Here is a 55,958-nt window from a genome sequence, read left to right as displayed (position 1 = left end):
GGGGCACGCCCGGCACCAACGGCCAGCACGCGTACTACCAGTTGATCCACCAGGGCACCAAGACGATCCCGGCGGACTTCATCGGCTTCGCCCGGCCAGTATCGGCGCTGCCCGAGGCGCTCGCGGCCCAACACGATCTGCTGATGGCGAACTTCTTCGCCCAGACCCAGGCACTGGGCTTCGGCAAGACCCCCGAGGAGGTCCGCGCCGAGGGCGTCGCCGAGGAACTGGTACCCCACAAGACCTTCCGGGGCAACCACCCCACCACCACGATCCTGGCGGGGGAACTCACCCCGGGAGTCCTGGGCCAGCTGATCGCGTTGTACGAGCACAAGGTGTTCGTCCAGGGCGCAGTCTGGAACATCGACTCCTTCGACCAATGGGGCGTGGAGCTGGGCAAGGTCCTCGCCAAGCGGGTGGAACCGGCCCTCGTGGAGGGGGCCGAGGTGCCGGGCCTGGACGCGTCCAGCAAGGCCCTCGTGGCCACCTACCGCCAGTTGCGGGGCCGCTGAGCCGGGTGCCGGCGGGGCGGCCCGGAGCGGATTCAGCTAAGGGGGTCACCGACGTGGTGGCCCCCTTCCTCGTGGTCCTCGTGGTGTTCCTTCCGTTCCGAATAGGCAATGAGTTCCTTTCACGAAGAAAGTGAGGTCGTGTTAGGGATATCACCCATGCTCGAATCCATCTGCGCCATGGGCAGGCCCGTTCTATGTGAGAGTGCGGGGGGTGCCTCGCCGGGGTTCGGGTCGGGGTGATGTTCGAGGCGGTTATTGCGTGAGGCGGACCGCGGAGAAAGGTGAGGTCTTGTCTCTCGGTCGCGTGGCCAGCTCCATACCCGTCCAGCGCCGGGGCGGTGTCGAAACGATTCGGCGCGCCGGTTCCTTCGGGAGTACGGGCGCACGCCCCAGCGGCCGGGTGGACTCACTGACCGGCCTGCGCTGGTTCGCCGCCCTGGGCGTCTTCCTCTTCCACACCGCGGCCCTGGCACCACTGCCCTTGCTGGGCCCACTGATGCGGATCGGCTACGAGGGAGTTCCCTTCTTCTTCGTCCTCTCCGGTTTCGTCCTCACCTGGTCCGCACGGCCGGACGACACCACCGTGCACTTCTACGTCCGGCGCTTCGCCCGGGTGTGGCCGCTGCTGGCGGTCACCACCCTGCCCGCGCTGGCCATCGCCCACTGGTGGAAGGGCGAGGCGTTCTCGGCCACCGGCCTGCTGGCCACGCTCACCCTGACGCAGGCATGGAGCACCGACCACTTCTTCACGGCCAACATCGTCACGTGGACGCTGTCCTGCGAGGCCTTCTTCTACCTGGTCTTCCCCTTCGTGCTCCGGCTGCTGACCCGGCTGCGCCCCGCCGGGCTGCTGACCGTCGCGCTGGTGATGCAGGCACTGACACTGCTCTCGCGGACCTGGCCCGGATCCGAGGCGTTCCCCTTCCAACTGGTACGTCTGACCTACGCCTCCCCGCTCGCCCTCACGCCCATGTTCATCACCGGGATGTGCGTCGCACTCGCGGTCCGGCAGGGCTGGCGCCCGTGGCTGGGAGTGCGCGGCTCCTTGCTGCTCCTGACCGCGGTGGTCCTACTGCGTTGGCGTTCGGCCTACCAACCGGGCCTGGTGCCCGGCTTCCCCCCGGACGCGGACTACTTCGACTCCGCCGTGTTGCCGGTCTTCGCCCTGCTGATCGCCGCCGCCGCGGTGCGCGACTGCGAAGGGCGGCCCAGCCTCTTTCGCCGCCCGGCCCTGGTGAGGCTCGGAGAGTGGTCCTTCGCGTTCTACATCGTGCACGTCCTGGTGCTGGACGGGATGCGCCACTACGGGCTGCTCGCCGGGCTGGAGACGGCTCATGGCAAGCTCGCCGTGCTCCTGTTGGCCGCCCTCCTGTGCACCGCCGCGGCGGCCGTCCTGCACCACGTCGTGGAGAAGCCCGCCGACCGGGGTATCCGCTCGGCCTTCAAACGCCGCCTGGACACGCGCGGATAGGCGTCCGGGCCCGTCCCCCGGAGGGACGGGCCCGGACCACGCGTCACGGCTCAGGCCGAAGCCGGCGGGTAGAGCTGCGGCGGTATTTTGGCCGCCGCCGCACGGTCGAGCAGCCACAGCGTGCGGCGGCTTCCCTGGACGGCCGAAGCGGGTGCCTGGAGCCGGCCGGCCCCACCGAGCGCGACGGCCACCGCTCCTGCCTTGTCCTCTCCTGCAGCCAGCAGCCAGACCTCACGGGCCGCGGCGATGGCCGGGAGAGTGAGGGTGATGCGGGTGGGCGGGGGTTTGGGTGCTCCACGGACACCGACCACGGTGCGTTCGGTCTCGCGCACCGCTGGGTGTTCCGGGAACAGCGAGGCCACGTGCGTGTCCGGGCCCACACCCAACATGAGTACGTCGAAGGCGGGCACCGGGCCGTGGTCCTCCGGCGCCGCAGCCGCGGCCAGCTCCGCCGCGTAGGCGGCGGCTGCCGCCTCCACGTCCGCTCCGTACGGGCCGTCCGAGGCGGGCATCGCGTGCACCCGGGCCGGATCCACCGGCACGGCGTCCAACAGCGCGGCGCGTGCCTGGACGTGGTTGCGGTCCGGGTCGTCGGCCGGCACGTACCGTTCGTCGCCCCACCACAAATCCAGGCGGGACCAGTCCACCGCGTCCCTCGCCGGTGTGGTGGCCAGTGCGGCCAGCAGCCCGTTGCCGTTGCGCCCGCCGGTCAGCACCACGGAGGCTGAACCACGGGCGCTCTGCGCGTCCACGATCTTTGTGATCAGCCGGGCCGCAGCGGCCTGGGCCATCAGCTCCTTGTCCCGGTGGACGACCACCTGAGGGGCGCTCATGAGGCCGCCTTCTTCGTGGTGGCGCCCTTGGGGGCCGGCTTGCTGGCCGATTTGGCACGTGTGGCAGCCGGTGAGCCCGCCGGTTCCGGTCCCTGCCCGGTGCCGCTGTCCACCGCCGCGGTCCGGTCGGTGGCGGTGGATGTCGGGGAGGCCGCCGCCGGGGCGAAGTCAACCTCGTGACCCAGTCGGTCAACACCGAACTTCAGTGCGGATTCGTAGGTGTTGTCCGGGTCCAGTCGGCGCAGCTCCTCGGCCAACAGTTCGGCGGTGTCCCGCCGTTTGAGGGCGACCGCCCGGTCCGGTTGCCCGGGCAGGCACAGGGTCGCGAGCCCCCCGTCGGCGCGGTTGAGGACGACTTGGCCGTCCGTGGTCACCAGCCGTACGGAGGTGAGCCCGGGGCCTTGGGAGAAGGAGCGCTCCACCGGGACCTGGAGTCGTTCGCCCAGCCACATGGCCAGCAACTCGCAGCTCGGGTTGTCCGACTCGCCCTCCACGGTCGCGGAGACGATCCGGACGTTCTGCTGGTCCAGGGCCGCCGCCAGCATCGAGCGCCACGGCGTGATCCGGGTCCAGGACAGGTCGGTGTCACCGGGGGCGTAGAAGCGGCTCCGTGCCGCGAGGTCGTTGAGCGGGTCCTCGCACGCGTAGGTGTCCACGATCCGACGCTGCCCCAGTGCCCCCAGCGGGTCGCCCGCCAAGTCCGAGGGGGCACCCTCGGGCCACCACACGACCACCGGGGCGTCCGGTAGCAGCAGGGGGAGGACCACCGACTGGGCGTGGTTGACCAGTTCTCCGTGGAGCCGCAGGACCACGGTCTCCCCGGTACCTGAGTCGGCTCCCACGCGAACCTCGGCGTCCAGGCGCGAATCACGTCGGCTGCGGGGCGAGCGGCTGACCCGCTTGATGACCACGATGATCCGCGAGGGGTGCTCGTGGGAGGCGTCGTTCGCCGACTTGAGGGCGTCGTACGCGTTCTCCTCGTCGGTGACGATCACCAGCGTGAGCACCATGCCGATGGCGGGCGTGCCGATGTCCCGGCGGGCCTGCACCAGCGCGCTGTTGATCTTGCTGGAGGTGGTCTCCGTGAGGTCGATCTTCATGGCCGGCGCCAGCTCCGTCCGTCTCGTGCGAGCATCTCGTCCGCCTCGACCGGCCCCCAGGTGCCCGCGGGGTACTGCGCGGGCTTGCCGTGCGTGTCCCAGTACTCCTCAATCGGGTCGAGGATGTTCCAGGAGAGCTCGACCTCCTGGTGCCGGGGGAAGAGGTTCGCGTCGCCCAGGAGCACGTCCAGGATCAGGCGCTCGTACGCCTCGGGGCTCGACTCCGTGAAGGATTCGCCATAGGCGAAGTCCATCGTGACGTCCCGGACCTCCATGGAGGTGCCCGGCACCTTGGAGCCGAAGCGGACCGTCACCCCCTCGTCCGGCTGTACCCGGATGACCAGGGCGTTCTGACCCAGTTCCTCGGTAGCACCCGATTCGAACGGAAGGTAGGGCGCGCGCTTGAAGACGACTGCGATCTCGGTGACCCGCCTGCCGAGCCGCTTGCCGGTGCGCAGGTAGAACGGCACCCCGGCCCAGCGACGGTTGTTGATCTCCAGGCGGATCGCGGCGTAGGTGTCGGTCTTCGACTTGGGGTCGATGCCCTCTTCTTCGAGGTACCCGACGACCTTCTCGCCGCCCTGCCACGCACCTGCGTATTGGCCGCGCACGGTATGGCTGCCGAGGTCCTCGGGCAGTTGCACGGCCGCCAGCACCTTGAGCTTCTCGGCGACGAGGGCCTTGGGGTGGAAGGAGCCCGGCTCCTCCATGGCGGTCAGTGCCAGCAGCTGGAGCAGGTGGTTCTGGATGACGTCACGGGCGGCGCCAATGCCGTCGTAGTACCCGGCCCGGCCTCCGATGCCGATGTCCTCGGCCATGGTGATCTGTACGTGGTCCACGTAGGACCGGTTCCAGATCGGCTCGAACATGGTGTTGGCGAAGCGCAGCGCCAGGATGTTCTGGACGGTCTCCTTGCCCAGGTAGTGGTCGATCCGGAAGACCTCGTTGGGTGGGAAGACCTCGTGGACGATCTGGTTGAGCTCCTGGGCGCTGGCCAGGTCATGACCGAAGGGCTTCTCGATCACTGCGCGGCGCCAGGAACCCGCCTTGGGGTCGGCCAGCCCGTGCTTCTTGAGCTGTTCGACGACCTTGGGGAAGAACTTGGGCGGCACCGAGAGGTAGAAGGCGAAGTTCCCGCCCGTGCCCTGGGCCTTGTCCAGGTCCTCGATCGTCGACTTCAGGGTCTCGAAGGCGGCATCGTCATCGAAGTCACCGGGCACGAAGCGGCAGCCCTGGACGAGCTGCTGCCAGACCTCCTCACGGAAGGGAGTGCGGGAGTGCTCCTTGACCGCGTCGTGGACCTCCTGGGCGAAGTCCTCGTCCTGCCATTCACGGCGGGCGAACCCGATGAGGGAGAAGCCCGGCGGGAGGAGGCCCCGATTGGCCAGGTCATAGACGGCAGGCATCAACTTTTTACGTGACAAATCGCCCGTGACGCCAAAGATGACCAGGCCCGACGGCCCCGCGATGCGCGGGAGCCGTCGGTCCTGTGCGTCACGGAGCGGGTTCGCTCCGTTCACAGACAAAGTGCTCAGCCCTCCGAGGGGGCGAGGCGCTTGAGCTCCGCCTCGGTCGAGGCCAGCAGATCGTTCCAGGACGCCTCGAACTTCTCGACGCCCTCGTCCTCCAGCAGCTGGACGACATCGTCGTACGAGATGCCGAGCTTCGCGACGGCGTCGAGCTCGGCCTGGGCCTGCTCGTAGGTGCCGCGGATGGTGTCGCCGTTGATCTCGCCGTGGTGGGCGGTGGCCTCCAAAGTGGCCTCCGGCATGGTGTTGACGGTCCCCGGTGCGACCAGGTCCACCACGTACAGGGTGTCCTTGTACGCCGGATCCTTCACGCCGGTCGAGGCCCACAGCGGGCGCTGCTTGTTGGCCTGCGCCTTGTCCAGGGCGACCCAGCGCTCCGAGGAGAAGACCTCCTCGTAGGCCTGGTACGCCAGGCGGGCGTTGGCGAGGGCCGCCTTGCCGCGGGCCTCCTTGGCCTCCGGGGTGCCCAGGGCGTCCAGTCGCTTGTCGATCTCGGAGTCCACCCGGGACACGAAGAAGGAGGCAACCGAGTGGATCTTGGACAGGTCCAGTCCCGCCGCCTTCGCCTTCTCCAAGCCCGCCAGGTAGGCGTCCATGACCTCGCGGTAGCGCTCCAGCGAGAAGATCAACGTGACGTTGACGCTGATGCCCCGACCGATGACCTCGGTGATCGCAGGCAGGCCGGCCTTGGTCGCCGGGATCTTGATGAGGGTGTTGGGGCGGTCCACCAGCCAGGCCAACTGCTTGGCCTCGGCGATCGTGGCCGTCGTGTTGTGGGCGAGCCGCGGGTCCACCTCGATGGAGACCCGGCCGTCCTGGCCCTGGGTCGCGTCGAACACCGGCCGCAGGATGTCCGCGGCGTCGCGGACGTCCGAGGTGGTGATCATGCGGATGGCCTCGTCGACGGTGACCTTGCGGGCGGCGAGGTCGGCCAGCTGCTGCTGGTAGCCGTCGCCGCTGCTGATGGCCTTCTGGAAGATCGACGGGTTGGTGGTGACACCCACCACGTGCTGCTGATCGATCAGCTCGGCCAGGTTGCCGGAGGTGATCCGCTTGCGGGACAGGTCGTCCAGCCAGATCGCCACGCCTTCGTCGGAGAGGCGCTTGAGTGCGTCTGTCATGAGAATTGCATCTCCTACTTGTCTGTTACCGGCGTCAGCGCGCTGCGGCAGCGATCGATTCCCGGGCGGCGGCGGCCACCGCGTCAGCGGTGAAGCCGAACTCGCGGAAGAGCACCTTCGCGTCGGCCGAAGCGCCGAAGTGCTCCAGCGACACGATGCGGCCCGCGTCGCCGACGTACCGGTACCAGGTCAGGCCGATGCCCGCCTCGACGGCGACCCTGGCCTTCACGGACGGCACAAGGACGCTGTCCTTGTAGGACTGCTCCTGCGCCTCGAACCATTCGACGCAGGGCATGGACACGACGCGCGTCGCCACCCCGTCGGCCTGGAGCTGCTCGCGGGCGTCGACGGCCAGATGCACCTCGGAGCCGGTGGCGATGAGGATGACCTCGGGCTCACCACCCTCGGCCTCGAACAGCACGTAGCCGCCCTTGGCCGCGTCGTCGTTGCGCGGGTAGGTCGGCACGCCCTGACGGGTCAGGGCCAGACCGTGCGGGGCTCCCTTGCCGTAGACCTTGGTGTGGCGGCGCAGGATCTCGCGCCACGCGACGACGGTCTCGTTGGCGTCGGCGGGGCGGACCAGGTTCAGACCCGGGATGGCGCGCAGCGAGGCGAGGTGTTCCACCGGCTGGTGGGTCGGGCCGTCCTCGCCCAGACCGATGGAGTCGTGCGTCCACACGTACGTCACCGGCAGGTGCATCAGCGCGGACAGCCGCACGGCGTTGCGCATGTAGTCGGAGAACACCAGGAAGGTGCCGCCGTAGACGCGGGTGTGACCGTGCAGTGTGATGCCGTTCATGGCGGCTGCCATGGCGTGCTCGCGGATGCCGAAGTGGATGGTGCGGCCGTAGGGGTCCGCCTCCGGCAGCGGGTTGTCCGCCGGCAGGAACGAGGAGTTCTTGTCGATGGTGGTGTTGTTGGAGCCGGCGAGGTCCGCCGAGCCGCCCCACAGCTCCGGGACGACAGCGCCGAGAGCCTGGAGCACCTTGCCCGAGGCGGCACGGGTGGCGAGGCCCTTGCCAGGCTCGAACTCCGGCAGGGAGTCCTCCCAGCCCGAGGGGAGTTCGCCCGCGTTGATGCGGTCGAACTCGGCGGCGCGCTCGGGGTTGGCGGTCCGCCAGGCGGCGAACTCCTTCTCCCACTCACCACGAACCTCGCGGCCGTGGTCCACGGCCCGGCGGGTGTGCCCGATCACCGCGTCGGAGACCTCGAAGCTCAGCTCGGGGTCGAAGCCCAGGACGCGCTTGGTGGCCGCGACCTCCTCATCGCCCAGTGCCGAGCCGTGCGCGGCCTCGGTGTTCTGGGCGTGCGGTGCGGGCCAGGCGATGATCGAGCGCATGGCGATGAAGGACGGGCGCTCGGTCTCGGCCTTGGCCGCGGCGAGCGCCTCGAACAGCGCCTGCGGGTCGAGGTCGCCGTTCTCCTGCGGAGCAACCCGCTGGACGTGCCAGCCGTAGGCCTCGTACCGCTTCAGGGTGTCCTCGGACACCGCCGTTTCGGTGTCGCCCTCGATGGAGATGTGGTTGTCGTCCCACAGCAGCACGAGGTTGCCGAGCTTCTGGTGGCCCGCGAGGGAGGACGCCTCGGCGGAGATGCCCTCCTGGAGGCACCCGTCACCTGCGATGGCGTACACCATGTGGTCGAACGGCGAGGCCCCGGCAGCGGTGTCCGGGTCGAACAGGCCTCGCTCGTAGCGGGCGGCCATGGCCATGCCGACGGCATTGGCCACACCTTGCCCCAGAGGCCCGGTGGTGGTCTCGACGCCCGCCGTGTGCCCGTACTCAGGGTGGCCGGGGGTCTTCGACCCCCAGGTGCGGAAGGCCTTGAGGTCGTCCAGCTCCAGGCCGAATCCGGCCAGGTAGAGCTGGATGTAGAGAGTCAGGGAGGAGTGGCCCGCGGACAGCACGAAACGGTCTCGTCCGACCCACTCGGGGTCGGACGGGTCGTGGCGCATCACCTTCTGGAAGAGGGTGTACGCGGCAGGTGCCAGGCTCATGGCCGTACCGGGGTGGCCGTTTCCGACCTTCTGTACGGCATCCGCGGCCAGGATGCGGGCGGTGTCAACGGCCCGCTGGTCCAACTCGGTCCAGTCGAGGTCTGTGGTGGTCGGCTTGGTGCTCACCCTGGGTCAGGGCTCCTCTCCACATGTCGAATCCCGGTGACGGCAGGTGCACCGGCGCGTGGCCGAGCCTACCCTCGCGGCGGCGCGCATCTTTTCGACACTGGTATCTGGGGTAACTCTCCTTCCACTCCAGGGTGCGCGGATGAGCTGCCCTTCGCCTCCCGGTCGTACGGTCCAACACGACCCACCCCGGCGCGGGGCGACCTGTGGGCAACGTCTAGAGTGGCGTGGTACGCGCAAGTCTTTTCCGGGCATTCACGCCCGAATACCTAGGGCTTGCTGGGAGTCTTTCGTCAGGGGTGTGCGTGACGGCCGTCGAATCCCGTCCAGCGGGGGTGCTCGGGACGAGCCCCGGCCACCGCCCGCTCGGGGCCCGGGTCATGGCTTTCGTGGCATTGACCAAGCCGCGGATCATCGAACTTCTGCTGATCACCACAGTGCCGGTGATGTTCCTGGCCGAGCAGGGTGTGCCGTCGATGAAGCTGGTCCTCGCGACCTGCATCGGCGGTTACCTCTCGGCCGGCGGCGCCAACGCCTTGAACATGTACATCGACCGGGACATCGACGCGCTGATGGACCGTACGTCGCAGCGCCCCTTGGTGACCGGCATGGTCAGTCCGCGCGAGGGGCTGGTCTTCGGGCTCGTTCTCGCGGTGGTCTCCACGCTCTGGTTCGGCCTGCTCGTCAACTGGCTGTCCGCCGGACTCGCCCTCGGGGCGCTCCTCTTCTACGTGGTCGTCTACACGATGCTGCTCAAGCGTCGGACCGCACAGAACATCGTCTGGGGTGGCATCGCGGGCTGCATGCCGGTGCTCATCGGGTGGTCCGCGGTGACGAACTCGATGTCCTGGGCAGCAGTGATCCTCTTCCTCGTCATCTTCTTCTGGACGCCGCCGCACTACTGGCCGCTGTCGATGAAGGTAAAGGAGGACTACGCCCGGGTGGGTGTGCCGATGCTCCCGGTCGTGGCGGGCAATCAGGTCGTCGCCCGACAGATCGTCCTCTACAGCTGGGTGATGGTCGCCGTTTCCCTGCTGCTCCAACCCCTGGGTTTCACCGGCTGGTTCTACACGGCGGCTGCCCTGGCCGCCGGTGGTTGGTGGCTGTGGGAGGCGCATGCGCTCCAGACGCGCGCCAAGGCGGGTGTCACCGGCGCCAAGCTCAAGGAGATGCGCCTGTTCCACTGGTCCATCACCTATGTCTCGCTGCTCTTCGTCGCGGTCGCGGTGGACCCCTTCCTTCGCTGAGGCGTCCGTGCCGGTGTGACCGGCCACGGTTGAGCGGGCCCATGCTCCCTGTGGGGCATGGGCCCGCGCCGTTGTGGCGATGGTTCCAGGCCACTGGCGCCCTCCGGCTACTGGTCGGTAGCATTCCTGTCATGGCAGACACCAAGCAGGAGCGCGGGGCGGCGAAGCTCGCCCGGCAGATCGGCGCCTTCGCGCAGGCCCACGGCGGTGCCGAAGGGCAGCTCGCATACCTCGGCCAGATGGGCACGCGCATCGTCCTCGTGGGCACCGACGGCGGTTGGGGCGACCTGGTCGCCCCCAGCCACGCCGTCGCCGAGCTCGCCGCCGAGAAGGCCGGCCTCACTCTCCACGAGTCCTTCGACGGAGACTTCGCGGCCAAGGTGCGCACCGGCCCGTACGAGTGGACGCGGATGGCCGGGATCCAGCTCGGCGGCCCGGCCAACCCGCCCGCCCCCAAGGCCGCCGTGCCGACCCCCGAAGCGGGTGCCGGCGACGAGGGTGCCCAACCGAGCACCAGCACGAGCAACACCTGACGTGGGGCTCACCCGTTAGGACGTGTGACAGCGCGAACCGCACGTCCACAACGGGATGCCCGGATGATCGAAACGCCGCCCCTGGTGGACCAGTACTGCCACGGGGTGCTCCGCACGGACCTGGGCCTTGGCACCTTCGAGGCCCAGCTGGGCCGGGCCGCCGGCCCGCCCGCCTCCGGTACCACCTTCTTCGACACCCAGACCGGCTTCGCGGTGCGCCGCTGGTGCCCGCCCCTGCTCGGGCTGGAGCCGCACTGCCCGCCGGCCCGCTACCTGGCCCGTCGCCGGGAACTCGGCGCCCTGGAGTCGGGGCGGCGGCTGCTGCGAGGATCAGGCATCGGCGCCTACCTGGTCGACACCGGACCACACGGTGACCTGACGGCTCCGGCCGAGCTCGCCGCCGTCGGCGACGCCGAAGCGCACGAGATCGTCCGACTGGAACAGCTCGCCGAACAGGTGGCCGACACTTCCGGCACCGTCGACTCCTTCCTGACCAACCTCGACGAGGCCCTGCACGCCGCAGCCAGTACCGCGGTGGCCTTCACCTCCGTGGCCGGCAACGGCTCCGCTCTGGCCTTCGCCCCTGAACCACCCGCACTCGCACAAGTGCGCGGCGCCGCCGGCCGCTGGCTGGCCGGACGTCGGCGCGGCGGACCGGTGCGTGATCCCGTCCTCCTGCGCCACCTCCTGTGGAGCGCCGTGGACTGTGGGTTGCCCCTGCAACTCCACGCCGGAACCAGCGAGCCGGTACTGCGCATCGACCGCACCGACCCGATGTTGCTCACCGACTTCGTCCGCGCCATCGGCGGCCTGGGCACCGACCTGGTGCTGTTGCACGGCTATCCCTACCACCGGCACGCCGCCCATCTGGCGAGTGCCTTCCCCCATGTCTACGCGGACCTGGGGCCGGCCCTCGCCCATACCGGGGCGAGGGCCGGCGAGGTGTTGGCCGAGCTCCTGGAGCTGGCTCCGTTCGGGAAGCTGCTGTTCTCCAGCGGCGGGCGTCGGATCCCGGAACTGCACGTGGTCGGCGCGCGGGTGTTCCGCGAAGCGCTCGCCCGTGTCCTGGGCGGCTGGGTCGGCGACGGAGCCTGGTGCCGTCCGGATGCGGAACGGGTCGCCGCCATGATCGCCGCTGGCAACGCACGTCGCGTCTACGCCCTGAGGTGAGGCCCGTGGGCCAGCCGGCCGGGCACGGGACGTCAGGCCGGGGAGAGCGCGGATTCCTGCTGCGCCGGGATGCCCGCCGCCGGGGTGGGACGTTCACGCAGGCTCAGCGCCACGCGTAGCACCGCGATCCACACCAGGCAGGACCCCAACATGTGGGCGCCCACCAGCAGCTCGGGCAGCTGGGTGAAGTACTGCACGTAGCCGATCGCCCCCTGGGCAACCAGTACCAGCAGCAGGTCTCGGGCGCGGGCACGGGTGTCGTGCGGTGCGTCCACCACGCGCAACGCCAGCCAGAGGGCCAGGGCCAGGGCACACACCACCCACGCGGCGATCGCGTGGACGTGTGCGGTGGTGGCCCAGTCGAAGGGCATGCGCTCGACCTCGCTGCTGTCACCGGCGTGCGGACCCGAGCCGGTGACGACCGTACCCGCGGCCACCAGCACCAGGGTGGTGGCGATCAACGCCCAGGACAGCTTGCGCACCGGCTTCGGGACGCGGGGCCGGGCCGGGGCGTCGCCCTCGCCCGTACGGTGCCAGCCGATGGTGGTCACCGTGATGAGCGCGGTGGCCAGCAGGAAGTGCCCGGCCACGCTGAACGGGTTGAGGCCGGTCATCACCGTGATGCCGCCGAGGACGGCGTTGCCCATCACCACGAAGAACTGCAGCCAGCCGAGCCGGGTCAGGGAACGGCGCCACGGCTTGGCGGACCGCGCCGCGATGATCGACCAGCCGATCGCCGAGCACAGCACGTACGTCAACATCCGGTTGCCGAACTCGATCGCGCCGTGCAATCCCTGTTCGGGAGTGGCGAACAGGCTCTCGTCCGTGCACTTGGGCCAGGTGTCGCAGCCCAGCCCGGAGCTGGTCAGTCGTACCGCGCCGCCGGTGACGACGATGGCCACGCTCATCACAAGGGCGGCGAGCGCGGCACGACGTACGGTCCGGGGCGTGGGGGTCCAGCGTTGGGCGATGAAAGCGAGGGGGGTCAACACGAGCACCATCGTAGGGCTCGACTTGTGCAAACTTTCACGAGGGGCGGAGACCGGTGCCCAGGACTGGACGGACGGTGCTCAGACCGGGCGGATACCGGACAGCGAGCGGGTCCGCCGGTAGAGGGCGGCGGCCGGGTCTCCCCGGCGCTGCCACCACACCCGCACCCGCCACTGTCCGTCCGGCCCCGGAGCCGCCGGCGACCGCAGGAACTCCTCCGCCAGCTCGGAGCCGACGTCCTCGGCGCTGCGGTCGGTCACGGTGGCCGTACTGTGCCAGGGGTGTTCCTGCGCGGTCCATGTCCCGTCCGGGGCACGCACCTCGAACAGCCACACGGCCAGCCAGGACGCGGTGTCCAGCACGGCTCGCACCCGCTCGTCCGGGAGTTGGAACCGTTCGGCGATCCGCGCCGGTGCGTCACCGCGGATACGCGCGGCCAGCACGGCCTGCGGCAGGTGCCGGTCCGGCAAGCGGCCCTCGCCGCGCAGCCGCTCCAGCCCGCCCCGCGGCACGTAGTGCAGGCGCAGACGCAGCTGGCGGGCGATGTGGTCGAGGGCCTCCGCCGCCTCCTCCCAGCCGGGGGAGCGGCTCGACAGTACGGAACGGAAGTCGTCCTCGGCGGCCACGCACCAGGCGATGGCCTCCTCGTTGGCGCCCAGCTCCGCCAGCCGGTCGCCCATGAACACCTTGGCCTGCGCCAGACCGCGGCGGTTGGTCGGGTCGTCCTGGTCCAAGTTCAGCCACACGTCGACGGCGGCCCGTGTCTGGTCGCAGGCCCGCCGTCCGGCAGCCACCTCGCCGGCGCTCGGGCCCTCCTCGCCCGCGGACCCCAGTGGATGACGGGGGATCCTGGCCTCATCGCTCAGTGGCCAGGCGAGCCACACGCCGTGATTGATCAGCGCTCGGGCGTGCCAGCGGGCGAACTCCGCCGAGTGCGCTGCCGCACGCTCGGAATGGACCAGCGCTTCCTCGATCGCGGTCAGTGCCGCCAGGCGGTTGCCCTGGGCGAAGCGACGTCCGGCCAGGTCGCCGAGGCGAAGGCCGAGCCGGGCGGAACACTCGGGGTCATCGCCGGCCAGCCGGCGCAGGGTGGAGATCAGTTCGCCCAGGAGCCGCTCGCGGTCATCGCCCGCAGCGTGCCGCCCCTGTTCGTCCAGGCGGGCCCGGGCCCACTCCTCGTCCAGCCGTAGAGCGGTCTCCCGCTGCGTCATGGCCGCCCCCCAGCGCTCGTGGTCCTGGCAACGCGATGTGCCCGGCGGTCATCCTAGAGCGTGGGCCGAGCGCCTCGCCTCGCTCGCAGCGGCCTCACTCCCAGCGGAAGAACCTCGCTGCTGCACCCAGGCCGAGGACGGCCCAGGCGGTCAGGACGCCCAGTGCGCCCCAGGGCATCCCCGCGCCGTGTTGCAGCACCTCACGCAGGCCGTCGGAGAGAGCCGACACGGGCAAGACTTCCAGGGCGGAACGGACTTCGGCGGGGAACTTCGAAAGCGGCACGACGACCCCGCCGCCGACGAGGAGGAGCAGGAACACCAGGTTGGCCGCTGCCAAGGTGGCCTCGGCCTTGAGGGTGCCCGCCATCAGCAGACCGAGGCCGGAGAAGGCTGCGGTGCCCATCAGGACGAGCAGCAGCACCCAGAGCGGGTTGCCGTGCGGGGACCAGCCCAGGCCCCAGGCGATCGCGGTGAGCAGGGCGATCTGGAGCACCTCGGTGAACAGCACCGACAGGGTCTTGGACACCATCAGCGCCCAGCGCGGCAGCGGTGAGGCACCCAGTCGTTTGAGTACCCCGTAGCGTCGGTCGAAGCCGGTGGCGATGGCCTGGCCGGTGAAGGCGGTGGACATGACGGCCAGCGCCAGGACGCCCGGGGCGAGGAAGTCCACGGAGGCGCCGGGGCCGGGGGTGTCGACGATGTCGACGGAGGCGAAGAGCACCAGGAGGAGCGCCGGGATGATCACGGTGAGGAGCAGTTGTTCGCCGTTGCGCAGCAGCATCCTGGTTTCCAGGGCGGTCTGCGCCGCGATCATGCGGCCCAGGGGGGCCGCCCCGGGGGCGGGTGTGAATGTCCCGGCGCTCATGCGCGTAGCTCCTTGCCGGTCAGCTTGAGGAAGACATCCTCCAGGGTGTGGCGTTCCACCGAGATGCTGTCGGGCATCACTCCGTGTTGCGCGCACCAGGAGGTGACGGTGGCCAGCAGTTGCGGCCCGACGTCCCCGGTGATCCGGTAGCCGCCGGGATGGGGTTCGAGGGCGGTGCAGCCGTGGGGCAGCGCCTTGAGCAGGGCCGCCAGGTCCAGTCCTGGGCGTCCGGTGAAGCGCAGGGTGTTCTCGGCGCCGCCCCGGCAGAGTTCCTCGGGGGTTCCCCGGGCGATGACCTTGCCCCGGTCGACGATGGCGACGTCGTCCGCGAGTTGCTCGGCCTCGTCCATGTGGTGGGTGGTCAGCACCACGGTGACGCCGTCGGCGCGCAGTTCCCGCACCAGTTGCCAGGTGGCCCGTCGGGCCTGTGGGTCGAGTCCGGCGGTGGGCTCGTCCAGGAAGACCAGTTCGGGGCGGCCCACCACGGCCATGGCCAGGGACAGCCGCTGTTGCTGGCCGCCGGAGAGCCTGCGGTACGGGGTGCGCCCGCATCCCTCAAGACCCAGGCGTTCGATGAGTGGACCGAGTTCCAGTGGGTGGGCGTACAGCTTGGACATGTGACGCAGCATCTCTTCGGCACGGGCTCCCGAGTACACGCCGCCGGACTGCAGCATCACCCCGACACGGGGCCGAAGCCGGGCCGCGTCCGCCACCGGGTCCAGACCCAGCACGCGGACCGTTCCGGCATCGGGGCGGCGGTAGCCCTCGCAGGTCTCCACCGTGGTCGTCTTGCCCGCCCCGTTGGGGCCGAGGACCGCGGTCACGCCACCGGAGCGGACGTCCAGGTCGAGTCCGGCCACCGCGGTCTTCTCGCCGTACCGCTTCACCAGACCGCGGATGAGCACGGCGGGGTCGGCGGGGTGATTCGTCATGCGGGCGAGTCTACGAAGGCGGCGACGGGGCGCCGGCCCCGGGGCGGGCGGCACGGCCGGGCCGGGGGCGCCACGTGCTGCCCGGTACGCAGGGGGCTGGGTGTCCGCCGGCGGCCCTTCGCGCCTGGCCGACGTGGGGGTGCGGGCCTTGGAGCCGGGCGTCGGGGACGGGCTGCACACACCCTGCTGTCCGTGACGCGGAGTAACACCGGGCGCCTAAATTAGGTAACCCTAAGTGATGGAGGCCACCAGGGGTGGCGTCGATCACGGCTTGTCGCCCCTCGGCTATTTACGCAACAATGGTGTTGTGAAAAAAGGCGAACGGCTGACGGAGGCCCCCCAGGGGGAGCTCGCGACCGGGGAGCGGTCCACCCGCAACCGCGTGGCGCGCTCGATCCTGGACCACGGCCCCTCCACCGTCGCGGACCTCGCCCAGCGGCTGGGCCTGACCCAGGCCGCAGTTCGACGACACCTCGACACGCTCGTCGCCGACGACGTGGTCGCCCCGCGTGAGCAGCGTGTCTACGGTGCGCGCACCCGGGGCCGGCCGGCCAAGGCCTTCGCCCTCACCGACTGCGGGCGGGATGCCTTCGACCAGTCCTACGACCAGCTCGCTGTCGAGGCGCTCCGCTGGATCTCGCAAGCCGCGGGTGGCGGAGAGCGGGGGGAGGCGGCCGTCGCTGCATTCGCCCGGGCCCGTATGGAGGCGCAGACTGAGGGCTACCGGCGGGCCATGGAAGCCGCCGAGCCGCAGGGTCGCACTCAGGCTCTGGCCAAGGCATTGACCGCCGACGGGTACGCTGCTACGGCGCGCAGCGCACCCGGTCCGCACAGTGGCGAACAGCTCTGTCAGCACCACTGTCCGGTCGCCCACGTGGCCGAGCAGTTCCCGCAGCTCTGCGAGGCGGAGACCGAAGTCTTCTCGCGCTTGCTCGGGACGCATGTGCAGCGTTTGGCCACCATCGCCCACGGCGACGGGGTGTGCACGACGTTCATCCCGCGAAGCGCCGCACCACAGACCACCACATCAGCATCTGCAAGTACGGCCGGGAGGAACCCCGCATGACTCTCCCCACGGAGACTGCCCACCCTGAGCTCGATGGCCTGGGCACCTACGAATACGGCTGGGCCGACTCCGACGTGGCCGGCGCCGCTGCCAAGCGGGGTCTGTCCGAGGATGTCGTCCGCGACATCTCGGACAAGAAGTCCGAGCCCGAGTGGATGCTGAAGCTTCGACTCAAGGGCCTGCGGCTCTTCGACAAGAAGCCCATGCCGAACTGGGGCTCCGACCTGTCGGGCATCGACTTCGACAACATCAAGTACTTCGTGCGCTCCACCGAGAAGCAGGCCGCTTCCTGGGAGGACCTGCCTCAGGACATCAAGAACACGTACGACAAGCTGGGCATCCCCGAGGCCGAGAAGCAGCGCCTGGTCGCCGGTGTCGCCGCCCAGTACGAGTCCGAGGTCGTCTACCACCAGATCCGTGAGGACCTGGAGGAGCAGGGCGTCATCTTCCTGGACACCGACACCGCGCTCAAGGAGCACCCGGAGCTCTTCCAGGAGTACTTCGGCACCGTGATCCCGGTGGGCGACAACAAGTTCGCCTCGCTGAACACGGCCGTGTGGTCCGGTGGGTCCTTCATCTACGTGCCCAAGGGCGTCCACGTCGACATCCCGCTGCAGGCCTACTTCCGGATCAACACCGAGAACATGGGCCAGTTCGAGCGGACGCTGATCATCGTCGACGAGGACGCGTACGTCCACTACGTCGAGGGCTGCACCGCGCCGATCTACTCCTCGGACTCGCTGCACAGCGCCGTGGTCGAGATCATCGTGAAGAAGGGCGGTCGCTGCCGCTACACGACGATCCAGAACTGGTCGAACAACGTCTACAACCTGGTGACCAAGCGTGCCGTGGCCTACGAGGGCGCGACCATGGAGTGGGTCGACGGCAACATCGGCTCCAAGGTCACCATGAAGTACCCGGCTGTCTACCTCATGGGCGAGCACGCCAAGGGTGAGACCCTCTCCATCGCCTTCGCCGGCGAGGGCCAGCACCAGGACGCCGGTGCCAAGATGGTCCACATGGCTCCGAACACCTCCTCGAACATCGTCTCCAAGTCGGTGGCCCGGGGCGGTGGCCGCACCTCCTACCGCGGACTCATCGAGATCGGTGAGGGTGCCCCCGGCTCGAAGAGCAACGTCCTGTGTGACGCGCTACTCGTCGACACCATCTCCCGCTCCGACACCTACCCGTACGTCGACGTCCGCGAGGACGACGTCACCATGGGGCACGAGGCGACCGTCTCCAAGGTCTCCGACGACCAGCTCTTCTACCTGATGGCCCGCGGCCTGTCCGAGGACGAGGCCATGGCGATGATCGTGCGCGGCTTCGTCGAGCCGATCGCGCGGGAGCTGCCCATGGAGTACGCCCTGGAGCTCAACCGGCTGATCGAGCTGCAGATGGAGGGTTCGGTCGGCTGATCAGGCCGGCCCTCACCCCGCAGCGCAGATCCCTTTGACGCAAGACGTAGGAAGAGAGCAAGACGACAGCCATGGCTGAGGCTCAGAACATTCCGGCGGGTTCGACCACCGCCGGCGCGATCGCGGTGGCCGCAGAGTCCACCGTCGCCACCCGGATGAGCGCGCCCCCGTCCTTCGACGCGGCCGACTTCCCCGTGCCGCACGGCCGCGAGGAGGAATGGCGCTTCACCCCGCTGGAGCGCCTGCGCGGGCTGCACGACGGCACCGCGACCGCCACCGGCACGATGAAGGCGTCCATCGAGGCCCCCGAAGAGGTCACCGTCGAGTCGGTGGAGCGCGCCGACCCGAGGGTCGGTAAGGCCGGCACCCCGGTGGACCGCGTCGCCGCGCAGGCCTTCACCTCCTTCGCCAAGGCCACGGTCGTCACCGTGCCCAAGGAGGCCGTGCTCTCCGAGCCGATCCGGGTCACCCTGCACGGCGAAGGCGGAACCACCTTCGGCCACACGGTCTTCGACGTGCAGCCCTTCGCCGAGGCCGTCATCGTCATCGACCACACCGGCGACGGCGTACGTGCCGCCAACGTGGACTTCCTCATCGGCGACGGCGCCAAGGTCACTTTCGTCTCCGTGCAGGACTGGGACGACACCGCCGTCCACTGCTCCCAGCACAACGCCCGACTGGGCCGGGACGCCAGCTTCAAGTCGGTCGTCGTCACCTTCGGCGGCGACGTGGTGCGTCTGCACCCGCGCGTGACCTACGCGGGGCCCGGCGGAGAGGCGGAACTCTTCGGCCTGTACTTCACCGACGAGGGCCAGCACCAGGAGCACCGTCTGCTGGTCGACCACTCGGTGCCGCACTGCAAGTCGCACGTCGTCTACAAGGGCGCGTTGCAGGGCGAGGGCGCGCACGCGGTGTGGATCGGTGACGTGCTGATCGAGAAGGCCGCCGAGGGCACCGACACCTATGAGATGAACCGCAACCTGGTCCTCACGGATGGCGCGCGGGTGGACTCGGTGCCGAACCTGGAGATCGAGACCGGCGAGATCGTCGGCGCCGGACACGCGTCCGCCACCGGGCGTTTCGATGACGAACAGCTGTTCTATCTCCAGGCCCGTGGCATCCCGGCCGACGAGGCGCGCCGTCTGGTGGTGCGCGGCTTCTTCGCCGAACTGGTCCAGCAGATCGGTGTCCCGGACATCGAGGAGCGTCTGATCGCCAAGATCGAGGCCGAGCTGGAAGCATCGGTCTGATGACGTACCTGAAGGCCTGCGCACTGAGCGAGCTGAGCGAGGACACCCCCAAGAGGGTGGAGCTCGACGGCACGCCGCTCTCCATCGTGTCGACCGCCGGGGAGGTGTTCGCGATCCACGACATCTGCTCGCACGCGAACGTCTCCCTCTCCGAGGGCGAAGTCGAGGACTGCCAGATCGAGTGCTGGCTGCACGGCTCCGCCTTCGACCTGCGCACCGGCAAGCCGTCCGGGCTCCCCGCCACGCGCCCCGTCCCCGTATACCCCGTAAAGATCGAAGGGGACGACGTGCTCGTCTCCCTCACCCAGGAGTCCTGAGACACCCATGGCAACGCTTGAAATCCACGATCTGCACGTCACCGTCGAGGCGGACAACGGCTCCCGCGAGATCCTCAAGGGCGTCGACCTGACCGTCAAGCAGGGCGAGACGCACGCCATCATGGGCCCCAACGGCTCCGGCAAGTCCACCCTGGCGTACTCGCTGGCCGGTCACCCGAAGTACACCGTCACCGGTGGCACCGTGACCCTCGACGGCGAAGACGTCCTGGCGATGTCCGTCGACGAGCGCGCCCGCGCCGGTGTCTTCCTCGCCATGCAGTACCCGGTCGAGGTGCCCGGCGTCTCCGTCTCCAACTTCCTGCGCACCTCGGCGACCGCGATCCGCGGCGAGGCCCCCAAGCTGCGCACCTGGGTCAAGGAGGTCAAGGAGGCCATGGAGCGGCTGTCCATGGACCCTGCCTTCGCCGAGCGCAACGTGAACGAGGGATTCTCCGGCGGTGAGAAGAAGCGCCACGAGATCCTCCAGCTGGAGCTGCTCAAGCCGCAGATCGCGATCCTCGACGAGACCGATTCCGGCCTGGACGTGGACGCCCTGCGCATCGTCTCCGAGGGGGTCAACCGCGTTCGTGAGACCGGCGAGGTCGGCACCTTGCTGATCACGCACTACACGCGCATCCTGCGCTACATCAAGCCCGACTTCGTGCACGTGTTCGCGAACGGCCGCATCGCCGAATCCGGTGGCGCCGAACTCGCGGACCAGCTGGAGGCCGAGGGCTACGACCGCTACGTGAAGGGTGGCGCTACCGCGTGACACAGCTGCCTGGCCTCCTCACTGAGTCCCAACTGCTTGGCGAGGCGATCCGCAAGGACTTCCCCCTGCTGGATCGTGTGGTCCACGACGGGAAGAAGATCGTCTATCTGGACAACGCGGCGACCTCCCAGAAGCCGCGTCAGGTGCTCGACGCGTTGAACGAGTACTACGAGCGCCACAACGCCAACGTTCACCGTGGCGTGCACGTGCTCGCCGAGGAGGCCACGGCGCTGTACGAAGGTGCCCGCGACAAGGTCGCCACCTTCATCAACGCCCCGAGCCGGGACGAGGTGATCTTCACCAAGAACGCCTCCGAGTCGCTCAACCTGGTCGCGAACATGCTCGGCTGGGCGGATGAGCCCTACCGGGTCGACAGCGAGACCGAGATCGTCATCACGGAGATGGAGCACCACTCCAACATCGTTCCCTGGCAGCTGCTCGCGCAGCGTACGGGCGCGAAGCTGAAGTGGTTCGGTCTCACCGACGACGGCCGTCTGGACCTGTCGGACCTCGACGAGGTCATCACCGAGAAGACGAAGATCGTCTCCTTTGTGCTGGTCTCCAACATCCTCGGCACCCTGAACCCGGTGGAGGCGATCGTCCGGCGCGCCCAGGAGGTCGGCGCGCTGGTGTTGATCGACGCCTCCCAGGCGGTGCCGCACATGCCGATCGACGTCCAGGAGCTGGGCGCCGACTTCGTGGCCTTCACCGGTCACAAGATGTGCGGTCCGACCGGTATCGGCGTGCTCTGGGGCCGGCAGGAGCTGCTGGAGGACCTGCCGCCCTTCCTCGGTGGCGGCGAGATGATCGAAACCGTCTCGATGCACTCCTCCACGTACGCGCCGGCGCCGCATAAGTTCGAGGCCGGTACGCCTCCGATCGCCCAGGCCGTCGGCCTCGGCGCGGCCGTGGACTACCTGTCCGCGATCGGCATGGACAAGATCGCCGCCCATGAGCACGCGATCACCGAGTACGCAGTCAAGCGCCTCCTGGAGGTGCCCGACCTGCGCATCATCGGCCCGGCAACGGCCGAGGACCGCGGGGCGGCGATCTCCTTCACCCTTGGGGACATCCACCCGCACGATGTCGGCCAGGTGCTTGACGAGCAGGGCATCGCCGTACGGGTGGGTCACCACTGCGCCCGCCCGGTCTGCCTCCGTTACGGAATTCCTGCGACCACCAGGGCGTCGTTCTATCTGTACTCCACTCCGGCGGATGTCGACGCCTTGGTCGACGGCCTGGAGCACGTACGAAACTTCTTCGGATGACGGTCACGAAGGCCACAGGGACGACGAGGACGCCGTGAAGCTGGATTCGATGTACCAGGAGCTGATCCTGGACCACTACAAGCACCCGCACGGGCGCGGTCTGCGCGAGGGCGACGCCGAGGTACACCACGTGAACCCGACGTGTGGTGACGAGATCACGCTGCGCGTGAAGTACGACGGCGAGACCCTGACCGACGTGTCGTACGAGGGTCAGGGTTGTTCGATCAGTCAGGCCAGCGCCTCAGTGCTGAACGAGCTACTCGTCGGTAAGGACCTGGCCACAGCTCAGAAGATCCAGAGCACCTTCCTTGAGCTGATGCAGTCCAAGGGTCAGATCGAGCCCGACGAGGCGATGGAAGAGGTGCTGGAGGACGCCGTCGCGTTCGCCGGCGTTTCCAAGTACCCGGCTCGGGTGAAGTGCGCTCTGCTGAGCTGGATGGCATGGAAGGACGCGACGGCCCAGGCTCTGGGTGACGGCGCCGAGAGGAAGACCGCATGAGCGAGACCGAGAACACCGCGACCGAGGCCGTGGCGCAGAGCCCTGTGGCAGAGGGCTCGGTGGCCACCAAGCCGGCGAGCGAGGAGGAGGTCCGAGAGGCCCTCTACGACGTGGTCGACCCCGAGCTGGGCATCGACGTCGTCAACCTCGGCCTGATCTACGGCATCCACGTCGACGACGCCAATATCGCCACGTTGGACATGACGTTGACCTCGGCGGCCTGCCCGTTGACCGACGTGATCGAGGACCAGGCGAAGTCGGCGACCGAGGGCATCGTCAACGAACTTCGGATCAACTGGGTCTGGATGCCACCGTGGGGTCCGGACAAGATCACTGACGATGGTCGTGAGCAGCTGCGCGCGCTCGGATTCAACGTCTGAGTCCTCTGCGGACGGCACGACAGCCCCCGGCGTTAGCCGGGGGCTGTTTCGTTGTTCACCGGAAAGGACTGGGCCGTTTGTGTACGGGTGTACATAAGGCTGCGTACACTCGCACGCATGCCCTATGTACTGCTGGCCGCGGCCATCGCCGCCGAGGTCGCCGGGACCACTTCGATGAAGTTCAGCGATGGTTTCAGCAAGCTGTGGCCGTCCCTCGGCACGCTGGTCGGCTATGCCATCGCCTTCACCCTGCTCGCCCAGACCCTCAAGAGCATGTCGGTCGGCACCGCCTATGCCGTCTGGGCCGGAGTCGGTACCGCGGCCATCGCTGCCATCGGCATGATCTTCCTCGGGGAGGCCGTGACCGCGGCCAAGCTAGCCGGCCTGGCGCTGGTGGTGGGTGGGGTGGTCCTCCTCAACCTCGGTGGCGCCCACTGATGGCCCGCCGCTACGACCCCCAGCGGCGGTCGCGGATCATCGACGCGGCGATCCGGGTGGTCGGTGAGCGCGGCATCGGTGGCCTCAGTCACCGGTCGGTGGCCGCCGAGGCGGACGTCCCCCTGGGTTCGACCACGTACCACTTCAAGACCTTGGACGACCTCCTGGTAGCCGCCCTGCGGCAGGCCAACGAGGGCCTCGCCCAGAAGGTGGCGCAGAGCCGGGCGCTGACCAACCCCGACGTGGATCTTGCTACGGAGCTCGCGGGCCTGTTGGGCCAGTGGCTGGCCGGCGAGCGCCCCGGAGCGGAGCTGGAGTACGAGCTCTACCTCGCAGCGCTGCGCCGCCCCGCGTTGCGGCCGGTGGCCGCCGAGTGGTGCGAGGGGGTGGCCGAGGCCCTGTCGGCCCGCACCGACCCGCTCACCGCACGGGCGCTGGTGGCCGTCATGGACGGCATCTGTCTCCAGGTCCTCCTCACGGATGCCGACTACGAAGAGGAGTACGTGCGGGAGGTCCTCGGTCGCGTCCTGGTGCCGCGCTGAGGGCGGTCATGGGTGAACAGCCCGCAGGGCGGCCTCGACGCTCGACTCGATGTCGCGCACCGGGTAGATGACCTCGCGCACGGTGCGGTCCTGGTCCACCACCAGGGTCAGCCGTTTGAGCCGGCTCGTCCCGGCGGCCCGGAAGGTGGGCAGCCGCAGCGCTGCCGTGAGGGTGAGGTCCGCGTCAGACAGCAGTGTGAACCCCAGGCGCTCCTTGGCGGCGAAGTCCCGCTGCTCGTCGGGGCGCTGGGTGGAGACCCCGCGCACGCTCGCGCCGGCCGACGTGAACTCCGCGAGTCGGTCCCGGTAGGTTGCCGACTCCAGCGTGCAGCCCGGGGCGCCCGGGATCTGTGACCAGCCCGGGGGGTAGGCCTCGGGGCGTGCGTACGCGCCGGGAAAGCAGTAGAGCACCGTGAACGGGGAGGCTGCGACGGGGTCGAGCGTTGCCTCCTGTGGCCCGGACAGCCTCAGCTCCGGTAGCCGGGTGCCCTTCAGCGCATGGACCCGCGCGGCTTCGCGCGAGTGTGCATCGGTCGTCGCCGATGTCGTCCCCTCGCCCAGGACCCAGGTGTCACCCCAGTCCTGGAGCGCCACGAGTACCGGCAGGAGTCCGCGGCCACGCGGGGTGAGTCGGTACTCGTGGCGCGGTGGACGGTCCTGGTAGGGCTCCCGCGACAGCACCCCGGCCTCGACCAGCATCCGCAGTCGTTCGGTGAGGACCTTGCGGGACAGGCCCAGTTCGCGCTGGAGCGCGTCGAAGCGGTGCACCCCGCGGGCGGTGTCCCGCACGATCAGCAGCGTCCACCAGTCGCCGACCACGTCAAGAGCCTGGGCGATGGCGCAGTTGGTGTCGTCGAAGTGGGTGCGCTGAGCCATGTGGTCCCTCCCGGGTCCGGTGAGCCGTTGACCTCAGGCTGTCACGCTGGGATAGTGAGTTCCCAAAAGGAACTAACATCTTCGGGGGGTTGGGTGAAAGGCCTGCGCGAGGTTCCACGGGCCATCTGGCTCCTGGCCGCCGGAGGGTTCGTCAATGCCGTCGTCAGTTTCACGTTCGTCTTCGTCTTCGTGTACCTGACCGGACCGAGGAGCCTCTCCGCGGCGGACGCTGGCGTCCTCACCGCCATCGGCGGCCTCGGACTGATCGCCGGCAACTTCACTGGAGGCTGGTTCGGCGACCGCTACGGTCACCGCAACGTACTGCTGGTGGCGTCCGCGCTCACCGCGACCGCGCTGATGGCCCTGCCCCTGCTGGCCACCGGGCTGCTCTACGCCGCTCTTCCGCTGGCCCAGTACGGCGCGGGCGTGATCCGCGCCGCGAACTCCGCTTTGATCGCCTCCATCGTCCCCGAGGGGTCACGCCGGACCGCCTACGCGGTGATGCGCTGCGCCGCCAACGGCGGCCTCACCCTCGGCCCACCGCTCGGAGCCCTCCTGGCCACAGCGTTCTCCTACGACGTGCTCTTCCTCGCCGATGGCCTCGGGACCTTGGCCGTGGCCCTGTGGGCCGCCCGAGCGGTGCCTGCCGGGGCTCCGGTGGCGGGTGTGGCGCCCACAGCTGCCGCCAACGGCCTCCTGCGTGAACTCCGCACGCGGCCCGCCGTGCTGGTGCTCCTCGCAGCCGTCGGGGTCACCGACCTCGTCTACCGCCAGCAGTACTCGACCTTCCCGGTCTACCTCGCCGAACACGGCATGGACACCCGGTTCTACGGCCTGATCCTGGCCGTCAACGGCGGGATCATCCTGCTGCTGGAATTGCCCGCCGCCGTCGCCCTGCGACGTCGCTCCCCCCTGCACCTCGTGGGCTCCGGGCTGCTGCTGGTCGGCGCTGGCTTCGCCGTCCTGCCGGCCGGGGCGGGCTTGGCCTCCGTCATCACGATGATGGCCCTGCTGAGCATCGGGGAGATCCTCTACAAGACCCCCGCCACCGCCTACGTCGCCGATCAGGCACCAGAGCACCTCCGCGGCAGATTCCAGAGCCTCTACGCCGGGGTTTCCGTCAGCGGGGTCGTCCTCGCCCCTGCCCTCGGGGGCCTGTTGTACCAGTGGGCCCCGGGCCTGCTCTGGCCGTTGTGCGCGGCCCTCGGGGCGATGGCGGGTCTCGCGGTGCTGAGCGCGGCGGGGCGCACCGGACGATGGCCCCGAGCCGTCCCGCAGCAGCAGCCGGCTCCCGGAACGCGGGAGGCCGTCGAAACAGCGGGACCGGCACCTGAGACCGGTTCGCCCACACGGGCCGTCGCCGGTTAGCGTTCGGGCATGACTGCTACGCGTACCACCGGCGCCGTCGCCGCCGGACTTGCCACCATCGCCGCCGACGGCACCGTACTCGACACCTGGTTCCCCGCCCCCGCGCTGGCCGTTGAGCCCGGCCCCGCTGGTACCGAGCGCCTCACCGCCGAGCAGGCGGCCGAGCTGCTCGGCGCCGCCGCGCCGAAGGCCGTCGGCTCGGACCCGCGCCGGGGCGTCGAGGTGGTCGCGGTCCGCACCGTCATCTCCTCCCTTGAGGACAAGCCGCTGGACGCCCACGACGCCTACCTGCGCCTGCACCTGCTGAGCCACCGCCTGGTCAAGCCGCACGGGCAGAACCTCGATGGCGTCTTCGGTCTCCTGGCCAACGTCGCCTGGACCTCGCTCGGCCCGGTGGCCGTCGACCAGGTCGAGACCGCCCGGCTCAACGCCCGGGCGGAGGGCCTGCACCTCCAGGTCACCTCGATCGACAAGTTCCCCCGGATGACGGACTACGTCGCCCCCGTCGGCGTGCGCATCGCCGACGCCGACCGGGTCCGCCTCGGCGCCCACCTGGCCGAGGGCACCACGGTGATGCACGAGGGCTTCGTCAACTTCAACGCTGGGACCCTCGGCACCTCCATGGTCGAAGGCCGCATCTCCGCCGGCGTGGTGGTCGGAAACGGCTCGGACATCGGAGGTGGAGCCTCCACCATGGGGACGCTCTCCGGGGGCGGCAAGCAGATCATCACGATCGGTGAGCGGTGCCTGGTCGGAGCCGAGGCGGGCGTCGGTATCGCCCTGGGTGACGAGTGCATCGTCGAGGCCGGTCTGTACGTCACCGCGGGCACCCGGGTCACGCTGCCGGACGGGCAGATCGTCAAGGCCCTGGAGCTCTCCGGAGCCAGCAACATCCTCTTCCGACGCAACTCGGTGACCGGTGCCGTCGAGGCCCGACCGAACAACGCGGTCTGGGGCGGGCTCAACGAGGTCCTGCACAGCCACAACTGACCGTCTTTGGACCGGACCGGGTGGGGTCAGCTCCCGAGTCCGGTGCCGGGGCCCACGCGGCCGTAGGCCTCCAACAGCCCGTCGATCGCGCCGCGGTCGGCGGGCTGGAGCGGTTCTCGGACCGGGCCCGCCGGTAGGCCCAGTGCGTTCAGCAGGGCCTTGGCGGTGACGGCTCCGGGTGAACTCCCCGCCATCATTGCCTCGACCAGGGGCAACAGGGCCTGGTGGTGCGCGGTGGCGCCCGCGAGGTCACCGCTGTCGTAGGCGTCCAGCGCGGCGCGGGTCGCCTCCGGAGCGACGTTGGCGACGGTGCTGACGAAACCCGCTGCGCCCACCGAGTACAAGGGCAGGTTGTACTCCTCGCAGCCGGAGTAGTAGGCCAGCGCGGTGCGGGCGATCACGCCGGAGCTGCCCAGCAGGTCGTATGCGCAGTCCTTGACGGCGCGGATGCGGGGGTGCTCGGCCAGTCGCAGCAGGGTGCCGGGCTCGATGCGGGTACCGGTTCGGCCCGGGATGTCGTACAGCATCAACGGGATCCCGACGGCGTCGGCAACCTTGCGGAAGTGTGCTTCGAGTGCTGCTTGCGGCGGCCGGCTGTAGTAGGGGGTGAGGACCAGCAGGCCGTCGGCTCCCGCGTGTTCGGCCGCCCGGGCCAGGCGGAGCGCGTGGGCGGTGTCGGCGGTGCCCACTCCCGCGAGGACGCTGGCGCGTCCGTCCACGGACTCGATCACGGCCCGCACCAGCGCCGCTTTCTCAGCGTCGTCGGTGGTCGGTGACTCGCCGGTGGTCCCACTCAGGACCAGTCCCTGAATCCCGTGGTCGACCAGGTGCGAGGCGAGGGTTTGTGCGCCGTCGAGGTCGAGTGAGCCGTCTTGGGCGAAGGGGGTGACCATGGCGCACAGGGCGCGGCCGAAGGGCGGGGTGGGGCGTGTGAACGATGCCATGCGGGCAGTCTGTGGGCACCGCTTTCGCAGGTCTACTTAAAGTTTCTCTGTGGTCGATTTAGCAATGCTTTGCAAAGCGTGGTCGGGGCCGGGTTCACCGGAGGGATCGGATGTCGGGCCTCGTCCATCGCCCGGTGGCCTCGCGTTGGTGCGCTCTCAGTTCATCGGCATGCGGCGGATCAGGTCCTCGAAGGCCTCCCGCTCCTCGGGGCTCAGCTCCACCCGCTCCATGGGATGACCATCCACACCCCGCTGTCCGGGGATGCGAACCGCCGGGGAGCTCGGGCTGCTCACGGTGGCCGGCCGTTGGGTCTGTGATGGGCGCCGACCCCACGGCGTGCTGCGGCGGATCACCCAGATCGCGGCAGTCGCCAGCAGGACGCCGAAGCCGATTTCAGCAGCGGGGGAGAGGGTGGGGAGCACTCGGTCCTCCGGGGGGCGGGAGCGAACAGAGGGGTCCGTCGAGCACACCTAACACCACCTGACGGGGCGAATGCGGGCATTTGTGCTGAGGATCACACTAGGGGCGAAGGTCCCGAGTCGATCCGCCGAAGGTCCGGCCGGGGCAGCGGCCGGACCTTCTCGCGGCCGACGGGCCGCGGTCCCCGCGCGGGCCGTGACCCGCGCGGGAGCCTTTCCCTTACGGGCGGAAGCGCAACACCTGCGGGTCGTGGTCGCTGTTCTGCTCCGCGAACTCCGCGTTGATGTGCACGCTGTCGTAGCTGAAGTGCCGGATCCCCGGGCTGGTCAGGATCTGGTCCAGCACCTGGGCGTTGCCCTGGTAGACGTACGAGTAACGCTCCGAACGCGGGAGCGACTTGATCGCCGGGTAGAGCACCCGCCCCTCGCTCAGGGCCTTGGTGGTCTGGGAGAACTCGAAGTCGTTGATGTCTCCGAGGACCACCACGTTCGCCTTGCGGTCCAGCGCCAGGATGTCCTTCACGAAGCCGTTGACGGCCTGTGCCTGGAGCAGGCGCTTGGCCTCCGAGGAGCGCACCGGCGGCTGGTGGTGCGAGGTCAGGCTCTCGTCACCGCCCTTGGAGCCGAAGTGGTTCGCTATGACGAAGACCTTCTCGCCCCGGAAGACGAACTCGCCCGCCAGCGGCTTGCGGCTGTTCTCCCAGGCGGCGTTGGCCGGGTCCACCCGGCCGGGCGAGTGGGTCAGCGCCGCGCCGCGGCGTCCCTCGCGCTCCACACCGGTCGCGGTGACCGCGTCGCCGGCCGCCCGGTCGTTGAAGGAGACGCGCTCGGGGTTGAAGAGGAACACCTGACGGATGTTGCCGCCGGGCTGGCCGCCGTCCTGGTTGTTCTCCGGATCGACCCCACGCCAGTGGTAGGACGGGCCGCCGGCCGCGGTGATCGCCGCCGTGAACTTCTTCAGGGTCTCCTCGGCGGATACCGTGCCGTCGTTCTTGGTGCCGTTGTCGTCCTGGATCTCTTCCAGGGTGAGGATGTCGGGCGAGGACAGGTTCTCCACGACAGCCTTGGCCAACGCGTCGAACTTCTCCTGCGGATCGCCCGGGTCGAGGTTCTCGACGTTGTACGTGGCGATCGCCAACTCGCCGCGCCGCTGCGGGCGGGTCCGCTCGCGCTGAAGCCCGCGGCTCTCGACGGTGCCCAGCGTACGGGCGACCAGGGTGTAGCCGCCGTACTGGTTGAAGTCCAGCGGGCCCTCGGTGGCGCCGGAGAGGACGTCACCGACGTCGGCCTTCGGGAACGGCTGCTGGGAGATCGGTGCGAGCTGCTGGATCTGCAGGCGTCCGGTGTTCTGCGAGGTGTACGAGCCGTACACGGTGGCGCCGCGTCGGCTGTCGTGCTCGCGCGGCTTGACGGTCACCCAGAGCTCGGAGTAGGGGTCGGTGGCACCGACGACCCGCGAGGTGCCGATGCGGACGTTCATGCCTTCCAGGGACTCGTAGAAGTCCAGGGCGTAGCGGCGGGGATTGAGGGCCAGGCCGTTGATGCTGCCCTCGGCGTTCGCGTCCCCGTCCTGCGTGTAACGGTTGGGCACGTGACGCGCGTCGATGACGGCGGCGTCCGGGAGCGCGTTGCCGGAGGAGACGACGACGACCGTCGGCTTGGTGATCTGGGTGACCGACTGGTTGCCCGAGTTCAAGCCGCCGGGCACGTACTCACTGACCAGGCCCGAGACGGTGACGGCATCGCCGACGGCGACGGTCGGGACGGAACCGGTGTAGACGAAGACGCCCTCGCTGGTGGCGGGGTCGGCGTCAGCCTGGATGTCCTGGATCCAAAAGCCGCGCGAACCGTAGGTGCGCACGCCGGTGACGATGCCCTCGACGCCGGCGACCTGCTGTCCGTTGAGAGGGGATATGCGGGTGGTGCCCTGGATGTCGTGGATGCGTACGGCGGCCGACTCGGCGGCCCCCGTGGCGTCCGAGTCTGCGGCGGAGGCGGTGCCTGCGACGAGCCCCCCGGCGAGTGCGGTGGCGAGGACCGCGGCGACGGCGGCGGAGCGGTGCGGACGTCCGAAAGTGGACGGGCTGGAAGCCATGGTCAGAGGACTCCGGGTTTGTCGATGAGGGACGGAGTGGACGGACGACAGTGGGGATTTGACGAGCCGACGGAGGTGTCGGCGGTTCCCACCGGGGACCCGTGGTGGGCCCCCGTCACATCTACGCGCGTCAATCTCTTGGCTGAATAGGGTACTTGTCAAGGGTTCTCGGGGGTCTTGCGGTGGACGTCTCGGTGAACCGGACGAGACGCCCCGAAATGCGTCTACGCTGGGCCCGCCGACGACGTCACCGAGGGAGAACCGTCCATGCCCGCAGAGCGCACCCCCATGCCGCCGGTACGGCTGCACTCCGACGCGGAACTGGCGCGCGAGGCGCTCGCTGCGCCGCTGTTCGCCCGTGCGGTGCGCCTGGCCCGCTGGACCGGCCCCGACACCCGTACCGGCGCCGCCGGTGAGCTGATCGACGCCCAACTGCCCGAAGCGGCGCTCGCACTCGGGCTCAGCGCGGACCCGGAGGGGCAGGCGCAGGTGAGCGAGGCCTGGCGGGTGGCGCTCGACGCCGGCCTCGTGGAGATCCGGGAGTCGGGGGCGCCGCAGACCACCACGGCTGAGGGGGCGCCGCCGGCGCTCTCGGACGCCGACGAAGGCCCGCAGCTGCTCGCGGGCGCCGCTGCGGGCGCCGAACTCGCCCTGATCTGCGAGGGCGGACCGTCGGACGTCCTGGAGGTCTGGCTCGCAGCCCTCGACACCGTCCTCGCCGAAGCCGCCGTGCCGGACCTCGACGGCCTGATGGACGCCATCGACGAGGGCGGCACGGTCGACCTCGGCGCACTCGGCTGGGACCCCCGGCACGAGGCCGAGCTCCTCGACTCGGTCCTCGCCAACCTCTATCTGCTCACGGTCAGTGAGGGCGGCGCTGGCGACGGCCCGGTCCCGTTGCCCGTTCTCGCCGCATCCATGGTGGTGCCCGACGATATGGGGGAGCCGACCGATGACGTGCTGGAACAGGTCTCGGACGCGATGATGCGACTGGACGAACAGCTGCGCCTCCTGGAACCGATCGGACTGCTCGCCTACCGGCCGGTGGACGAGGAGCTGATGGCAGAAGCCGCGGACACCGAGGCGGCCACCGTGGAGGAGGAAGACATCTCTCGCTACGGGCTGGTGCGCCTGACTCCGCTCGGCCTCTACGGCGTCCGGGCCCGCATGGTGGAGCGGGGCATCGACGCGCCCGCCGTGGGTGAACTCGTGGGCAAAGGGGCGGACGCGCTGCTGGACTCGGTGGCCCGGTTCCCGGAGGCGGCGGCGCAGGCGGAGATCGAGCAGTGGCTCGTTCACCGGGAGGCATCGGCGGCGGCTGCGGAGCTGCTCGCAGCCGCGCGGGGCGGCGACGAACTGGCCCCGCTCCGCCGGCTGCGCTGCCAGCAGGCACTGGCGCTGGCCGGGGCGAGCGCCGAGCCGGCCGTACGCGCCGTGCTGGACGACCCCGAGCTCGGCGGGTTGGCCCGGGTCTGGCTGGTGGAAGGTGGTGCCGCCGATGTGCCGCCGCCCTCCGAGGAGCTGGTCTTCTGGTTGACGATCGACACGCTCGCCGCTCAACTCGCCACGGACGCCGAGGCGAGCGAACTCATCACGCTGATGGAGAGCCTGACCGGTGGGCAGCTCGGCTTCTTCGACACCGCCTGGCGGGTCGCCCATCCGGCCACCGCTGAGGTGTTGGAGGCGATGGGGCGCCTTCACCCGGATCGCAAGGCCGCTAAGGAAGCGCGTAAGGCTGCGTTCAAGGCCCGTTCAAGGCAGGCGAGTTGAGGTAACGCGTCACCTCGGATTCAGTCAGTGTTAAGTCGTAGTTCAACCTCGGGCGAGACCGTGTGCGCCGACCGCTCGATCAGCGCAACGCGTCCCCACGAGGAGAACCGATGCCGCTCAGCCGCAGGGAATTCACCGGCAGAACAGCCGCCGCCGGAGCTGGAGTCGCCCTGACCGGCGCGGTCGGCGCACTGGCCACCGCGCCCGGCGCCCTCGCCGCCGAGGAACCCTTCTCCCCGGGCCCTGCCGCCCGGGAGGGGAACGAAGCCGCCGCTCACCACCACGGACTTGGCTACGGGCCGCTGCTGCCCGACCCCGAGGGCATCCTCGCGCTGCCCGCCGGGTTCTCGTACCGGATCCTCACCCGCAGCGGAGTGACCCGACTGGACTCGGGCGAGTTCACTCCCTCCAACCACGACGGCACCGCGGCCTTCGAGGGGCACCGTGGGGTGACCCTGCTGGTCAACAACCACGAGCTCAAGGGCAAGCGGTCCAACTGGGACCACCCCGTGCCGCTCACCCCCGGCCTCGTCTACGACCCGGCCGCGGCCGGCGGCTGCACCGTGGTGGAGGTGCGGCGCGGTGGTGAGGTCGCCGAGTGGGTGGGCATCGCCGGTACCTCGACCAACTGCGCGGGTGGCAGCACCCCCTGGGGCACCTGGTTGACCTGTGAGGAGAACGCCGACCGGGCCGGCCAGAACGGGATGACCCGCGACCACGGCTACGTATTCGAGGTCGACCCCCACGATGTGCGGGCCAACCGGGACCCGAAGCCCATCAAGGCGTTCGGCCGGTACGCCCATGAAGCCGTCGTCATCGATCCCCGGCGTGGTCACGCCTACTTGACCGAAGACGCCTCGGGCCCCAACGGTCTCCTCTACCGTTGGGTGCCTCCGCACGGCTTCCGGCACGGTCGGGGGCGGCTACGTCGGTTGGCCGAGGACGCGGGATTGCTCCAGGGTCCCAAGTGCTACGACAGCTCCGGGCAGTTCGTCGACGACCTCTCGCGGGCCACCCGGGTCGGCACCGTCTACGGGGTGGACTGGGTCGACGTCCCCGACCGGGACGCCCGGGACACCGACGTCCGCAAGCAGTTCGGGGCGGGCGAGATCACCCGGGCCCGCAAGCTGGAGGGCATGTGGTGGGCGGATGGCGGAGCCTATGTGGTCTCCTCCTTCGCGCGCGCCGAGAGCCCCGGCCTCCCGCACGACGGGCAGGTGTGGTTCTACGACCCCAAACGCCGGACCCTGCGCCTGACCGTCCTCCTGGGTGTGAACCCCGACCCCTCCAAGGACGGCGCCTATGACGGGCCCGACAACATCACGGTCTCACCCTACGGAGGCCTCGTCATCGCCGAGGACGGGGACGGTATCCAGCACCTCTTCGGGGCGACGGACCGCGGTAGGACCTACCCGCTCGCGCGCAACGAACTCAACATCGGCACCGCACGCGAGCCGGAGTTCTCCGAGTTCACCGGGGTCTGCTTCTCCCCGGACGGATGCACGCTCTACGCCAACATCCAGGACCCGGGCATCATGCTGGCGATTACCGGCCCCTGGCGGCGCCGCGCCCAGCGGTGACGCCGGTGTCTTCCCTGCGTACCGCCTCGGCCCACTCCGACAGCAGGAACTCGTAGGCCTCCGCGGGCCAATCCGCGCCCCGGGGCTGTGCCGCCCGGTACTCGACCAGCATCCGTATCGCGTCGTTCGCCTCGGCGGCGGAGGGACGCGTGGGACCGGTGAGCCTGCGGGTAATGGAGACGGTGGACATGGGAACAAGGCTACGGGCGGGCACTGACAGCGACCCGCGAATTGCCGGTGGCATCGGTCACTTCGGCGCCCGCCCGTGCTGTGGAAGGTTTAAAGTGCCTGCCCAGCGGGCTTGACCATGCCACGCACTGTGCGGGACTTCACAAAGTCGCCCATGGCCGTCATCTCCCACTCACCCGAGAACTGTCTGATCAGCTTCGCCATCATGACGCCGGTCTGGGGTTCGGCACTGGTGAGGTCGAAACGCACCAACTCCTCACCCGTGGCAGCGTCGATCAGCCGGCAGTAGGCCTTGGCCACCTCGGTGAACTTCTGGCCGGAGAAGGAGTTCACGGTGAAGACGAGCCCGGTCGCCTCGGCCGGTAGTCGACCCAGGTCGACGACGATGACCTCGTCGTCGCCCGCGCCCTCGCCCGTGAGGTTGTCGCCGGAGTGCTTGATGGATCCGCCCAGGATGGACAGTTTGCCGAAGTAACAACTGTCCAGGTGGTTGCGCTGTGGCCCGAAGGCGATCACGGAGGCGTCCAGGTCGATGTCCTTGCCGCGGAAGGCGGGCTCCCAACCGAGACCCATCTTGACCTGGCTCAGAAGCGGACGCCCGCCCTTGACCAGGGACACCGTCTGGTTCTTCTGGAGGCTGACCCGCCCCTTGTCCAGGTTGATCTTCCCGCTGGCGGGAGCCGGGGCTGCCGGAGGCGCAGGCGGCATCGGCGGGGCGGTCACGGGCGCCGCCGCGGGCGGTGCCGGCTCCTCCTCCACGGAGACGCCGAAGTCGGTGGCGATCCCGGCCAGCCCGTTTGCGTAGCCCTGCCCCACCGCACGCACCTTCCAGGCGCCGCCGCGCAGGTACACCTCCATCACCACCAGGGCGGTCTCGGTGCTGAGCTGCGGCGGGGTGAAGGTGGCGAGCACGCTGTGGTCGTCCGCGCTACGGACCGTGGCGGTGGGCTCGATACCCTGGAAGGTCTGCCCGGCCGCATCAGGGCTCGCGGTCACCACGATCCGCTCGATGCCGGGCGGCAGCGCTGCGGTGTCCACGATGATCGCGTCCGGGGAGGTCCCGCCGCCCGAGCGGTAGGTCACCCCGGGGCCGGAGGGCTGGTTGTAGAAGATGAAGTCCTCGTCCGAGCGGACCTTGCCGTCGGCGGTGAGCAGCAGGCCCGATACGTCCAGCCGCACCGGGGCGGTGACGTCCACCGCCACTCGGGCGACGGGCAGCGGGAAGTTCGAGCCGGGGGTCATTGCGGTCATGCCGGGAGAACGACCGAGGGGGCTTTGCCGTTCCCTTACCCTGCGGGTTCCTCCCGACGGGCCAGACGGGTGTCCCGCGATCCTCGGCGGGCAGCACGAGGACGGGTGCGACACCTCGCCGCGTCCGTGCGCACTACGGGGCAGCCCTCAGTGGGACGGCTGCTACCGGCGGTCAGCGGTTGCGCGGGTGCTCGCGCGCCGCGCGTTCGTTGCCGTGCTTGTACGCGCCCGTCCACCTGGCCATCACCAACTGCGGTTCCGCGGCGGCGGCTTCGGCGAGGAACTTCCGTGCACGCGCGCCACGCAGTCTGCCGGCGGCGCGTCCCCGGTGGGTGATTGTCACTGATCCGTCGTCGAACTGGGCGTAGCTGAATCCGCTGGGTCGAGGCATGGCCCATACCCTGCGGCGGAGGGCGCGAGGAGGCAAGTGATTACTTCAGGGCGGCCTCCATCATCTTCTGGGCCACCGGCGCTGCGAGCTTGCCGCCCGCGATCTCCGAGCGGTCGGTGTCCGAACTCTCGATCACCACCGCCACCGCCACCTGGCGATCCCCGGCCTTGCCGTAGGCGGTGAACCAGGCGTAGGGGGTGTCCTTGTTGTTCACGCCGCGTTGGGCGGTTCCCGTCTTTCCGCCGACCTCGGCGCCGGCGACCTTGGCGTTGGCGCCGCCCCCCTCCTGGACCACCGTCCGCATCGCGTCCCGCAGTTGTTCGGCGGTCCGCTCGCTGATGACCCGCTCGCTCCTGGCGTCTTGGAAGCTCTCCAGCGCGTTGCCGTCGGAGTCAGTCACCTCGGTCACCATGTGGGGGGACACCAGCTCCCCACCGTTGGCGATCGCCGCCGACACCATCGCCATCTGCAAGGGGGTGGCGGTCACGTCGAACTGGCCGATTCCACTGGTGGCGATGAGGTCGGGAGAGGCCTTCTTCTTCGGGTACACGCTGGCGTAGGCGCGCACCGGGATGTCCTGTTCTTCGTCGTTGAAGCCGAACTTCTCCGCCATCGCACGCATCTTGTCCTGCCCCAGCCGGTGTGCGACCTCCGCGAAGACGTTGTTGCAGGAGTACCGCAGGGCGACGCGCAGGGTGGCGTTCTCGCAGGGTGCGGACTTGTTCTCGTTCTCCAGGATCGTGCGGGTGCCGGGCAGGGTGTACGGGTTCGGGCTGTCCGTCGGCTCGTCCACCGAGGAGTAGAGGCCCTCCTCCAGCGCGGCGGCGGCGGTGACCAGTTTGAACGTCGAGCCAGGTGCGACCGGTTTGCGCAGCGCCAGGTTGGTCATGGCCTCGCCCTCGTCGGCGGAGAGCTCCTTCCAGGCCGCCTGGTCGGTGCTGCCGGCGATCCGGCCGGGGTCGAAGGATGGGGTGCTCACGATGCCGAGGACCTCCCCGCTGGCGGGGTCGATCGCGACGGCGGCACCGCTCTTGCCCCGGAGGGCGTCGTAGCCGGCCTGCTGGACGGCGGGATCGATGGTGGTCAGCACGTTGCCCGGATCGGCCCGGCGGCCCGTCAGCATGTCCAGGGGCTTCTTCAGGCGCGGGTCGGATCCGTCGAGGATCGACTTGTAGATGCCTTCGAGCTGCGTCTTGCCGTAGACCTGAGAGCTGTACCCGGTGACCGGTGCGTACAGCGGGCCGTCGGCATAGGTCCGCTTGTAGGCGAAATCGGTGCCGTCCACCTTCTTCGAGCCGGTGACCGCCTCTCCGGCCACGATGATGTTCCCGAGCGGCTGCGAGTACTGCTCGATGACCGTCCGCCGGTTGTGTTCGTCGTCTGCGAGCGCCTGGCCCCGGTAGGCCTGCACCCAGGTGACCCGCACCAGCAGGGCGAGCACGAGGAGCAGACTGAAGACCGAAGCGCGCCTGATTGTCTTGTTCATCCCACTGGCACAGACGAGGCCTCGGGGCGGAACGTTCCGGTCCACCCGGTTTCTCAGACTTTCCTCACATCCTGCGGGTGGCGTGGGTCAGTCGGTCCCGGGCGTCGAAGAGCGCTTCCTTGATCGTCTCCTCGTGTCCGGGGGTGAGGCGCGCCACGGGCACCGAGCAGCTGACCGCGTCGCGGGCAGGCGTGCGGTAGGGGATGGCCACGCCGAAGCAGCTCAGCCCCAGCGTGTTCTCCTCGCGGTCGATGGCATAGCCCTGCTCGCGCACCAGCGCCAGCTCCTCGATCAGCTGCTCCCGGTCGGTCAGGGTGTGCGCGGTCACCGGCTCCAGGCGGCGCGGCAGCAGGGCTCGTACCTCGGTGTCGGTGTGTGTGGCCAGTAGCGCCTTGCCGAGTGCGGTGGAGTGCACGGGTAGCCGGCGGCCCACCCGGGTGAAGGGGCGCAGGTAGTGCTGGGACTGGCGGGTGGCGAGGTAGACGACGCTGGAGCCGTCCAGTCTGGCCAGGTGGATGGTCTCGGTGGTGTCGTCGGAGAGCCGGTCCAAGGTGGGCCGGGCGGCCGTGACCACTTCGTCCCCGTCGATGTAGGAGGTGCCCACCAGGAGCGCTCGCACCCCGATCCCGTAACGGGTGCCCGGGGAGTCCGTCTCCACCCAGCCGAGGTCGACCAGGGTGCGCAGCAGCATGTAGAGGCTTGATTTGGGGTACCCCACGCCCTGTTGGACGTCCGCGAGGCTGTGCAGTCCGGGCCGGGCGGCGAACCATTCGAGCAACTCGACCGTGCGGACGGCGGATTTGACGGGTGCCGCGCTGGAATCGACTGCGCTCATGTGCCCTTGCCCCTCTTGTCAATGCGGATCGCGCGGAAATAGGCTCCCCCGCAGGAGTTCATCATCACGAACAGCGTTCAGCATACTGAACGAGGGTGAAGGTGACCAGGATCAGGAGGTGGCGGACGATGGCAGGAAACCCAGTCTGGAGTGTGGACCCGCGCACGGGCGAGACACGTGAACGGGTCGCTTTCGAAGCCACACCCACGGACGTGGACCTGGCCGTCCGAGCCGCCCATGCCGCCCGGTCCGCGCTCACCGACCGCGCCACCCGGGCCGCGTTCCTGCGCGCAGCCGCCGCGGCCCTGGACGCGGCCGGTCCCCGGTTGACCGCGCTCGCGGACGCCGAAACCGCCCTCGGCGCCACTCGGCTCACCGGCGAACTCGGGCGCACCGGATACCAGTTGCGCGCCTTCGCCGAAGCCGTCGAAGAGGGTTCCTTCCTCGACATCCGGATCGACCGCGCGGATCAGAGCCTGACTCCGCCGCGACCAGACCTGCGCCGCTGGAAGGTGCCCCTCGGCGTCGTAGCCGTGTACGGCGCCTCCAACTTCCCCCTGGCCTTCTCGGTTCCCGGCGGGGACACCGCGAGCGCACTCGCGGCTGGCTGCCCGGTCGTCGTCAAGGCGCACCCCGACCACCCGGCGACCTCGCAGTTGTGCGCCACCCTGCTCCAGGACGCCGCCGCGGGCTGCGGACTCCCCCGGGAAGTGCTCCGCCTGCTCCACGGGTTCGACGCCGGACTGGAGCTGATCAGGCATCCGCTGGTCAGCGCCGCCGGCTTCACCGGATCGATCCGCGGCGGACGTGCCCTCTTCGACGCCGCCGCGGCACGGCCCGTTCCGATCCCCTTCCACGGAGAGCTCGGCTCGTTGAACCCCGTGGTGATCACCCCGGGGGCGGCTGCCGAGCGGGCCGAGGAGATCGCCGGCGGGCTGGCTGCGTCCGTGACCCTGGGCGTCGGGCAGTTCTGCGTCAAGCCCGGACTGGTCCTGCTCCCCGAGGGTGAGGACGGGGACCGCCTGGCCAAGGCCCTGGGCGAAGCTCTCGCGGGTGCCGCACCGGGCGTGCTGCTCGACCACCGGATGCGTGAACACTTCATCGCCGGAACCGCTCGGCGGGCCGCGCTCCCCGAGGTGCTCGCGCCGGTCCCGGCGGGTGCCGTGGGTGAGCACCAGGTCGGTGCCGGATACCTGTCCGTGCCGGCTCGGGCGCTGGCCGAAGACGGCCCGCACGAGTTGCTGTTGGAGGAGTGCTTCGGGCCGGTCACCGTTCTCGCCCGGTACACCGGCGCGGCCGAGGTGGAGGCGGTGCTCGGCCGGCTTCAGGGCAACTTGACGGCCACCGTGCAGGTGTCGGCCGCGGAGGCATCGGGTGCCGCCGGGGAGGTCGCCGGGCTGCTCGAACGCTTGACGTCACTGGCCGGGCGGGTGCTGGTCAACGGTTGGCCCACCGGTGTGGCCGTCGCACCCGCCCAGCACCACGGCGGCCCCTACCCGGCGGCCACCTCGGCGGCCACCTCGGTCGGGGGTACGGCGATCGAGCGCTGGCTGCGACCGGTCGTCTATCAGTCCGCCCCGCCCGCGCTGCTCCCCGCCGAGCTGCGGGAGGGCAACCCGACTGGGCTTCCGCGGCGGGTCGACGGCCGGCTGGAGATCTGAGAGCGCGGCGCCTGCTCCCGCAACCAGCCGGTCGGCGACTGCGTCGGTGCAGTCATGACGCTTGTGATCAAAGACGCCCTGCCCGCAGACGTGGAAACCGTGGCCGAACTGCACACCCGCGCTCGCGCCACCTACTACCGCGGTTGGATCGCGGAGGAGGAGTACCTCGGTGCGAGGGAGCGGGCTCGTACCCGTCAGGGTTGGCAAGCTGCGGTGGGGCGTGGTGACGGCAGCGTTCTGTGCGCGCAGCGGGACGGGGAGATCGTCGGGGTCGCTGCCTTCCGTGAGGTGGACGGGCAGATGACCCTGACCCAGTTGCACGTGGACCCGCGGGCCTGGCGCCAGGGGGTCGGTGCGGCGCTGCACGCGGTCTGCCTGGACCGTTGGCGAGCGGCGGGTGTCGATCGGGTGCGGCTGGACGTCTACGAGCACAATCTGCGGGCCCAGTCCTTCTACCAGGCGCTGGGTTGGGCCCGTGAGGCGCCATTCTCTGGTTCACATTTCACCTTGTGGTTTGACATGGCGCAGTGCGCGCGATGCCCCCCGTAGCGCCGTCCTGCGGTGATCGGCCTTGCCGTCGCTGAAACGTTCCCCTTGCTGCGCAAGGGAGCGGCTGTTCATAAGTAATGCTTAGTGATCCGCAAGCTTTCGATAGGGTGGACTTTGGTTTGGGTTCCCGGCACAGTTGGGGTCCATGGAGCACCTTCAGGCGAGGGCTAGCCTCGCAGAGCTGACCCGCGCGGAATTCGCGCAGACCACCACCTACTTGAACACCGCGACCTGCGGGGTGTTGCCCCGCAGGTCCGCGGCGGCCGTGCGGGACCTGGTCGACGCTGCCGAGGCCGGACGCGCAGAGGGGTTCGGCGACTTCGGGACGGTGGCCGCCGCCCGGGCCTCGTTCGCCCGGCTGACCGGCGTGGCCGAGGAGAGAGTCGCCCTCGGCTCCGCCGTGGCCACCCATGTCGGGCTCCTCGCCGCCGCGTTGCCCGCCGGGGCCGAGGTCCTCTGCGCGGAGGGGGACTTCGCCTCGCTGGTCAATCCGTTCGAGGTCCGCGGTGACCTCAAGGTGCGGTACGTGCCGCTGGAGTCCCTGGCACAGGAGGTCCGTGCGGAGACCGCGTTGGTGGCCGTCAGCGCGGTTCAGTCCGCGGACGGGCGCATCGCTGACCTGGCGGCCCTGCGGGCCGCCGCATCGGTCTACGGGGCTCGCACGTTGGTCGACGCCTCGCACGCCGTGGGATGGCTTCCCTTTGACGCCTCGCTCTTCGACTTCACCGTCACTGCGGGGTACAAGTGGCTGCTCGGCTCCCGGGGCGCGTCATATCTCACCGTCAGCGAAGAGGCGCAGGAGTCGCTGTCGCCCATCCACGCCGGCTGGGTGGCGGGCGCCGATCCCTGGGCCTCGACCTACGGTCCGGTGCGGGAACTGGCCCGGTCGGCGAGGCGGTTCGACGAGCCGCCGGCCTTCTTGGCCTACCATGCCGCGGCGCGCTCGCTCGCCCTCTTCGAAGAGGTCGGCATCGAGGCCGTGCACGCGCACAACACCGCCCTGGCGGCCCGCTGCCTCGCCGGTCTGGCCGAACTCGGTCATGTGCCGGTCCCGGCTCCCGGCTCGGCCATCATCTCCATCCCGGGCCTCGGTGACCTCCAGCGGCGCCTACTGGACCTCGGCGTGCTGACGGCGGCCCGGGCCGGCAATCTGCGGGCCTCCTTCCACCTGTACAACACCGAGGCGGACGTGGACCGCCTGCTGGCGGTGCTGGCCGGCTGACCGGACCCGCGGCTGCGGTCCAGGTCCGCGGTAGCCGGAGCTGTGCCGTGGCCGCACGTCCGCCATCCGCATCGCCTCCCGGCGCGCGGGGGGCGATGCGTACAGTGCGGTCATGAGCGATCAGCCGGTAATGCATGTCAAGGGTCGAGTGCTCGTCGGGCCCGAGGAGGTTCGGGACGAGTTGTGGGTGGTCGGTGGTCGGGTCACCTATGACCGGCCGCTCGGTTCCCGGGATGTCGTGACGGTGCAGGGTTGGGCTCTGCCCGGTCTGGTCGACGCGCACTGCCACGTCGGGCTCGACCGGCACGGGCCGGTGGACGACGCCACCAGCGAGCAGCAGGCGCTCGCCGATCGCGAAGCCGGCACGCTGTTGGTCCGGGACGCGGGTTCGCCCTCGGACACCCGCTGGATCGACGACCGTGAGGACCTTCCGAAGATCATCCGAGCCGGCCGGCACATTGCCCGCACCCGCCGTTACATCCGCAACTACGCGCACGAGATCGAACCGGCGGATCTCGTCGACTACGTGGCGCGCGAGGCGCGGCGCGGTGACGGTTGGGTGAAGTTGGTGGGCGACTGGATCGATCGGGAGGTGGGCGACCTGAGCGCCTGCTGGCCGCGCGCCGAGGTCGAGGCGGCCATCGCTCAGGCCCACCGGCTCGGTGCGCGCGTCACCGCGCACTGCTTCGCCGAGGACTCGCTGCGCGATCTGGTGGAGGCCGGCATCGACTGCATCGAGCACGCCACCGGACTGACCGAGGACACCATCCCGCTCTTCGCCGATCGGGGCGTGGCCATTGTGCCGACCCTGGTCAACATCGCCACCTTCCCGCACCTGGCGGACGGCGGCGAGGCCAAGTTCCCCCGCTGGTCCGCGCACATGCGCAGACTCCACGAGCGGCGCTACGACACCGTGCGCGCGGCCTTCGACGCGGGCGTTTCGATCTTCGTCGGCACCGATGCGGGGGGTTCGTTGCCCCATGGTCTGGTCGCCAAGGAGGTGGCTGAGCTGGTCACCGCGGGCATTCCGGCTGTGGAGGCGCTGTCCGCCACGGCTTGGGGGGCTCGGGCCTGGCTGGGGCGGCCCGGGCTGGAGGAGGGGGCTCCGGCGGACCTGGTCGTCTACGGACGGGACCCTCGCTCGGATGTGGGCGTGCTGGCGCAGCCCCTGCGGGTGGTGTTGAACGGCCGGATCGTGGGCTGAGCGAATGTCGGGGCGCCGTACCCGGGGCTGCCCGCACGGGGTTGACTGGGCGTTACTCGGCCCCCTTCGGTGTCGTTGTTAGGGCCCTTTGGTCCGAAGGTTCGGCAGGTCACACCCGAATGGCCCATCCCTGTTGGGGCTTTTGGGGCTGCTGTGCCCGATTAATCGAAAACAGTCGCGGAAACCACCCCTTGGGGTGAACTCACGCCAGGTCGCTGCTCGTTCACTCTCAGTGCGTAAAGATTCCCGGGTCGAGGTCCTCGCCACGCCATGTCCCCCATGGGCCAGGCGAGGGCTCCATCACTTCCTGGGGGTTCCACCGCAGTGAACAGCAACACCTTCCGCATGCCCGCACGTCGCCCCGCAGCCCTGCTCGCCTGCGCCACCCTCGCCGTGGGGCCGCTCGCCCTGCTGGCCGCGACGCCCGCGCACGCCACCGAGACGGAGGGGAAGGCCAGCGCCGTGGTGCTGCGGGCCGCACTCGACGTCTCGCTGCTCAACAAGGCCGTCGAGGTGCCGCTCAGCGCCTCCCTCAACGAGGTGCACGCCCCGGCCCACGCGGAGCAGACCGCCCTGACGGTCAACCTCGACGGTGTCGACGGCGGCCGGCCCTTCAGCCTGGTCAAGGCCGATGTGGCCACCGCCGAGGCCAGCACGGAACCCGAGCGCGCCGAGGCGCACAGCAACCTGTCGCGCGCCACCGTCCATGTGCCCGGCCTCCCGCTGCTCTCGATGATCCGCGTCGAGGAGGTCACCGCGAAGGCGGTCTGCGCGGCCGGGGAGAAACCCACCGCCGAGTCCAACGTCCTCGGCGCGGTGACCGTCCTCGGAAAGCGGGTCACCCTCACCGCCGGTGGCCCCACCCGGGTGAAGGTTCCGGCCGTCGGTGAGGTGCGCCTGGACCTGTCCCGGACCCAGACGACCTCGCAGACCGCCGCGGCGACCGCACTGCGGCTCAAGGTGGCCGTCAATCCGCTCAACCTCAACGTCGCCGAAGTCGAGGGCGAGATCGTCCTGGCCGCAGCCACCTGCACCACGCCCGCTACCGCCAAGCCCAGCCAGAAGCCCACACCGGCCGCCACGCCGAGGGCAACGGCCGAGCCCGCCGACGTCAAGGCCCAGTCCGGTGGCAGCAGCGCAGAGAACCTGGCCGAGACCGGGGGGAGTTCGACCACTGCCTACCTCGCCGGCGGAGCGATGGTCCTGCTCGGAGCGGGGGCCGGTTCGCTCATCCTGACCCGCCGAGGGCGCGGCGGCGCCTGACCAGCCCGAGGGGGGCCAGAGGGGAAGGACGAAGGGGGTGTGAGCCGACTGGCCCCCACCCCCTTCGCTCCGAGTCCGGTCGGCAGGAGGCCCCGGTCCGCTCAGCGGCCGGTCAACAGCAGCGCACGGTCCAACGCCTGGAGGAAGCGCCCGGTGGTGATCCGGTCCCGCACCGCGATCCGCAACCAGTCGGGACCGAGCCCCGGGAAGGTGTCACCGCGGCGGACGGCGAACCCCAGTCCCCGCAGCCGCTCCCGCACCTGCTCGGCCCGATCCACCTGGATGAGCACGAACGGGCCCTCGGCAGTCCCGAAGGTCCGCACCTCCTCGAACTCGGCGAGCCCCGCCAGCAGATGAGCCCGATCCGTGGCGATCTGCGCGGATGCCTGCGAGGCCTCGGCCAGCGCACGGGGCGAAACGCACGCCTCCGCCGCCGCCAGAGCTGGTGAGGACACCGCCCACAGTGGCTGTGCGCGTTCCAGGGCGGCGATCACCGCCGGATCGGCCAGCACGTAGCCGATCCGCAGCCCCGCCAGCCCCCAGGTCTTGGTGAGCGAGCGCAGGACAACCAGGCCCGGGACGTCGGTCCGCCCCGCCATCGCCTCGCTCTCACCGGGCACCGCGTCCATGAAGGCCTCGTCCACCACGAGGGTGCGGCCCGGGCGGGCCAGCTTCTCCAGCAGCGCAGCAGGGTGGAGGACCGACGTCGGATTGGTCGGGTTCCCGATCACGACCAGGTCCGCCGTCTCCGCGATCGCCGATGGATCGAGTCGGAACCCGTCCTCCGGGCGGAGCAGCACCCGCTCGACGGTATGGCCGGCATCGCGCAGCGCGGCCTCCGGTTCGGTGAACTGCGGATGCACCACGACCGGGTGGGCGGCACGCAGGGCCCGCGCGAGCAACACGAAGGCCTCGGCGGCCCCGGCGGTCAGCAGGACTCGTTCCACCGGCAGATCGTGCCGGGCAGCCACCGCGGCCCGGGCCGCCCGTCCGTCGGGGTACGCGGCCAGCCCGCCCAGCGAGCCTGCGATCCGCTCCCGCAGCCAGGCGGGCGGGGTGCCCGTACGCACGTTGACGGCGAGATCGCCAAGCTCGGTGTCGCGTACCTCCACGTCGCCGTGGTGCCGCAGATCGTGCCCGTCGCTCGGTTGCATGGGCGGTTCGCCTTCCGGTAGCGGGGGTGCGCACCGGGCAGTGAGGGGCGGGACCTGGTGGGGCATGGCTGCCGTGTGGGGGGTGACAGTCACAGGTGCTCCTTCCGTTACGTCGTACTGGCGGTGGTCACGGGCGGGGCGGCGGACAACGGCACAGGTCGCCCTCGCCGCCCCGCCCACGGGTTGGGAGGTGCGCTTCGGCACCAGGAGACGGCCACCCCCGGCGAGGGCGGCGGCTTCCGCGACCGAAGGCGTACCGACGGCCCGGGAGGCCGACTCGGAGGGACTGGACACCACGATCCCGGCGAGTACCGACGCATCGTAGGAGAGGAGCGGGACCCCCAGCCGGCGGGCCGCGCCCACGACGCCGGGTTCGAGAGCCTTGGCTGCGACCGTGGCGAGCGCTCCCACCGCACGTGCGTCGAGGCGCGCCTCGGTCAACACCGATCTGATCATGCCCTCGACTTCGGCGGTGGACACGCCCCGGCGCGCGCCCACACCGACGACCAGTGCGGTATCCAGGGGCGCATGGCGGTGATCGTCGCGCTGGGCGCGTTCCTGATGACCTTGGCCGGGGGCTGGGCGGCGCAACGCGTCACCGACCGCCGCCACCTCGTGCTCGGCCTCGCCGGCGGGCTGATGCTGGGCGTGGTCGGCCTCGACCTGCTGCCCGAGGCCCTCGACGCGGCCGGGGAGGAGGTGTTCGCCGTCCCCGTCGCCCTGCTGCTCTTCATCGGCGGGTTCCTCACCGCACACGTGGTGGAACGGGTCCTGGCCGTACGGCAGTCCGCACATGGCGCGGCCACCACGGGCAACGCGGCGGACGGCCGCGTCACCCGCGTCCCACAGGTCGGCCTGACCGCCGCCGCAGCGATGGTCGCCCACAGCCTCATGGACGGTATCGCCCTCGGCGTCGCCTTCCAGGTCGGTGGCGGCATGGGTACGGCCGTCGCGCTCGCCGTCATCACCCATGACTTCGCAGACGGGTTCAACACGTACACCCTGGCCAGCCTCTACGGTAATGCCCGGAAGAAGGCGCTGGCCATGCTGCTCGCCGACGCTGTCGCTCCGATCGTCGGCGCCGCCTCCACGCTGCTGTTCACCCTGCCGCCAGAACCGCTGGGCGGCTATCTCGGCTTCTTCGCCGGTGCCCTGCTGTATCTGGCCGCGGCCGAGATCCTGCCCGAGGCCCATCACCGGCACCCGGCGCTGTCCACCCTGTTGTGCACCGTCGCCGGAGTGGCCGGAATCTGGTTGGTGGTGGGCATCGCGCAGTGATCGGCCGGCCCCGGTCGTGATCGATCCAGGCTGCGCGGGGGCGCCGTGCCGCCGCCCGGCACGCCGGCTGCAGACATCAGCCGCGCCGCCACCGTTCATTCCCGTGCCCTTTCGACGAACCGACGGGCGACACCCGGTTCGCCGGCCCAGTGGGTGTGCAGATAGCTGGCGTGCACGCCCTGCTGTACGAACCCTTCCACACGCCGTTCCGGTCCGGTGAACCCCCAAGCGGGTGCGGTGCCTGCCCCAGGCTCGACGACCGTGCGGTGGAACTCGTGCCCGCGCAGCCGAGTACCGGCCGCTGCCAGCACACTGTCCGACACGGCGACCGCATCGCGATAGCCCAGTGTCAGCCGCTCCGACATCCGGGCATCGGCGTCCAGCACCGCGCACATGGGCCGGCCGTCCAGACTGCGCGAGAGATAGAGCAGTCCCGCGCACTCGGCGGCCACCGGAGCCCCGGCCCGGGCGAGTTCCGCGACTGCCTTGCGCAGCGGCTCGTTGGCCGCGAGCTCCGGCGCGTACATTTCCGGGAACCCCCCTCCGACGACGAGCCCCCGGGTGCCGGGAGGCAGTTCCTCATCCCGCAGCGGGTCGAAGACCGCCACCTCGGCGCCGGCAGCGGTGAGCAACTCCGCATGTTCCGCGTAGGAGAAGGTGAACGCCGCCCCGCCGGCCACGGCGATCACGGGCCGGCTCGCCCGTGGCGGGTCCGGCGGCGCCGCCACCTGCGGACTCCAAGGCTCCACGGTGAGCGGCGGCGCGCTGCGGGCGAGTGTCAGCAACGCCGGAAGGTCACAGCCGGTCCGCACCTGTTCGGCGAGGTCAGCCACCGAAGCCATCGCGTCCGCCCGCCGTTCTGCCACCGGCACCAGCCCCAGGTGGCGAGAGGGCGTCTCCACCTGGGGGGCACGCCGCAGCACGCCGAGCACCGGCATCCCGACCTCCTCCAGCGCCTGCCGAAGCAGTGTCTCGTGGCGGTCCGTGGCGACCTTGTTCAAGATCACTCCGCCGATCCGCACCTGCGGGTCGAAGGAGGCGAAGCCGTGCACCAGTGCCGCCACCGACCTGGACTGCGAGGAGGCGTCCACGACCAGAACCACCGGCGCCCGCAGGATCTTGGCGACCTGCGCGGTGGACGCCAGCTCACCCTGACCGGCGGCGCCGTCGTACAAGCCCATGACGCCCTCTACCACGGCCAGTTCGCACCCCGCCGCACCGTGGGCGAACAGCGGGCCGATCCGCTGTTCGCCACACATGTAGGAGTCGAGGTTGCGGCCGGGGCGGCCGGTGGCCAGGGCGTGGTAGCCCGGGTCTATGTAGTCGGGCCCGGCCTTGTGCGGGGACACCGCCAGGCCGCTCTCGGTGAAAGCGGCCATCAGCCCCGTCGCCACCGTCGTCTTGCCGCTGCGGGACGCCGGGGCTGCGATGACCAGCCGCGGGATGTTCATTGGGCCTTACCTCGTCTCCTCACCACTCGATGCCCTTCTGGCCCTTCTGGCCGGCGTCCATCGGGTGTTTGACCTTGGTCATCTCGGTGACCAGGTCGGCGAACTCGACCAGCTTCGCCGGCGCGTTGCGGCCGGTGATCACCACGTGCTGTGAGCCGGGACGGCTCCGGAGCACTTCGATCACCTCATCGGTGTCGATCCATCCCCAGTGCAGCGGGTAGGCGAACTCGTCCAGCACATAGAGCCGGTGGGATTCCGCGGCCAAGTCACGTTTGACCTGCTCCCAGCCCTCCCGGGCCGCCTGCTCGTTGTCGAGTTGGGCGTCCCGCTGCACCCAGGACCACCCCTCGCCCATCTTGTGCCAGACGACCGGGCCGCCTTCCCCGCTCGCGCCGAGCACCTTGAGCGCGTTCTCCTCGCCGACCTTCCACTTCGCGGACTTCACGAACTGGAAGACCCCGATGGGCCAGCCTTGATTCCAGGCGCGCAGCGCCAGGCCGAAGGCTGCCGTGGACTTGCCCTTGCCCGGGCCGGTGTGCACGAACACCAGTGGTCGGTTGCGGCGCTGGCGGGTGGTGAGTCCGTCGTCCGGTATCACGGTCGGCTGTCCCTGCGGCATTACGCGGCCCTCCTGTTGGCGGTGCGATGACTTCCCTGTACGTCCTTCACCAGGCCCGCGATCGAATCGGCCCGCAGCCCGTCAAGGGTGACGGCCGTGCCTCCCAGATCCCGGGCGAGTTCTGCGGCGAGCCCCAGACGCACCGGCCCGGACTCGCAGTCGACCACCACCGAGGCGGTGCCCGCGGCGTTCAGCAGGCGTGCGGCGCGGCCGGCCAGGCCGCGCGCATCGCCACCGGCACCCGGGCCCGCCCCGGTGGCCGCCGATGTCGCCCGGCCGTCGGTCACCACCACGAGCAGTGCCCGGCGGGAGGGATCGCGCAGCCGCTCAAGGCGGAGCACCTCGTGGGCTCGGAGCAGACCTGCGGCCAGTGGGGTACGACCGCCGGTCGGCAGTTGCTCCAGCCGGGCCGCCGCCGCATCGACGGAGGAGGTCGGGGGCAGCGCGAGCTCTGCCGTCGAACCACGGAAGGAGATCAGGCCCACCTTGTCGCGCCGTTGGTAGGCGTCGATCAGCAGGGACAGCACCGCGCCCTTGACCGCGCCCATCCGCTTGCGTGCGGCCATGGAGCCGGAGGCGTCGACGGCGAACAGAACGAGGTTGCCCTCACGCCCTTCGCGGACCGCCTGGCGTAGATCCTCCCGGCGCACCACCAGTCCCGGCCCGGAGCGTCCGCGGGCGTGCTGATGGGGTGCGGCGGCTTGCACGGTGGCCGCCAGGTGCAGCTTGGTGAGTTGACCGCGAGGGCGGTGCGCGCCCGTGGTGCGACCGTGCGCGGTCCTGGCCCGCGAGCGCCTGCCGGCGGCTCCTTCGCCGAGCCCGGGCACGCTCAGCGCCTTGGCGCGAAAGGGAGCTGCTGCTCGCACCGGTGCCTGTTCGGCCGGCTCGGACTGGGCCCGAGGGGAGTCGGCGGGCGCCGGTTCGGACGGCGACTGGGGGCTCGGCGGATGCTCGGCAGGGAGCTCGCCCGGCGGTGCGTCGCCCTGGGGTGGGATGCCGCCGCCGTCCCCTCCGCCGCCGTCCCCTCCGCCGCCGTCCGGTCCGTCATCCTCGGGTTCGCTGCCCTCGGGTCCGTCACCGTCCGGATTCGGGTCGTCGGGCTCCGGCTCATCCTCGAACTCGTCCAGAATCCGGTCCAGCAGGTCCTCGTCCAGCCCCGGTGCGTCAAAGGGGTTGCGCCGGCGCCGGTGCGGGAGCGCGAGGAGCGCGGCCTGGCGCACGTCCTCCTTGAGTACACCACTGCGCCCCGCCCAGGCGGCCAGCGCCGTGGCGGTCCTGGCCATCACGATGTCCGCCCGCATCCCGTCGACTTCGAAGGCGGCGCAGACAGCGGCGATCTGACGCAGTGCACCGTCTCCCAGCACCACCTGCGACAGCAGCGCCCGGGCCGCGGTGATCCGCTCCCGTAGTGCTGCCTCCTGCCCCTCCCACCGCACGGCGAAGGCAGCGGGGTCGTCCTCGTAGGCCAGTCGCCGCCGGACCACCTCGACCCGCTGCTCCGGCTCTCGGGACGCGGCGACCTCGACGGTCAGACCGAACCGGTCGAGCAACTGCGGCCGTAGCTCGCCCTCTTCCGGGTTCATCGTGCCCACGAGGAGGAAGCGTGCGGCGTGCCGGACCGAGACCCCCTCGCGTTCGACGTAGGAGGCGCCCATCGCGGCGGCGTCCAACAGCAGGTCGATGAGGTGGTCGTGCAGCAGGTTGACCTCGTCGACGTAGAGGATGCCGCGGTGCGCGTCCGCCAACAGCCCCGGCTCGAAGGCCTTCACCCCTTCGGCCAGGGCGCGTTCGATGTCCAACGCGCCGACCAGCCGGTCCTCCGAAGCCCCGACCGGGAGCTCGACCATCCGGGTCTGCCGCTGGCTCCCGCCGTCCCTCTCGTGTGGACCGTCGGGACAGCCGGGGTCGGGGGCGCTCGGCGCACAGGAGAAGCGGCACCCGCTGACCACCTGCACCTGCGGCATCAGTGAGGAAAGCGCACGCACGGCGGTGGATTTGGCGGTGCCCTTCTCGCCGCGCACCAGAACCCCGCCCACTGCGGGAGAGACAGCGTTCAACAGCAGACCGAGGCGCAGGTCGTCCATGCCCACGATCGCGGTGAACGGGTAGTGCGGTGCCTGGTGGCTCTGCCGGTCGTTCATGAAGGTGCCCCCGGAGCGATGAAGGGGAGACCGGCGGGCGCGCCGGCCTCGATCAGGCGCAGCAGCGCCTCGGTGTCAGCGTGTTCCTCGATCAGGTCTCCCAGGACGTCGAGTTGTTCCTCGCGCAGCCTGGCGAAGCCGGTGTCGGGGGCGGGGACGAAACGGCGGCCTGCGGCAGTGGCCACCTCGCGCAGGAACGCCCGGCGGAAGCCGTCGCTCTCCAAGGAGCCGTGCCAGTGCGTGCCCCAGACCGAGCCGACCCGGCAACCGTCCAGGAAGGCTTCACCGCCCAGGACTTCGGCGATGCCGTGATGGATCTCGTAGCCCTCGACTGGTTCTCCCAGCGCCTCGCCGACCGGCCGGGCCAGGGTCTTCCCGGGTGCGAAACGGACCCGCACCGGGAGTAGACCCAGGCCCTTGACCGTGCCCTCCCGGGATTCCACCTCGTCCTCGATCACTTCCCCCAGGGCCTGGAAGCCGCCGCAGATGCCGAGCACCGGCCGGCCCTGTGCTGCCCGGCGGGCCAGCTCCGCGGCGAGCCCGCGCTCGCGTAGCCAGGCCAGCGCCCTGACCGTGCCCCGGGTGCCCGGCACGACCACCAGGTCGGCGTCGGCGAGTTCCTCGGCGCGGTCGACGAAGCGGACCACCACGCCCGGTTCGGCGGCCAGGGCGTCGACGTCGGTGAAGTTCGACATCAGTGGCACCGCACAGACCGCGACCCGCAGCACCTCTTCGCCGACAGGCAGTGCGACGAGGGACTCGCGGACGGTGCCGCGCAGGGACACGCGCAGACCGTCCTCCTCGTCGATGCCCAGCCCGTGTCGATGGGGCAGGACACCGAAGGTGCCCCGGCCGGTCAGCTCGCGCAGCATCCTGAGCCCCGGCTCAAGCAACGCGACGTCCCCACGGAACTTGTTGACCAGGTAGCCGGCGATCAGCGCCTGGTCCTCGGCGGCGAGGAGGGCCGTAGTACCGAAGAACGAGGCGAAGACCCCACCGCGGTCGATGTCGCCGACCACCACGACCGGGAAGCGGGCGGCTCGGGCTATGCCCATGTTGACGATGTCGGTTCGGCGCAGGTTGATCTCGGCGGGTGAACCCGCTCCCTCGCAGATCACAGCGTCATACGTGCCCCGCAGCTGCTCCAGGCAGTCCGTGACCGTCCCGAGCAGCGACTCGCGTCGCCCGCCACGCAGGTCGCCCGCGCGTTCCCCCGCCGTACCGAAGTAGCCCCGGGCGCTCATCTCACCCACGGGCTTGCCCAGTAGGACCACCTGGCTGCTGCGGTCCCCACCGGGTTTGAGGAGGACGGGGTTCATCAACGCGGTCGGCTCGATCCGGGCGGCCTGTGCCTGCATGGCCTGGGCGCGTCCGATCTCGGCACCTTCGAGGGTCACGAAGGAGTTCAACGACATGTTCTGCGCTTTGAAGGGGGCCACTTTGACGCCCTGGCGCACCAGCCACCGGCAGATCCCGGCGGTGACCACGCTCTTGCCCGCGTCGGAGGTGGTCCCGGCGACCAGGAGTCCGCCCCCGAGAGCCCGTGCGGTGCCGCTCATGTCGATCCCTTCTTCAGTGGGCGGTTGCCCGACAGCCGTGCGGCAAGGAGCCTGCCGGCGACGCTGGCGCCGAGAGCGATCCAGGTGACCTGCCGGGACAGGCGCACGGCCCGCTCGATGTCCGCCACCTCCACCGGTCGGCCCGTCGCCCCGCCCAGCACGGCGCGGTGCTCCACCCGGCCCCCGTAGGAGAGGCTGCCCCCGAGACGGACGCCGAGCGCGCCGGCGAATGCCGACTCCACCGGTCCGGCGTTGGGGCTCGGGTGTCGGTGGGCGTCGCGTCTCCAGGCCCGCAGCGCGCTACGGCGGTGCGGGCCGGCGAGTACGGCGGCGGCTGCGGTGAGGCGGGCTCCGGGCCAGCCGAGCAGGTCGTCCAGTCGGGCGGAGGCCCAGCCGTAGCGCAGGTAGCGGGGCGAGCGGTGACCGACCATCGCGTCCAGGGTGTTGACGGCCCTGAAGGCCACCAGCCCGGGCACTCCGCCCACGGCACCCCACACCAGGGCGCCGACGACGGCGTCCGAGGTGTTCTCGGCGACGGACTCCACGACGGCCCGGGCCATCTGTTGGCCGTCCAGCTCCTGCGGGTCGCGGCCACACAGGTGCGGCAGCCTCGCCCGGGCGGCAGTGGTGTCTCCGGCGGCCAGTGCGGTGCCGATGGCGCGGGCCTCCCGCGTCAGGGAGGTTCCGCCGACCACGGCCCAGGTGGTTGCTGCGGTCAGGGCGATCTTGGTGAGGGGGGATCGCCGGCGTACCGCCCGGGCGGCCAAAGACGCCACGACGGTGGCACCCCCGGCGCACACCACGGTGTGCAGCGCACCCCAGCCACGGTGCGCGCGCCACAAGGCGCCCTCCACGGTGTTGGCGGCGCGGCCGTACAGCGCGACCGGATGCCCGCGGCGCGGGTCGCCGAGGAGCAGGTCACCGATCAGGCCAACGGTGGTGCCGTAGACGAATACACGTTCAGCACGCACGGGTCATCCGGCCGATGCGCCTCGGCGGGAGGTCAGGGGCGTACGGGATGGACTGCTGCGGCGGTGGCCGGGCATGGCGGTAGGTCCTCACTCAGGGTCCGCGCCCTGGTTCGACGTGACCGGCGGTGAGAGTTCCTGGCTCCCGGAGGTGTCTTTCCGGTGACAGTGGCGGGACCGCGCCGGATTCGCACCGGACTTCCTCTCCTGCCGCCGTGATGGCTCGGGGAAGTCCACCACGCTCCGCTGGGCCCGTCAACTCACCGCTGACCTGCGAAGGGCGGGGGTCGGCGGGTGCCGGCGCGAGCGCTGGCCGGCCGTACGCCGAACTCCCCCGGCGAGCCCGTGAGGGCCCTTGCCGGGGGAGCGGGGGACGGGTGTTCGCCGGGGGAGCCAGGCTCAGGTGACGATCAGGTAGATCCCGTAAGAGACGGCCACCGCGCAGAGCGCGAAGCAGGCGTAGGCGCCGGAGCGGGCCAGCCCTGCCGATCCGCCCTGTTCGGTGGCGGTCTCGTGGCGGGAGAGCCCTGCGATACCGAGGGTGAACAGGGCCACGAGCGCCACGGTGACCGTGAGGCTGACACCGAAGACGGTGCCGAGAGCTACCCAGTCGATCTTCATGCGATGAATCCTTCGTCTTCTCTGGTGCTCAGAGCGCGGTGGCCGGGGCTGCCGGGGTCTCTCCGCCGGTTGCCGGGGCTGTCGGGGCCAAGATGGTGGCCTTCAGGTCCCCGTCCTCGGCGGCGGCGCCGGTCGGCGGCGGAGTGACGGCGGCCATGGCGGTGGTGACCACTCCGGCGGGCTCGGCGTCGGCCGTCTCGATCTCGTTGACGTTGTGGTGGCTGATCACCTGGCGGCGGGAGATCACCCAGATGGCCAGGCAGGAAGCGATCAGGAAGACGGCGACCGCGGCCACGCCCCAGTCGCCCTGGCGGGTGACCAGTTCAGCACCGGCGGAAACGGCCGCGGCGGCGGGCAGGGTCAGGCCCCAGGCCACGAACATCCGGGTCGCGGTGGACCAGCGGACCACTCCGCCCTTGCGTCCGAGGCCGGCGCCCATGACGGCACCGGAGCAGGAGTGGGTGGTAGAGAGGGAGAAGCCGAGGTTCGACGAGGCGAGGATGACGCTCGCGGCGGAGGTCTGGGCGGCGAAGCCCTGCTGCGGCTGGAGGTCGGTCAGGCCCTTGCCCATGGTGCGGATGATGCGCCAGCCACCGAGGTAGGTACCCATCGCGATGGCGAGGCCGGCCGAGACGATGACCCAGACCGGCGGGTTGGAGCCGGGAGCGAGGGCGCCACCGGTGACCAGGGCCAGCGTGATGATGCCCATCGTCTTCTGGGCGTCGTTGGTGCCGTGGGCCAGGGAGACCAGGCCCGCGGAGGCGATCTGGCCCGAGCGGTAGCCCTTGGCGGAAGCCTTGGCCGTGGTGCTGGCACCCAGCTTGTACGTGGCCTTGGTGGCCAACATCGCGGCGAGGCCGGCCACGAGCGGTGCGGCGATCGCGGGGATGAGGACCTTGGTGATCACGACGCCACCGTTGACGGCGCCGATACCGGCGGACGCGATCGCGGCACCCACGAGGCCGCCCATCAAGGCGTGCGAGGAGCTGGAGGGGAGTCCGACCAGCCAGGTGACGAGGTTCCACAAGATGGCGCCGACGAGCGCCGCGAAGATCACCTCGGGCTGGATGCCTTCCTCGTTGACGAGTCCGCTGGAGATCGTCTTGGCGACCTCCACCGACAGGAACGCGCCGACCAGGTTCAGCACGGCGGACATGGCCACCGCAGTCTTGGGCTTGAGAGCGCCGGTCGAGATGGTCGTGGCCATCGCGTTGGCAGTGTCGTGGAAACCGTTCGTGAAGTCGAACACGAGAGCGGTGACGATCACGATTCCGAGGAGGAGCGTGATGTGTTCCATTTACCCAGGCTTCTATTTGATGTCAGTGGCTCGGCGACCGTAGGCAACCTGGGTGAACGGGAGATGAACTGAACGGGACGTTGGGGTGTCTCTGGTCGACCATCGGACATCCAGCTTGCCGACATATAACCGAATCATCCAAATATATGCAGGTCAGAAGGGGGTGAACGGTCAGGCTTCCGGCCATTCTGGATCACTCAGCGCCACCCCGCGGAACCCGCGAAGAGAGCCAGATCACGCCCACCGGCGCCACCGTCCCGGCTGGCCCGGTCAGCCACCGGCGCCGACACTGGAGCGGTGCGTACCGCAAGAGCGACGTCAGTAGCCGTGACCGCCCTCATCGGCGCCGGCGCAGCCGTGGCCGCCGCCGGCCGGTACGCCGGCGACATGGCACTGCGGCCCGCCCCCGGCCGCCCACTGCCCGGCACCCCCCGGCTCAGCGTCCACGCCACCGCACCCGGGCAGATCACCCTGACCCGGTCGCTGGCCTCGCTGCGCCCGGGCCGCTACGCCCTGGAGGGGCCCGGACTTCACGCCGTCATCGGTCCCGTCCTGCCCGACGCCCCCCGCGACCCGGACACCGTGGTGCGCCGGCTGGAGGGCGTCTCTCACGGCGACCTAACACCGGGTGCGCGAGTGTGGATCACCCCGCGGGTCCACCTCGGCGACCCCGGTTCGGCCCTCGGCCTGGATTGTGCCGATGTCGACGTCCCGGGAGAACTCGGGCCACTACCCGCCTGGTTCGTCCCGGCCGCCCGCGACACCTGGGTGATCACCGTGCACGGGCTGGGGGCCACCCGTGAACACCCCATGGTGGTGATGCCCTGCCTGAACGCCCTGAAGGTCCCGGTACTCGGCCTCGCCTACCGCAACGACCTGGGTGCCCCGCCCTCCCCGGACGGCCTCAGCCACCTCGGCGAATCCGAATGGCGAGACCTGGACGCCGCCCTGCGCTACGCCGTGCGCTTCGGCGCCCGGCGCGTCATCCTCTACGGCTGGTCCATCGGGGGCGCCATGGCCCTCAACGCCGCGTTGTACTCCTCCTTGCGGGCGCGCATCAGCGGGATCGTCCTCGACTCCCCCGTGCTCGACTGGCCCGCCACCTTGAGTGCCCTCGCCGTCGCCCGCCGGATCCCCGCGCCGCTGCTCCCCCTGGTCGCCCGCGCGGCCCGGGGGCGAGCCGGCCTACG

General features: G+C 70.3%; 51 protein-coding genes, 1 pseudogene and 1 riboswitch (2 of these 53 only partly in view). Of the genes and pseudogenes, 26 read left to right on the top strand and 26 right to left on the bottom strand.

The annotated features are described in order from the left end of the window. Together pgi and ACFYMC_RS04975 are read left to right on the top strand one after the other, a co-directional pair. A protein-coding gene (pgi, locus tag ACFYMC_RS04980) for a glucose-6-phosphate isomerase (protein WP_388519267.1) crosses the window boundary here: on the top strand, positions 1-512 show its end. 1,141 nt of this gene lie to the left of the window's left edge; 512 of the gene's 1,653 nt are visible here — the last part of the coding sequence; its start codon lies off the left edge, out of view; its stop codon occupies positions 510-512. Between the two features lie 289 nt (positions 513-801). Beyond that, positions 802-1,983, top strand: coding sequence for an acyltransferase family protein (locus ACFYMC_RS04975; protein ID WP_388518933.1), 1,182 nt, complete (start codon positions 802-804; stop codon positions 1,981-1,983). Between the two features lie 50 nt (positions 1,984-2,033). Here ACFYMC_RS04975 and pgl read toward each other — a convergent pair whose 3' ends face one another. From pgl to tkt, 5 genes are read right to left on the bottom strand one after another with little or no spacing between them, the layout of a single operon-like run. Next, entirely contained in the window at positions 2,034-2,816 is a 783-nt protein-coding gene (pgl, locus tag ACFYMC_RS04970; RefSeq protein WP_388518930.1) for a 6-phosphogluconolactonase, read from the bottom strand. Then, on the bottom strand, positions 2,813-3,916 hold the full coding sequence (opcA, locus tag ACFYMC_RS04965; protein WP_388518927.1) for a glucose-6-phosphate dehydrogenase assembly protein OpcA: 1,104 nt from the start codon (positions 3,914-3,916) through the stop codon (positions 2,813-2,815). Before opcA ends, pgl begins: the two co-directional genes overlap by 4 nt. Beyond that, a complete protein-coding gene (zwf, locus tag ACFYMC_RS04960) occupies positions 3,913-5,442 on the bottom strand; it encodes a glucose-6-phosphate dehydrogenase (protein WP_388518924.1) in 1,530 nt (509 codons plus the stop codon). The genes opcA and zwf overlap by 4 nt, the downstream gene beginning before the upstream one ends. Positions 5,443-5,447: 5 nt before the next feature. Further along, positions 5,448-6,566, bottom strand: coding sequence for a transaldolase (tal, locus tag ACFYMC_RS04955; RefSeq protein WP_388518921.1), 1,119 nt, complete (start codon positions 6,564-6,566; stop codon positions 5,448-5,450). Between the two features lie 34 nt (positions 6,567-6,600). Beyond that, the gene (gene tkt / locus ACFYMC_RS04950) at positions 6,601-8,688 is read right to left on the bottom strand and encodes a transketolase (protein WP_388518918.1); all 2,088 of its coding nucleotides are present in this window, start codon (positions 8,686-8,688) and stop codon (positions 6,601-6,603) included. 299 nt (positions 8,689-8,987) lie between these two features. Here tkt and ACFYMC_RS04945 point away from each other — a divergent pair, with 299 nt between their 5' ends. From ACFYMC_RS04945 to ACFYMC_RS04935, 3 genes and pseudogenes are all read left to right on the top strand, one after another. Then, on the top strand, positions 8,988-9,935 hold the full coding sequence (locus ACFYMC_RS04945; RefSeq protein ID WP_388518915.1) for a heme o synthase: 948 nt from the start codon (positions 8,988-8,990) through the stop codon (positions 9,933-9,935). A 131-nt stretch (positions 9,936-10,066) separates the two neighbouring features. Then, positions 10,067-10,378: pseudogene (locus tag ACFYMC_RS04940) on the top strand (hypothetical protein); the annotation flags it as partial. A gap of 153 nt (positions 10,379-10,531) precedes the next feature. Beyond that, the gene (locus ACFYMC_RS04935) at positions 10,532-11,638 is read left to right on the top strand and encodes an amidohydrolase family protein (RefSeq protein WP_388518913.1); all 1,107 of its coding nucleotides are present in this window, start codon (positions 10,532-10,534) and stop codon (positions 11,636-11,638) included. A 32-nt stretch (positions 11,639-11,670) separates the two neighbouring features. On the opposite strand, the gene ACFYMC_RS04930 is transcribed toward ACFYMC_RS04935, so the two are convergent. The 4 genes from ACFYMC_RS04930 to ACFYMC_RS04915 form a co-directional block, all read right to left on the bottom strand. After that, positions 11,671-12,639: a heme A synthase gene (locus ACFYMC_RS04930; protein ID WP_388518910.1), complete on the bottom strand. Its 969-nt coding sequence runs from the start codon at positions 12,637-12,639 to the stop codon at positions 11,671-11,673. A gap of 69 nt (positions 12,640-12,708) precedes the next feature. Further along, entirely contained in the window at positions 12,709-13,839 is a 1,131-nt protein-coding gene (locus tag ACFYMC_RS04925) for a hypothetical protein (protein ID WP_388518907.1), read from the bottom strand. Positions 13,840-13,933: 94 nt separating this feature from the next. Further along, entirely contained in the window at positions 13,934-14,704 is a 771-nt protein-coding gene (locus ACFYMC_RS04920; protein ID WP_388518904.1) for an ABC transporter permease, read from the bottom strand. Then, on the bottom strand, positions 14,701-15,636 hold the full coding sequence (locus ACFYMC_RS04915; protein WP_388518901.1) for an ABC transporter ATP-binding protein: 936 nt from the start codon (positions 15,634-15,636) through the stop codon (positions 14,701-14,703). Before ACFYMC_RS04915 ends, ACFYMC_RS04920 begins: the two co-directional genes overlap by 4 nt. Before the next feature lie 307 nt (positions 15,637-15,943). On the opposite strand from ACFYMC_RS04915, the gene ACFYMC_RS04910 reads away from it, so the two are divergent. The 10 genes from ACFYMC_RS04910 to ACFYMC_RS04865 all read left to right on the top strand — a co-directional run bounded on the left by ACFYMC_RS04910 (position 15,944) and on the right by ACFYMC_RS04865 (position 23,586). Continuing rightward, a complete protein-coding gene (locus ACFYMC_RS04910; RefSeq protein WP_388518898.1) occupies positions 15,944-16,702 on the top strand; it encodes a helix-turn-helix transcriptional regulator in 759 nt (252 codons plus the stop codon). Then, a complete protein-coding gene (sufB, locus tag ACFYMC_RS04905) occupies positions 16,699-18,120 on the top strand; it encodes a Fe-S cluster assembly protein SufB (protein ID WP_388518895.1) in 1,422 nt (473 codons plus the stop codon). The genes ACFYMC_RS04910 and sufB overlap by 4 nt, the downstream gene beginning before the upstream one ends. A gap of 71 nt (positions 18,121-18,191) precedes the next feature. After that, a complete protein-coding gene (gene sufD, locus ACFYMC_RS04900) occupies positions 18,192-19,370 on the top strand; it encodes a Fe-S cluster assembly protein SufD (protein WP_388518892.1) in 1,179 nt (392 codons plus the stop codon). Continuing rightward, positions 19,370-19,687 (top strand): non-heme iron oxygenase ferredoxin subunit, encoded by a 318-nt coding sequence (locus ACFYMC_RS04895; protein ID WP_388518889.1) that lies wholly within the window; start codon positions 19,370-19,372, stop codon positions 19,685-19,687. Before sufD ends, ACFYMC_RS04895 begins: the two co-directional genes overlap by 1 nt. 7 nt (positions 19,688-19,694) lie before the next feature. Further along, positions 19,695-20,459 (top strand): Fe-S cluster assembly ATPase SufC, encoded by a 765-nt coding sequence (gene sufC / locus ACFYMC_RS04890; protein ID WP_388518886.1) that lies wholly within the window; start codon positions 19,695-19,697, stop codon positions 20,457-20,459. Beyond that, positions 20,456-21,727 (top strand): cysteine desulfurase, encoded by a 1,272-nt coding sequence (locus tag ACFYMC_RS04885; protein WP_388518884.1) that lies wholly within the window; start codon positions 20,456-20,458, stop codon positions 21,725-21,727. The genes sufC and ACFYMC_RS04885 overlap by 4 nt, the downstream gene beginning before the upstream one ends. A gap of 34 nt (positions 21,728-21,761) precedes the next feature. Further along, positions 21,762-22,226 (top strand): Fe-S cluster assembly sulfur transfer protein SufU, encoded by a 465-nt coding sequence (gene sufU, locus ACFYMC_RS04880; protein ID WP_388519264.1) that lies wholly within the window; start codon positions 21,762-21,764, stop codon positions 22,224-22,226. Then, positions 22,223-22,606, top strand: a complete 384-nt coding sequence (locus ACFYMC_RS04875; protein WP_388518881.1) for a metal-sulfur cluster assembly factor — start codon at positions 22,223-22,225, stop codon at positions 22,604-22,606. Before sufU ends, ACFYMC_RS04875 begins: the two co-directional genes overlap by 4 nt. A gap of 117 nt (positions 22,607-22,723) precedes the next feature. After that, a complete protein-coding gene (locus ACFYMC_RS04870) occupies positions 22,724-23,044 on the top strand; it encodes a DMT family transporter (protein WP_388518878.1) in 321 nt (106 codons plus the stop codon). Beyond that, a complete protein-coding gene (locus ACFYMC_RS04865; RefSeq protein ID WP_388518875.1) occupies positions 23,044-23,586 on the top strand; it encodes a TetR/AcrR family transcriptional regulator in 543 nt (180 codons plus the stop codon). Before ACFYMC_RS04870 ends, ACFYMC_RS04865 begins: the two co-directional genes overlap by 1 nt. A 6-nt stretch (positions 23,587-23,592) precedes the next feature. Here ACFYMC_RS04865 and ACFYMC_RS04860 read toward each other — a convergent pair whose 3' ends face one another. Then, a complete protein-coding gene (locus tag ACFYMC_RS04860; protein ID WP_388518872.1) occupies positions 23,593-24,462 on the bottom strand; it encodes a winged helix-turn-helix transcriptional regulator in 870 nt (289 codons plus the stop codon). A 54-nt stretch (positions 24,463-24,516) separates the two neighbouring features. Here ACFYMC_RS04860 and ACFYMC_RS04855 point away from each other — a divergent pair, with 54 nt between their 5' ends. Both ACFYMC_RS04855 and dapD read left to right on the top strand, forming a co-directional pair. Next, positions 24,517-25,830: an MFS transporter gene (locus ACFYMC_RS04855; RefSeq protein WP_388518869.1), complete on the top strand. Its 1,314-nt coding sequence runs from the start codon at positions 24,517-24,519 to the stop codon at positions 25,828-25,830. A gap of 9 nt (positions 25,831-25,839) precedes the next feature. After that, positions 25,840-26,820 (top strand): 2,3,4,5-tetrahydropyridine-2,6-dicarboxylate N-succinyltransferase, encoded by a 981-nt coding sequence (gene dapD, locus ACFYMC_RS04850; protein ID WP_388518866.1) that lies wholly within the window; start codon positions 25,840-25,842, stop codon positions 26,818-26,820. 26 nt (positions 26,821-26,846) lie between these two features. On the opposite strand, the gene dapA is transcribed toward dapD, so the two are convergent. The 3 genes from dapA to ACFYMC_RS04835 all read right to left on the bottom strand — a co-directional run bounded on the left by dapA (position 26,847) and on the right by ACFYMC_RS04835 (position 30,279). Next, positions 26,847-27,764, bottom strand: a complete 918-nt coding sequence (gene dapA / locus ACFYMC_RS04845; protein ID WP_388518863.1) for a 4-hydroxy-tetrahydrodipicolinate synthase — start codon at positions 27,762-27,764, stop codon at positions 26,847-26,849. Between the two features lie 156 nt (positions 27,765-27,920). Next, positions 27,921-28,187, bottom strand: a complete 267-nt coding sequence (locus tag ACFYMC_RS04840) for a hypothetical protein (protein WP_388518860.1) — start codon at positions 28,185-28,187, stop codon at positions 27,921-27,923. A gap of 217 nt (positions 28,188-28,404) precedes the next feature. Further along, the gene (locus ACFYMC_RS04835; RefSeq protein ID WP_388518857.1) at positions 28,405-30,279 is read right to left on the bottom strand and encodes an endonuclease/exonuclease/phosphatase family protein; all 1,875 of its coding nucleotides are present in this window, start codon (positions 30,277-30,279) and stop codon (positions 28,405-28,407) included. A 267-nt stretch (positions 30,280-30,546) separates the two neighbouring features. On the opposite strand from ACFYMC_RS04835, the gene ACFYMC_RS04830 reads away from it, so the two are divergent. Then, complete coding sequence (locus ACFYMC_RS04830) at positions 30,547-32,049, top strand: hypothetical protein (RefSeq protein WP_388518854.1); 1,503 nt, start codon at positions 30,547-30,549, stop codon at positions 32,047-32,049. Positions 32,050-32,159: 110 nt separating this feature from the next. Beyond that, positions 32,160-33,629: an alkaline phosphatase PhoX gene (locus tag ACFYMC_RS04825; RefSeq protein ID WP_388518852.1), complete on the top strand. Its 1,470-nt coding sequence runs from the start codon at positions 32,160-32,162 to the stop codon at positions 33,627-33,629. On the opposite strand, the gene ACFYMC_RS04820 is transcribed toward ACFYMC_RS04825, so the two are convergent. From ACFYMC_RS04820 to ACFYMC_RS04800, 5 genes are all read right to left on the bottom strand, one after another. Next, a complete protein-coding gene (locus ACFYMC_RS04820) occupies positions 33,595-33,819 on the bottom strand; it encodes a hypothetical protein (protein ID WP_388518850.1) in 225 nt (74 codons plus the stop codon). The genes ACFYMC_RS04825 and ACFYMC_RS04820 overlap by 35 nt on opposite strands. Before the next feature lie 89 nt (positions 33,820-33,908). Then, positions 33,909-35,060, bottom strand: coding sequence for a TerD family protein (locus tag ACFYMC_RS04815; protein WP_388519261.1), 1,152 nt, complete (start codon positions 35,058-35,060; stop codon positions 33,909-33,911). A 181-nt stretch (positions 35,061-35,241) separates the two neighbouring features. Continuing rightward, the gene (locus tag ACFYMC_RS04810) at positions 35,242-35,460 is read right to left on the bottom strand and encodes a hypothetical protein (protein WP_388518848.1); all 219 of its coding nucleotides are present in this window, start codon (positions 35,458-35,460) and stop codon (positions 35,242-35,244) included. A 40-nt stretch (positions 35,461-35,500) separates the two neighbouring features. Then, a complete protein-coding gene (locus ACFYMC_RS04805; protein ID WP_388518845.1) occupies positions 35,501-36,946 on the bottom strand; it encodes a peptidoglycan D,D-transpeptidase FtsI family protein in 1,446 nt (481 codons plus the stop codon). A 64-nt stretch (positions 36,947-37,010) separates the two neighbouring features. After that, on the bottom strand, positions 37,011-37,781 hold the full coding sequence (locus tag ACFYMC_RS04800) for an IclR family transcriptional regulator (protein WP_388518842.1): 771 nt from the start codon (positions 37,779-37,781) through the stop codon (positions 37,011-37,013). 128 nt (positions 37,782-37,909) lie between these two features. On the opposite strand from ACFYMC_RS04800, the gene ACFYMC_RS04795 reads away from it, so the two are divergent. The 5 genes from ACFYMC_RS04795 to ACFYMC_RS04775 all read left to right on the top strand — a co-directional run bounded on the left by ACFYMC_RS04795 (position 37,910) and on the right by ACFYMC_RS04775 (position 43,680). Next, positions 37,910-39,442: an aldehyde dehydrogenase family protein gene (locus tag ACFYMC_RS04795; RefSeq protein WP_388518839.1), complete on the top strand. Its 1,533-nt coding sequence runs from the start codon at positions 37,910-37,912 to the stop codon at positions 39,440-39,442. Between the two features lie 54 nt (positions 39,443-39,496). After that, complete coding sequence (locus ACFYMC_RS04790) at positions 39,497-39,991, top strand: GNAT family N-acetyltransferase (protein WP_388518836.1); 495 nt, start codon at positions 39,497-39,499, stop codon at positions 39,989-39,991. Positions 39,992-40,136: 145 nt separating this feature from the next. After that, the gene (locus ACFYMC_RS04785; RefSeq protein ID WP_388518833.1) at positions 40,137-41,213 is read left to right on the top strand and encodes an aminotransferase class V-fold PLP-dependent enzyme; all 1,077 of its coding nucleotides are present in this window, start codon (positions 40,137-40,139) and stop codon (positions 41,211-41,213) included. Between the two features lie 112 nt (positions 41,214-41,325). After that, complete coding sequence (locus tag ACFYMC_RS04780; RefSeq protein WP_388518830.1) at positions 41,326-42,417, top strand: amidohydrolase family protein; 1,092 nt, start codon at positions 41,326-41,328, stop codon at positions 42,415-42,417. 324 nt (positions 42,418-42,741) lie between these two features. Then, positions 42,742-43,680 carry an SCO1860 family LAETG-anchored protein gene (locus tag ACFYMC_RS04775; protein ID WP_388518827.1) on the top strand — a complete coding sequence of 313 codons (939 nt, stop codon included), beginning with the start codon at positions 42,742-42,744 and terminating at the stop codon, positions 43,678-43,680. Between the two features lie 101 nt (positions 43,681-43,781). Here ACFYMC_RS04775 and cobC read toward each other — a convergent pair whose 3' ends face one another. Further along, entirely contained in the window at positions 43,782-45,356 is a 1,575-nt protein-coding gene (gene cobC, locus ACFYMC_RS04770) for an Rv2231c family pyridoxal phosphate-dependent protein CobC (RefSeq protein ID WP_388519258.1), read from the bottom strand. 6 nt (positions 45,357-45,362) lie between these two features. On the opposite strand from cobC, the gene ACFYMC_RS04765 reads away from it, so the two are divergent. Next, entirely contained in the window at positions 45,363-46,112 is a 750-nt protein-coding gene (locus ACFYMC_RS04765) for a ZIP family metal transporter (protein ID WP_388518824.1), read from the top strand. 95 nt (positions 46,113-46,207) lie between these two features. Here the strand turns inward: ACFYMC_RS04765 and ACFYMC_RS04760 are convergent, their stop codons facing one another. The 7 genes from ACFYMC_RS04760 to ACFYMC_RS04730 all read right to left on the bottom strand — a co-directional run bounded on the left by ACFYMC_RS04760 (position 46,208) and on the right by ACFYMC_RS04730 (position 54,768). Next, positions 46,208-47,563 carry a cobyrinate a,c-diamide synthase gene (locus tag ACFYMC_RS04760; protein WP_388518821.1) on the bottom strand — a complete coding sequence of 452 codons (1,356 nt, stop codon included), beginning with the start codon at positions 47,561-47,563 and terminating at the stop codon, positions 46,208-46,210. Between the two features lie 19 nt (positions 47,564-47,582). Next, the gene (cobO, locus tag ACFYMC_RS04755; protein ID WP_388518818.1) at positions 47,583-48,182 is read right to left on the bottom strand and encodes a cob(I)yrinic acid a,c-diamide adenosyltransferase; all 600 of its coding nucleotides are present in this window, start codon (positions 48,180-48,182) and stop codon (positions 47,583-47,585) included. Beyond that, positions 48,182-50,323: a putative cobaltochelatase gene (locus ACFYMC_RS04750; RefSeq protein WP_388518815.1), complete on the bottom strand. Its 2,142-nt coding sequence runs from the start codon at positions 50,321-50,323 to the stop codon at positions 48,182-48,184. Before ACFYMC_RS04750 ends, cobO begins: the two co-directional genes overlap by 1 nt. Beyond that, positions 50,320-51,882 carry a cobyric acid synthase gene (locus ACFYMC_RS04745; RefSeq protein ID WP_388518812.1) on the bottom strand — a complete coding sequence of 521 codons (1,563 nt, stop codon included), beginning with the start codon at positions 51,880-51,882 and terminating at the stop codon, positions 50,320-50,322. Before ACFYMC_RS04745 ends, ACFYMC_RS04750 begins: the two co-directional genes overlap by 4 nt. Further along, positions 51,879-52,853, bottom strand: a complete 975-nt coding sequence (locus tag ACFYMC_RS04740; RefSeq protein ID WP_388518809.1) for a cobalamin biosynthesis protein — start codon at positions 52,851-52,853, stop codon at positions 51,879-51,881. Before ACFYMC_RS04740 ends, ACFYMC_RS04745 begins: the two co-directional genes overlap by 4 nt. A 129-nt stretch (positions 52,854-52,982) precedes the next feature. Next, positions 52,983-53,056: riboswitch (cobalamin riboswitch) on the bottom strand. 193 nt (positions 53,057-53,249) lie between these two features. Continuing rightward, positions 53,250-53,471 carry a hypothetical protein gene (locus ACFYMC_RS04735; RefSeq protein ID WP_388518806.1) on the bottom strand — a complete coding sequence of 74 codons (222 nt, stop codon included), beginning with the start codon at positions 53,469-53,471 and terminating at the stop codon, positions 53,250-53,252. Positions 53,472-53,499: 28 nt separating this feature from the next. Next, entirely contained in the window at positions 53,500-54,768 is a 1,269-nt protein-coding gene (locus tag ACFYMC_RS04730; protein WP_388518805.1) for an anion permease, read from the bottom strand. Positions 54,769-55,065: 297 nt separating this feature from the next. Between ACFYMC_RS04730 and ACFYMC_RS04725 the strand changes: the two genes are divergently transcribed. Next, positions 55,066-55,958, top strand: partial view of an alpha/beta hydrolase gene (locus ACFYMC_RS04725; RefSeq protein ID WP_388518802.1) — the 5' portion only. It continues 232 nt past the right edge of the window; the window shows 893 of its 1,125 coding nt (coding positions 1-893); the start codon lies at positions 55,066-55,068; the stop codon falls past the right edge of the window.

It is taken from the genome of Streptomyces sp. NPDC006879 (assembly GCF_042869595.1).
Classification (GTDB): domain Bacteria; phylum Actinomycetota; class Actinomycetes; order Streptomycetales; family Streptomycetaceae; genus Streptomyces.
This window is presented reverse-complemented; position numbering and strand designations above follow the sequence as displayed.

What these genes read in the sequence shown, in the direction of transcription:
- pgl (WP_388518930.1), bottom strand. Translation starts at nt 2,816, where the DNA reads ATGAGCGCCCCTCAGGTGGTCGTCCACCGGGACAAGGAGCTGATGGCC.
- opcA (WP_388518927.1), bottom strand. Translation starts at nt 3,916, where the DNA reads ATGAAGATCGACCTCACGGAGACCACCTCCAGCAAGATCAACAGCGCG.
- tal (WP_388518921.1), bottom strand. Translation starts at nt 6,566, where the DNA reads ATGACAGACGCACTCAAGCGCCTCTCCGACGAAGGCGTGGCGATCTGG.
- ACFYMC_RS04935 (WP_388518913.1), top strand. Translation starts at nt 10,532, where the DNA reads ATGATCGAAACGCCGCCCCTGGTGGACCAGTACTGCCACGGGGTGCTC.
- ACFYMC_RS04930 (WP_388518910.1), bottom strand. Translation starts at nt 12,639, where the DNA reads ATGGTGCTCGTGTTGACCCCCCTCGCTTTCATCGCCCAACGCTGGACC.
- ACFYMC_RS04925 (WP_388518907.1), bottom strand. Translation starts at nt 13,839, where the DNA reads ATGACGCAGCGGGAGACCGCTCTACGGCTGGACGAGGAGTGGGCCCGG.
- ACFYMC_RS04920 (WP_388518904.1), bottom strand. Translation starts at nt 14,704, where the DNA reads ATGAGCGCCGGGACATTCACACCCGCCCCCGGGGCGGCCCCCCTGGGC.
- ACFYMC_RS04915 (WP_388518901.1), bottom strand. Translation starts at nt 15,636, where the DNA reads ATGACGAATCACCCCGCCGACCCCGCCGTGCTCATCCGCGGTCTGGTG.
- sufB (WP_388518895.1), top strand. Translation starts at nt 16,699, where the DNA reads ATGACTCTCCCCACGGAGACTGCCCACCCTGAGCTCGATGGCCTGGGC.
- sufD (WP_388518892.1), top strand. Translation starts at nt 18,192, where the DNA reads ATGGCTGAGGCTCAGAACATTCCGGCGGGTTCGACCACCGCCGGCGCG.
- ACFYMC_RS04895 (WP_388518889.1), top strand. Translation starts at nt 19,370, where the DNA reads ATGACGTACCTGAAGGCCTGCGCACTGAGCGAGCTGAGCGAGGACACC.
- sufC (WP_388518886.1), top strand. Translation starts at nt 19,695, where the DNA reads ATGGCAACGCTTGAAATCCACGATCTGCACGTCACCGTCGAGGCGGAC.
- ACFYMC_RS04875 (WP_388518881.1), top strand. Translation starts at nt 22,223, where the DNA reads ATGAGCGAGACCGAGAACACCGCGACCGAGGCCGTGGCGCAGAGCCCT.
- ACFYMC_RS04870 (WP_388518878.1), top strand. Translation starts at nt 22,724, where the DNA reads ATGCCCTATGTACTGCTGGCCGCGGCCATCGCCGCCGAGGTCGCCGGG.
- ACFYMC_RS04865 (WP_388518875.1), top strand. Translation starts at nt 23,044, where the DNA reads ATGGCCCGCCGCTACGACCCCCAGCGGCGGTCGCGGATCATCGACGCG.
- ACFYMC_RS04860 (WP_388518872.1), bottom strand. Translation starts at nt 24,462, where the DNA reads ATGGCTCAGCGCACCCACTTCGACGACACCAACTGCGCCATCGCCCAG.
- dapD (WP_388518866.1), top strand. Translation starts at nt 25,840, where the DNA reads ATGACTGCTACGCGTACCACCGGCGCCGTCGCCGCCGGACTTGCCACC.
- dapA (WP_388518863.1), bottom strand. Translation starts at nt 27,764, where the DNA reads ATGGCATCGTTCACACGCCCCACCCCGCCCTTCGGCCGCGCCCTGTGC.
- ACFYMC_RS04835 (WP_388518857.1), bottom strand. Translation starts at nt 30,279, where the DNA reads ATGGCTTCCAGCCCGTCCACTTTCGGACGTCCGCACCGCTCCGCCGCC.
- ACFYMC_RS04830 (WP_388518854.1), top strand. Translation starts at nt 30,547, where the DNA reads ATGCCCGCAGAGCGCACCCCCATGCCGCCGGTACGGCTGCACTCCGAC.
- ACFYMC_RS04825 (WP_388518852.1), top strand. Translation starts at nt 32,160, where the DNA reads ATGCCGCTCAGCCGCAGGGAATTCACCGGCAGAACAGCCGCCGCCGGA.
- ACFYMC_RS04820 (WP_388518850.1), bottom strand. Translation starts at nt 33,819, where the DNA reads ATGTCCACCGTCTCCATTACCCGCAGGCTCACCGGTCCCACGCGTCCC.
- ACFYMC_RS04815 (WP_388519261.1), bottom strand. Translation starts at nt 35,060, where the DNA reads ATGACCCCCGGCTCGAACTTCCCGCTGCCCGTCGCCCGAGTGGCGGTG.
- ACFYMC_RS04810 (WP_388518848.1), bottom strand. Translation starts at nt 35,460, where the DNA reads ATGCCTCGACCCAGCGGATTCAGCTACGCCCAGTTCGACGACGGATCA.
- ACFYMC_RS04805 (WP_388518845.1), bottom strand. Translation starts at nt 36,946, where the DNA reads ATGAACAAGACAATCAGGCGCGCTTCGGTCTTCAGTCTGCTCCTCGTG.
- ACFYMC_RS04800 (WP_388518842.1), bottom strand. Translation starts at nt 37,781, where the DNA reads ATGAGCGCAGTCGATTCCAGCGCGGCACCCGTCAAATCCGCCGTCCGC.
- ACFYMC_RS04795 (WP_388518839.1), top strand. Translation starts at nt 37,910, where the DNA reads ATGGCAGGAAACCCAGTCTGGAGTGTGGACCCGCGCACGGGCGAGACA.
- ACFYMC_RS04790 (WP_388518836.1), top strand. Translation starts at nt 39,497, where the DNA reads ATGACGCTTGTGATCAAAGACGCCCTGCCCGCAGACGTGGAAACCGTG.
- ACFYMC_RS04785 (WP_388518833.1), top strand. Translation starts at nt 40,137, where the DNA reads ATGGAGCACCTTCAGGCGAGGGCTAGCCTCGCAGAGCTGACCCGCGCG.
- ACFYMC_RS04780 (WP_388518830.1), top strand. Translation starts at nt 41,326, where the DNA reads ATGAGCGATCAGCCGGTAATGCATGTCAAGGGTCGAGTGCTCGTCGGG.
- ACFYMC_RS04765 (WP_388518824.1), top strand. Translation starts at nt 45,363, where the DNA reads ATGGCGGTGATCGTCGCGCTGGGCGCGTTCCTGATGACCTTGGCCGGG.
- ACFYMC_RS04760 (WP_388518821.1), bottom strand. Translation starts at nt 47,563, where the DNA reads ATGAACATCCCGCGGCTGGTCATCGCAGCCCCGGCGTCCCGCAGCGGC.
- cobO (WP_388518818.1), bottom strand. Translation starts at nt 48,182, where the DNA reads ATGCCGCAGGGACAGCCGACCGTGATACCGGACGACGGACTCACCACC.
- ACFYMC_RS04750 (WP_388518815.1), bottom strand. Translation starts at nt 50,323, where the DNA reads ATGAACGACCGGCAGAGCCACCAGGCACCGCACTACCCGTTCACCGCG.
- ACFYMC_RS04745 (WP_388518812.1), bottom strand. Translation starts at nt 51,882, where the DNA reads ATGAGCGGCACCGCACGGGCTCTCGGGGGCGGACTCCTGGTCGCCGGG.
- ACFYMC_RS04735 (WP_388518806.1), bottom strand. Translation starts at nt 53,471, where the DNA reads ATGAAGATCGACTGGGTAGCTCTCGGCACCGTCTTCGGTGTCAGCCTC.
- ACFYMC_RS04730 (WP_388518805.1), bottom strand. Translation starts at nt 54,768, where the DNA reads ATGGAACACATCACGCTCCTCCTCGGAATCGTGATCGTCACCGCTCTC.